Genomic DNA, 57,671 nt, shown 5'->3' with positions numbered 1-57,671 from the left:
ATCGCTACGCCCATACCTGATTCTACACATGCGAGTATCGCTTCAATTGTTCCAAACTCTAAAACTCGTTTCGGTGTAATTCCTTCTTCTTGAAGCCAGTCTTCTATTAACCTTCTATAATAGCACCCGTGACTAAAGGCAAGTAAATTCATGTCTCCTATGTCTTGAAAGGAAGATAAAGGATTTTTACTAATGAGGACCAATTCTTCTTCACGAAATACATTTGCATGAAGTTCAGCGTGCGGAGTAGTTCCAGCGATAAACGCTCCGTCTAGCTTTCGGTTTAATACGAGATGAGTTAGTTGTTCCGTCGTATTTGTTTCTAAAATCAATTCGACTTGTGGGTATTTTTCATAGTAGGCTGCTAATATGGAAGGAATCCGAACAGCAGTTGTGGATTCTGTACATCCGATTTTTAAAGTGCCTTTTGGTTCGGTTCCATTACTTTGGACCGCTTTAACAGATTGATCCATTAAGTGGATGATTTGCTTTGCGTATGTTAATAAAATCTCACCGTTAGAAGTTAAAGTAACACCTTTTCCACTTCGATAAAATAAAGGCACACCTAATTCGTTTTCTAGTTGTTTAATACGCATCGTAACGCCAGATTGTACGTAATTTAAGTTTTTAGCAGCATGAGATATATTTCCTTCTTTTACTACTTCGTAAAAAACAGTTAAATCTTTAATGTCCACATATCATCCCTCCGAAAAAGGTATCAATTTTTTTGATGGATTTCATTATAAATGTTTATTTTACATGATATCAGAACCTTCATACAATGAAAGTGATATGGGGGGATAGTGGTGATAAGTGAAGAGAAAATGGAACAGCACAGTAGTTCTTATAAATGGATTATGTTAATTTTTGCGACAGTAGCTAAGGCAACGGCTACGCTGATAACGTATGGTATTGGTGTCTTCGCTTTATTTTGGCAGCAGGAATATGCACTTACGAATATGCAAGTTGGATTGTTAATAAGTACTGTAAATATTGGTCCGCTTTTTTGTATGGTTTTTGTCGGCAGGTTACTTGATCAGTATAGTGAGAAAATATTAATCGGAATGAGTTCAGTATTACTTGGCGGGGCACTTTTACTTGCTCATACGGCAAGGGGATTTATTGGGTTATTATTTGTTTTTCTTTTAATAGGGACTTTTTATAGCGTATCCCAGCCAGGGGGAAGTAAAGTAATCTTGAAATGGTTTCCGAAAGAAACACGCGGATTAGCTATAGGAATAAGGCAAGCAGGTGTACCAATTGGCGGGGCATTAGCAGGAGGAATAATCCCTTTACTTACAATTAAATTTAGTTTAGCTTATACGATAAATGTTATTGCAACTATATGCATAGTAGGTGGGTTAATGTTTTTTATATTTTATAAGGAATCGTACGCGCGAGAACACACGAGCCAAGAAAATGTAAGTATTTCTTTTTGGACACAGTTAAAAAAGGTGGTATATAAAAAGACGCTATATCCAATTTTTATTACAGGTATTTCTATGATTTCTTTACAAATGATATTGATCGGACATTTTATGAAATTTTTAGCTGTTGAAAAATCGATAACACCTATTTTAGCAGGGAAAGTATTTTCAGTTATGCTATTTACAGGAATGATAGGCCGAATTATATTAGCTACAATAAGTGATACATATTACAAAGGGGATCGTCGTACACCGTTGTTTATATGCATATGTATTTCTTTTGGTTTAATCTTAGTTTTTGTAATGAGCACACACACAATGACACTTGGGGTATTATTTTGGGTGAGCGGATTGTTAGGATTCTTTGCGATCGGTTGGTTTAGTCTTTTTATGGTCGAAGTTGCTGAGTCTGCAAGTGAGGAATCGGTAGGCCTAACAGTGAGTTTTGCGCTTACGCTTAATCAAATTGCTATTATCTTTGCACCTGCTTTGTTTGGTTATATAGTAGATGGAAAAGGCTACACATATGCATGGATGAGTATAGCTGCATTACTAAGCGTTTCAGCGGTAAGTTTATGTAAAAGTAAAAGAATATTAAAAATGTAAATCTTTTATGAAGAAAATCTAAAGAAATGTCGTGGGCGTGACATTTCTTTTTTTATATGCTGTATAATCAAATTTATAAATGAGATTCGTTTTCATTAACGCTCATTTCCTCTTTTGAAATTGCCTGTAATTTTAGCCATAATAAGTTGTTTTTCTTTTTCGTTACTTGCCCGATTTATTTTGTTTAAAAATTTTTCAGCGTCATTTCCTTTTAAAGTCATAATTTGTTTTCTGTAATATTCAATTGAAACTATATTTTTTTTTGTTACTCGATAGTGAAACATCATATCATCTAAACGATTGCGTTTATCGGTCTTTTTCAAATTACCACCTCCATTCTTGTTAATGTGTAACGAATGTTACATAAAAAATTTAAATTAAAGTTGGATGTATCCGATTGTAAGGTGGAAATTTTGTGAAAAAGAACTACAATAGAGAGTAGTTAAAATTTGCGTGTGAGAAAAAGGAATCTAGTGTAATATAATGAATGATAGATAGATTATAAAATGTTTGAAAATTAAAAGATATAGAATAGAATGGAAAAGTATAAAGTGAAATTAGATAAAAGAGGGTTCCTATATGTTTAAGAAATGGTTAATTGTTTTTTTTATTTTTGCTATTTTTTGTGGGAGTGTCGCTGCACTAACATATGCAAATAAAGATAAGAAATATAATTTGAAGGCATTTTCAGATTCTAAGAATAAGGTTGGAAATGATAAACCAAAAGTTGATGTAAATCAACAAAAACGTTATGAGGTTGCAGCAGCGAAACTAGATCAATATTTAAAAGATAAAGGATTTAATGGGAGTGTTCTTGTAGCTAGTAAAGACCATGTAATTTTAAGAAAAGGTTACGGGTATGCGAATGTAAAAGATAATATATTAACAACGCCAAGAACGAAATATCGCATTGGTTCTATTACGAAAACAGTCGTTGCAATATCTATCATGCAACTAAGAGAAAAAGGGAAATTAAATATTGAAGACAATGTAAATAAGTATATTCCATCGTTTCCAGCAGATAAAAACATTACGTTACGAAATTTGTTAACACATACGTCCGGGTTACCAGAACAGGGACAAGGTAGTGTTAATGCAGCGTCACGTTTAAAGTTAGTAACTTGGATCGGAGCGCAAACGTTACAATTTCCTGCAGGAACGGGATGGAGATATACAGATTATAATTATATGGTGCTTGCATATATTGTAGAAAAGATAACAAATGAACCACTTGCTGACTATGTGAAAGAAAACATTTTTACTCCTGTTGGAATGCATGAATCTGGGATGGGTGCCACTTTCCCAGGAGATATGTTTTTAGCAGAAGGATATACGAAAAAAGATAATGAGTTAGTAGCTACGCCTCGTTTAAGAATGAATTGGCTATATGGTTGTGGTGAAATGTACACTACAGTTGATGATATGAAAAGGTTAGATGAGGCAATTATGGATGGGAAGCTGCTTTCTAAACAAAGTTTATCAGATATGTTTACTGTATCACCCGCTAGAAAGTATGGATTTAGTTTCTATATTTACCCAGATTATTATCATAATCATGGTGTATTAGCTGGTTGGAACACTTTTAATAATTTTAACTGGGATAAAAAAACGTTTGTAATATTATTCTCTAACGTACAAAATGGTATGAATGATACATTTAATCAAGAGTTTAGGAAATTAGCGAATGATTTAATAGAAGGAAAATAATTATTTTAAAATCGGTATTGATATGTAATTATCAATACCGATTTTTTTATTTAATAATGTTTTATTTAGTGAACAAGCAGGTATGAGAGGGGATTAATATTAGAGTCAACTACCCCCACTGAGATGAAACGTTTCAGTGGGGGCTTGAGTTAGAACTCTAGGTCTTTTCGTCTATCGCTAGACAGTTTGACGCTCTAGAATTCATGCCACCTTACGGTAACACCCCAATTAAGTTTTTGGTTGGTACTGGCAACGAACTATCGTTTTTCCACTTGCACCACCCTTTCGAAAAAGAGCAATTCTTCCTTGTGGAAGAAGCCACCACTCAGATTACTCCGGCGTGTGCTACAAGCCCCGACAAGTCGAGTACACATGGATGGTTGACACACCCACTAAGCTATGCACGAAGCAACAGCCTTACGTTTTTGCACTTCTAATAGAATCGGCGTTTTCACTTTGAGATTTTCATTCAATTCTACAACTCTTGATTTTTGAAGTGTATTCAACGCACCATTAATATCCGCATGGATACATTTTCCTGAGTTACTTCGATACAGACCACGAGTGATTCGTTTGCCACTAAAACAATAATGAGTCCCATCACCCTTAGACCAAACAGGAATCCTATCTTTGTCTAGGAAACTGGCTTTTGAAGTATAGCTTTCTTCTTGTTTTAAAAAACGGATGCCTTCTTTTAAACATTTATTCTCAATTGCTGAAATCAGTTTATGAAATGGGATTTGAACAAATTTTTGATTATTCTTTTTTCCCATATCAGATTTTTGTTTCCAACCAGTGTTATAACCTACGACAACCGTATCTATGTTGAATGCTTTCACTTTTTTGAATAACAAACCTACAGTTTGTGAAATGTAACCATTTATTTGTCGTTCTCGTTTATTCCAAAGTGCAGCCATTTGATTCGTTACAACACGTTTCGAAAGTCCGTTCCCCATATTTTCCCGTTGCAGATTACTTATCATTTTGTTGAAGTATTGGTTAATGGATTTTAGTTTTTTTCCATCAATTAAGAATGTATCACCTGTATTTGTTGCACAACTTAATAATCTGTCTACACCTAAATCGCAACTCAAAGCGTTACTAGTAGTCGTTGATTGTTTCTTCATTTGAGAAACGTGCATCTCATATGTATAATGCACCTCAAAGAACCGACCTTTTTGCTTGGGTACAATCTCAATGTAGGAGATTTTTTTATTTCTTAAATTTTTAGGCATACGTATTTTAAGGGAACCGAATTTTTTTCTGAATGCAACATTCATCGGAATCATCCAATACCCATTATCATTAACTTTTGGAACTTGATAGATTTCAATGATTCGTTTGTCAGTTGAACCAGAATAATTCGGAAACTTAGGACGACCTGTGAATGTTTCAGGATTTTTCTTCCACTGTTCCAATGCTTTAAAAAAGCTCTTCACTTCTGTATATAAGGCTCTACGAATTGCTTGAACAGAGTTTGATTGAATGCCCGAGTAGTTCATATCGGCTTGCATGGCAGTGTCCACTTCTTTTACAGTAGCCATTTTATTATGGTTCAAATAACTTTGTTTCATCGTGTACAATCCAACATTTCGCAACGCTTTTGAACTATGCGACATGCGTTGAAGTAAACGAAATTCTTTTGCCGTGAGGCAAGCTCGTCCGATATTCTGTTTCTGAGTGAATCGTTGCATGTTTTCTCTTTTCTTTTGTTTACGTAATACTTTCACTGCTTTCTTTCTAGCCATTGTTTTCACCACCTTTCTCAGAGAGTTCATTAAAATTATTTCATTCCTTGTGATTCAACGTACTTACGAATAGAATCTATAGGTGCACCGCCCGTTGTTAAAAGACAATCACTTCGAGACCAAAACATTTCTTTCCATAGATCATGTTTTATCTTAGGAAAATCTCGTTTCACGAAACGAGAACTAACACTTTTGTAACTGTTAATCGCTTTTGACAAATCAATATTTGGAACTGAACGGAACAAAATGTGAACATGGTCTTCATCATGATTCCATTCTTCTACAGTAATTCCTTTTGGCTCAAGTAACCGAATGAAGTGCTCTTTCAGATAATCTGAAATTTCATCGTTCATCACTTTTTTACGGTATATAATAACCAAAACTAAATGATAGTAGAGTAAGAACACTGAATGATTATTATCTAATTTCGTTGTCATATATATATTCCCTCCTTATCTAGGACAGATTATATCGTAAGACAAAAAAAGAAAGAAACAAACATTCGCTCTCAAAAAAAGTGTTATGAACTAAACAAAAGAGTTCAGCCTATTGACTGACGGAAATTCATCTCCACCTGAATTGTTGGGCTTCACCCGTAATACAAATCAGATGGAGTCTTCTTGCCGAAAAGGATAAATTTATGAAGGAAGTTAAATGATATTAATGTTAAATATAGGAAATTCATTTTGTGAATGTCATCTATTTGTATTGAAATTATGTGATTATCATGCGGAAGCATAATTGGTAATTTTTACATTGATGAAAAAGCTTGAGCTTCACACTATGTGAAGCTTTACATTATTAGAGACATGAACAGGAGGTTGAAAAATGAAAAAAATAGTAAAATTTTGTTTAATAGCTACATTATCTACAACGATTATTAGTGGGTGTTCTTTTGAAGGGAATAATGAAAGTGTCAAAGGGAAAGAAGATAAAAAAGTAGAGGTACAGAAAAATGCTGGAAAATATACGATGCCGGATGAAAAAGATAAACATGAAGGTACATGGCTACAATGGCCACATGAATACACATATGGTCAAGGGTATAAGCAGGAAGTTGAACCTATTTGGATTAAGATGGCAAGTGCTTTAACTGAGGGTGAAAAAGTCCACATTGTTGCATATGATCAGGAAGAAAAAGAGCGAATTAATAAGCTTTTAACAGATGAAGGGCTAAATATGGAGAAGATTGATTTCTTTATAGCGCCTACTGATGATGTATGGGCAAGAGATAGTGGACCAATTTTTGTTTATGACAATAATAAAAATCTAAAAATATTAGATCCAGCATTTAATGGTTGGGGGAAGAAAACTCCTTATAAAAATGATGCCCGTGTACGTGAGAATGTTAGTAAACAATTAGGGATTGAAAGAATTGATTGGGGGAAATTCGTCCTTGAAGGTGGCGCAATTGAATTAGACAGCAATGGGACTGCTTTATTAACTCGAAGTGCAGTAACGAATAAAAATAGAAATCCTGATTTATCAGAAAAGGAAATTGAAAAATATATAAGTGACCTTGGGGTGACAAACTTTATTTGGTTAGATGGAGTGCCTAATTTAGATATTACGGATTTTCATATTGATGGATTTGCTAAATTCCATGATAAATCTATCATTGTAACGATGAAAGAAGATGACTTGGCTGAATGGGGCTTGTCAAACAAAGATATGGATAAATTGTTAGATGCAAAAAATGCTTCAGGAAAGAAATATAAGTATGAATACTTGCCGCTTAGTAAAGATAAAGTTACTTTAGAAGGTGGAAAAACTCTCGATTATAAGGGGTCGTATATCAATTATTATATTGGGAATAAAGTTGTATTGGTGCCTAACTATAATGACCCAAATGACAAAATCGCAAACGATACGATTCAGAAGTTATACCCGGATCGTAAAGTAGTCGGTATTGATGTGAGAGAGCTTTATAAAAATGGCGGAATGATTCATTGTGTTACACAGCAACAACCTATTCAATTGAAGTAATCGATTATAGTTTCGTTAGGTTGCTTTATAGACAAAATAGGTGAAATGCTATCTTTACTTATTTTGTCTTGTTTTAACATATGTAATAAGAATGGAATGTATAATTTTAATGTAATGATAATTAAATAAAAGTATATTGTCATTATTGTTTTATATGGAAAAGGAGAAAAATGTTTGTGTTAAAGAATTTTAAAAAGGTTTTTTCGTTGTTCCCTATCATTCTACAGTACATTTTAAATGTTGCTTTGATTTGCTTAGGGATTGTTCTAAGTGTGTTTCTGATGAAAGAAGTTATTCAATTTATACAAGAACTTAAATTAAATAGTGAGGAATCTAGTTATCATTTGATTGATAGTATCGTCGTATTCTTTTTATATTTTGAATTCATCGTAATGATTATAAAGTACTTTCAAATGAATTTTCATTTTCCATTACGTTATTTTATATATATAGGTATAACTGCTATCGTTCGTTTAATTATTATAGATCATGATAGTCCAATTGATTCATTGTTATATGCTTGCGCGATTCTTGTATTAATTAGTGCTTTATTCATTGCAAATTCTAAAATAATGCGTCGTGATTTAGAAGAGTGAACATTTGTTGTTTAAATCAAAAAAGATGTTTTATCTTTTGGTAAAAAGGAGTAACGGTATTGAAAGAAATAATCTTAACCAGTTTCCTAATAATAGGGTTTATGATTCTACTATTTAATTGTATACTTTCATAATTTAAAGAATAACAAGTTAATAAAGAAAGAGGTTTTTGTAAATATGGTTCATTACAATAATCAAAATAGTTTACATCAAATATTTACATTAAAGGGAACAGTTATAAGAGATATTTTCCCGCAAATTTTATTATATATATGTGTTTCAACGATAGTAACTGTAATTAATTATTATTATGCAGCAATAAAAATTAATCAAACTCCTTGGGTAATTGTTGGAGGGGCTTTAGGTCTACTGTTAGTTTTTCGTACTAACACTGCCTATGATAGGTACTGGGAAGGTAGAAAGTTATTTGGCGCGATTGGTGCCTATACTAGAAATTTAGCAGTTAGTTTTTTATGTCATTGGGAGTCTGAAGGGAAAAAGACGGATCAGGAAAAGCTGAAATTTTTACATTTATTAATTGCTTTTCCAAAGATAGCGAAAGGACATTTGAGAGACGAAAAAGATTTATCTGAAATAAAAGCATTGCTTGATATTTGTTCTGAGAAGGAAAAAGAAATATTGACTGGGTCTATTCATTTACCGATTAGTATAGTTTTTATGTTAAAAACTATACTATCAAAGGGTTTGAAAACGGGTCAAATTCATCCAAATGCAATAATTAATATGGAAGCTGATCTGAATAATCTGCTTACGGCTGTGGGGGGATGTGATCGTATCAAAACAACGCCTATTCCTTTTGCATATTTTGCTCATATTAAAATTTTACTGCTCATATTTTGCGGGACTTTACCGATTGGTCTTGTTGATAGTCTTGGGTGGGTTACAGTACTTGCAACTACGTTTATAAGTTTTGCATTTATAGGGATTGAAGCAATAGGGGTTGAAATTGAAGATCCATTTGGTCAGGACCCAAACGATCTTCCGCTAGAAGGAATTTGTATAGGGGTAGAAACACATTTATTAAATTTATATAATCAAAACGGTCTGTTCGAAGTAATGGATATGAATCTTGATAAAAAAATCATCTAATCGTTAATTGTGTACGATGATTACATTTTTAATATTGTCATGAAATACTTCATTTTAAAATCTTGTCAAGAGTCAGTTTACGGCTTAACGACAGCTTTATCCCGCTATTTGTGGGCAGTAAAGCTCCCAGCTCAAAACCTGGCGGATGCAAGGAAGTTAGGTGGAAGATAACTGCCCGTAAATGCCCGATTGGTGAGGGCTGATAATCAGTGGGGATGGACAAACCCCCCACTGATTAAAGTTTCACTTTATATTTTTTATATAAATATATAAAATTTCTCCGTGCTATAATCCATTCATGAAAAGTGCACGTTTCAAAAATTGTAATGAAAAGAGAAATAGATGGCTTATTGAAATCAGTTATTCAATCATTATTAAAAAGCGAGGTAAATAATATGGAACAACAACATAATGGAATTATTTTTACTGCAATACCAGACGAATCGAATGAATATTATCAACCATTTTATGATGACATTATTTACTTTAATGAATACTTAAATGAAAAAAAATCATTTACCGATCAACTTATATCTTTATCTGTTGAAGAGCAAGACTTTCATACAAACTTTTTCGAGTATGATGATATTTGGCTAAGAGATGTTGCACCAGTTGTAACGAATCATCTTGTTAAATTTAAATATCGACCAAATTATTTACCAGATGATCAAGGACGATATTTAGATCAACGATTTAATAAATGGTTGAAGAAAAATGACTTTGAGTATGTGAAATCACCATTAATATTGGATGGTGGTAATCTTATTTGGAATAAAAAAGATACCGTTATATTAACAGAACGCATATTTGATGATAACGATGATTGGACAGAAGAGGAAATAATTGAGCAATTAGAGTGGGATTTAGATGTGAGCCGGGTTATTGTTATTCCTGCTGAAGAAGGAGATGTACTTGCGCACGCAGACGGAATGGTTAAATTTATTGATGAACACACAATGTTTATTAGTGATTTTTTAGGGGATCATGAATTTAGATATCATGTTCAAGAGATTATTCAAGAGCAAATGCCAGAAGCTGAATTTATAGTTGTTCCTTCGTCATATACAGAGAAAGGACAATATGATCAAGAAATAGCCTCGGCAAAAGGTTTATATATAAATATGTTAGAAACATGTGACGCCCTTTATGTTCCTCAGTTTGGATTAGCTAAAGACGGGGAAGTTTTACGATATATTCAACAGCATACGGAAAAACAAGTTATTCAAATTCATGTAGGAGAAATATCGACTATGGGAGGCGCAATGAATTGTTTAACGTGGTATTGTCCGAGTCATTTGTTACCTTCAAAAATGAAAAGATTGAGCAATCAGAATGAAGGTTCTTCAATTAGAAAAATTTTTGATTGGTTTTAATAAATAAGCGTATAAGAAAATGTATTCAAGGGGTATTTATATGTATACGATTACTGAATTTTCGCGAATTTGTAAAATGAGTACGCGGATGCTAAGGCATTATGATAAAGAGGAGATATTAAAACCAGCATATGTGAATCCGGTAAATGGATATAGATATTATGAGCAAGGGCAGTTAGAAATAGCATTGAAAATTAAAAAGCTGAGGGAGTACAAGTTTCCTTTACCGAAAATTAAAGTCATTCTCCAGTCAGCAGATCAAAATTCATTTATTAAACATATGCAAGCGCAAATTATAGAGTTGTCTCATGAGGTGAAACAAAATTTACAGGTTATTTCTGAAATGAATGAAATGGTAAGTATGAACAATGGTCTTAATATTGCTCGTCATAGAAGTTACGATATATTAATTGGCATGAGAAATGAAATAACGGTAATTGCTCAAAGATTACAAATAGATATAGATGATATGGATGATTATTTTTATGACTTATATGAAAATGTACAAAAAAATAGCTTTCAAATAGTCGGTTCTCCATCCGTAGTTTTTTATGATAAAGAGTATATTCCAAATCACAGTGATATTGAATTAAGAATTCCGGTTATGGATGATGACAATAAAGGTGTATTACAAGAGTGTGAAATAAAAAAGCTAAATCAGCATCAAATTGTTACTACTATGCATTATGGCAGCTATGACTATATAGGTTATGCTTATATGGCATTAGAAGAGTGGGTGGAAAGTAATGGCTATATAATAGATAGTCACCCATATGAAGTTTATATAAAGGGACCTGAATGTGATTGTTTAGTAGAGGAGTATGTTACACAAATTTGTTTTTTAGTACGAAAATAGAATGAGAATAAGGATTGACATTAACATTATGTCAATCCTTATTCTATATATGTAAGCAATTTATCATAATAAAAAGGGGAAAGAATATGAAAAGAAAAATCTTACTTATTTGTCTAATTCTTAGTATGGTATGGATCTCAGCATGTACTCCTGAAGTAGGAGAAGGTGAGAATGGTAGCTCTGTTCTACCTAATCAGTTGCCCAAAAATGTAGTATTTAAAAATGGTACAATCTATACTTCAAATGAAAAGCAAGACATCGTAGAGGCTGTAGCCGTTAAAGAAGGGGAAATTAAATTTGTTGGTTCAAACAAGGATGTAGAGGGATTTATAAATGAAGATACGAAAGTGGTGGATTTACAAGGACGTTTTATCCTCCCTGGTTTTGTGGACAATCATAATCATATATTTGAAGCGAAATCACCAGCAGCAGGGAATTGTAGTGTCTCACCAGATGCTTCTCTGCAAGAACAACGCTCGTATTTAAAGGTTTGTAAAAAAGATGTTAAAGATGGGGAATGGATAAGCGGAACTGGATTTAGTTTAGAAGAGCTGTTAAAAGATATGGACGAAAAATCAGAACAACAAACTCCTTTACAAGTTCTTGATGAGTTATTTCCTAATAATCCAGTGTTAATTATGGAAAGAACCTCTCATTCTGTATGGGTTAATTCGAAAGCATTGGAGTTAGCTGGAATAAATAAAGATACGAAAGATCCGCAAGGCGGAAGAATCATTCGAGATCCTGAATCAGGAGAACCATTTGGTATTCTTTATGATACAGCTGGGGATATTGTGATGGAAAAAGCATGGAATTCCCAGTCAAACCTCTTTGAAAAAAATTATGAAGGTTTGTTAGACGGTTTAGGTGAGGTTGCAAAGAATGGTATTACTACAGTCGGTGATGGACGTCTCTATTGGAAACGAGGCTGGTTAGATGTTTGGAATAAAGTATATGATGAGAAAAAGCTAACTACGCGAGTAGTACTTCGTCCATGGGTATATCCGAATTTAAATGAAGCAGAACAAATGGAGTATTTCAAAAAAATTAAACGTGATGATTTGTCATCCCGAATGCTTATAAATCAAGTGAAAATGTATAGTGATGGAATTAGTATTAATAGCACAGCTAAAATATTAGAAAAATATAAGTTTGAGTGGTTTAAAGGAACTCCATATGGTTTGAACTATATTCCAGAAGAAAAGATGAAGTGGTGGTTGACTGAACTCAATAAAATTGGTTACGGTGCATTGATTCACGCGATTGGAGACGGCGGGGTAAGAGAGAGTTTAAATGCAATTGAAGCTGCGAAAAAAGAAGGGGCAAACCAGCCTTATACGCTCACGCACGTGGAAATGGTAGAAGATAGTGATATAAATCGTTTTGCTAAATTAGGTATTAGCGCTGATTTTCAAGTAGGTCATGATTTTGCAGAAGATCCAAAACAAAGCTGGGCAAGTACGTATTTTTCAAATCAGCAAATGAAACGAATTATGCAGTTAGGACGAATTTGGAAAACAGGAGCAAATGTATCACTTAGTAGTGATTGGGATGTAAATGAACTGAATCCACTTGTTACGATTTCGAATGCATTAAGCATTGATGAAAAGGGTTTGTCTGATGTATACGCAGCTATTGATGCCTATACAATTAAGCCAGCTAAAGCGCTAGGTCTTGATAACACTACAGGTTCGATTGAAGTAGGGAAATCAGCTGATATGGTATTACTAAATGAAGATATTACTAAAATGAGTGCCGATAAGATTCCGAATGCGAAAGTTTTAGTGACGGTTTTACAAGGAGAAGTAGTGTATCACAAGGAGAAATAAAGAGTCACCTTATAAAGTTGCTACAAGTAAATGAATATATTCCTGTTGACCTTAACACGATGTCAAAGTATAGACTGGACGTACATTCAGAAAAGGGGTGAACATGTATGAGAAATATGGAAAATAGTTTGTTTTATATGCCTGCTGAGTGGGAAAAGCATGAGGGGACATGGCTCCAATGGCCTCATGACAGAACCCATAGAGGTGAAGGTTACAGAGCTAAGTTGGATGATATTTGGGTAACGATGGCAAAGGAGCTTCATTATGGAGAAAATGTGCATATTGTTGTATATGATGAAGAAGAAAAAGCACATGTCCAATCGAAGTTAATTGAAACGAAAGTGAATATGGTTAAAATTGATTTCTTAATTCAAGAAACTAATGATATTTGGATCAGAGATAATGGACCGATATTTGTAAAAGATAAAGAGGGAAATCTCCGCCTAACACACTGGGTATTTAATGGTTGGGGGGAGAAATATCCGTATGAAAACGATGCTGTTATTCCGGCCGAAATAAGTGAAATGTATAATATTCCAAAAGTTGAATCTAGTGTCTGTCTAGAAGGTGGAGGAATTGAGATAAATGGAAACGGGACCTTAATGGCAGCGAAAACTTCTATTATAAATGAGAATCGAAATCCTACACTCAGTCAGGAAGAGATTGAAATGGAGTTAACAAAGTATTTGGGAGTAACGAATTTTATATGGATAACTGGTATTCGCGGTGAGGATAATTATGATGAAGATACGGATTACCATATTGATGGTGCAGCACGTTTTGTAAATGAAAATACGATTCTTTATGAATATGATCCTTTTGGGGAAGGAGAGTCGTACCTTTTGGAGGCGCAAGAAAAACATTATCAAGAATTGCGACAAGCAAGAAATATAGATGGAAATCCATTTCAGCTCATCCCAGTACCTGTAACAAGACAAGTGGTAAAAGAGGCAGACTGTAAAGGTTCGTATTTGAATTTTTATATTGGCAATGAAGTTGTATTGGTTCCTATATACGGTGATGAACATGATAAGTTAGGGATTCAAATTATTGAAGGGCAATTTCCAGGTAGAAGAGTTGTTGGTGTTTATGTAAATGAATTGTATGCGTATGGTGGTATGATTCATTGTGTGACGCAGCAGCATTTAGAGTAAAGTGATTCAAATGAAAAAAGCATGCAGAGCATATACTCTGCATGCTTTTTTCTACAATGCTGAAAACTCTTCAACAAGTGCATTAAAACGATTTAGTGCACTTTCAATCGGTTCTGGCGTAGTTAAATCAACGCCAGCTTTTTTCAGTAGGTTTAATGGATAGTCAGAACTTCCACCTTTAAGGAATTCAATATAATTTTTCTGAGCATTTGGATCGCCGCTTAATAATTTATCGGCGATTTGGATTGCAGAGGCGAAGCCCGTTGTGTATTTGTACACGTAAAATGGACGGTAAAAATGAGGGATTCTAGACCAGCCATATTTTACTTCTTCGTCAAATACGAGGGAGTCGCCATTATATTCTCTAAATAACTTTTCATAAATTTCATTAAAGACTTGGGCATTTAATGGTTTACCTTGCTGAGCCATTTCATGTGTGATTTTTTCAAACTCAGCAAACATGATTTGTGTAAAGAAAGTACCTTTAAAGCTCTCGATAAAATGGTTAATTAAATGATTACGCACGTTCGTTTCTTTTGCTTCTTTTAATAAATAGTGAATTAATAACACTTCATTTACTGTAGAAGCGACTTCTGCAACAAAGATAGTATAGTGTGCAGAAATTCTTGGTTGGTATCCGTGTGAGTAATGCGTATGCATACCGTGGCCACATTCATGAGTTAGAGTGAAAAGGCTATTTAAATCATCGTGATGATTTAAAAGAATGAAAGGATGAACACCGTATACACCAAAGTTATAAGCGCCAGAACGTTTTCCAGGTGTTTCTCTCACGTCTATATAGCGTTTATCTTTAAAGCTTTTTAATGTTTCGATATATTCTTCACCTAAAGGAGCTAGTGACGCGATCATTATGTCAAACGCTTCGTCGTATGGAATGTCTTGCTTTACACCTTTTACTAAATCAACACTCAAGTCGTATTGTCTTAGTTCATCTACATTTAATTTTTCTTTTCTAAGTTCATTATATGTATGTAATGATTGAATGTTTTTTTTCGTCGTATCGATTAAATTTTCATATACTTCTTTCGGAACCATATCGCCAAATAATGATTTTTCTAAAGCTGATGGGTATTTTCTTAGCTTTGAAACGGTAACATTATTTTTAATAGCAGCAGATAGAGTAGAAGCGATAGAGTTTTTTAACTGAACATATGGTTTGTAATAAGCTTTATAAGCTTCTTTACGTTTCTCGCGATTTTCATCTTCTATTAACTTTGCATACATTCCGCGTGTTAAGTTTACTGTTTCTCCATCATCAGTAGTCACTTCACCAAAAATTATATCTGCATTATTCAACATGCCAAATGTATGCTGCGGGGAGGAGAGTGCTTCGCCCATTTGTGATAAAATCTCTTCTTGATCTTTATTCAAAACGTGTTTTTTATAACGGTATAATTCAAATAAGTCTTCTTTATAATATTGTAAGCCTTCTGCTTCTTCTATGTAAGCATGTAATGTGTTTTCATCTACGCTAAGTAAGAATGGGGAAAAGAAAGATTTAGCCGCACTTACTTTCACGTGTAATTGTGATACTTTATCGACAAGGGATTGAGCGTCAGTATCGCGTGTATCAAGATCGGATTGTAATCGTGCATAAGCGAACATTAAAGATATTATGCTAGATATTTCTTCACTCTTTGTTAAATAAGCTAATAAACTATTGCCATCGTGAATATTTCCATTAAACTCGTGTAGTTCATTCGTTAATACTTCAATTTTATGAAAATCGTTTTCCCAATCTTCAATCGTATGGTAAATGTCCGTTAAATCCCATTTTTCTTTATCAGCTACTTGTAGTCGATCTTTAAGTTCTGTCATAATCATTTCCTTTCTAAATATGTAGTTATATTCCTATATAACTATGAAATACAACAAATTGCAAAAAATCCCTGCTGGAAATTAAAAAGCCTTGCTAAAATGGCAAGGCTTAAAAAATTATAATGTAATTCCGAATTTTGAATGTAAAAGATTTGTATATTGCGCATCTGTAACGGTTTCTTTCGTTTTTTTACCGTTTTTCACTATTGTCAGACTATCCTTTGTTAAAGATGCATGCCCATCTTCAGTTAGTTTTACAATAAGAGGTACTTTATTAAATGGTGAGCCATCATGTTCAACGATAATTTTTTGTGCTGCATTTGCTTTTTCTTCATCCACTTCTTCTAAATAAAATGCATAGCCTAACGTCCAATCATCAGCAGAAGATTGATCCAAAAACTCATTATTTTTACGCATCTCTAAAATGTAGTTTCCCTTTTCGGTCACTTCTTTACGAATACGATAATCTCCTGTAACGGAGTGAACGACTTCACTTGAGAAAGGAACAGGAGCAAGAGGTAAGTATGATCCGAATCCAACTTCAATTAAATAAAGTTCATGATGATGTTTTAAAACGGTTGCGATATGTCCAGAATCGACAGCCCATATAGAATTAGCAGCGTTATAAACTGTCCCTGAAACTAAATGAACATCGAATCCAGAGTCTTTAAGGAAGTAATACATAGCCGGATTTAGTTCATAACAAAGACCGCCACGGTTGTTTATTAAAATTTTTTCTTTTAGATTTTCTTTTGATATTTCTGTAAAGTTGTTTTCGAGAATATTTAAGTTTTCAAAAGGGACAGATTGTGACATTGCATACATAATGTGAGATAAATCTTCAAATGAAACTGCTTCTTTTTCTTCTATATTTAATCGTACGAAAAATTGTTTTTGAAAGTTTGTCATGAAAATCCCTCCGTTATGATTTTATAGGTAAATTGTAAACAATCTTGAATAAGATGTGAAATTAAAACTATGTGGGGGGTACTCGTGGAATATGTGAAGTTACATGAAAAATAATGTGAGAGATTAAAAGATTACTACTTTACTAACTGTAGAACGAATATTATAATAATTTTAATAAATTATGCAAACGTTTTCTTGAAGGGGATGGTGTAAATATGTTGAAAAGGATTATGGTAGTCTGTTTATTGTTTATTTTACTTTTTCCTAATATATATGAGGGGAATAAGGCGGAAGCAGCAACGATAAACAATGGAACATTAATGCAGTATTTTGAGTGGTACGCTCCGAATGATGGGAATCATTGGAATCGTTTGCGTTCTGATGCTGAAAATTTAGCCCATAAAGGAATTACATCTGTATGGATACCACCTGCATATAAAGGGACTTCACAAAATGATGTAGGATATGGAGCGTATGATTTATATGATTTGGGGGAATTCAATCAAAAAGGAACGGTGCGGACGAAATATGGGACAAAAGCACAGTTGAAATCTGCAATTGAAGCTTTACATAAGCAAAGCATAGATGTGTATGGTGATGTAGTTATGAACCATAAAGGTGGGGCTGATTATACTGAAACTGTAACAGCTGTAGAGGTAGACCGAAACAATCGAAATATTGAAGTATCAGGTGATTATGAAATTAATGCATGGACGGGGTTTAACTTTCCAGGGCGCGGAGATTCTTATTCTAATTTCAAATGGAAATGGTATCATTTTGACGGAACAGATTGGGACGAAGGAAGAAAATTAAATCGCATTTATAAATTTAGAGGCATAGGTAAAGCGTGGGACAGGGAAGTGTCCAGTGAAAATGGGAACTATGATTATTTGATGTATGCAGATCTTGATTTTGATCATCCTGATGTTGCGAGAGAGATGAAAAATTGGGGAATGTGGTATGCGAATGAATTAAATTTAGATGGCTTTCGTTTAGATGCTGTTAAACATATTGATCATGAATATCTTCGTGATTGGGTAAATCATGTTAGAAAGCAAACGGGGAAGGAAATGTTTACAGTAGCTGAATATTGGCAAAATGATATTCAGGTTTTAAACAATTATTTGGCGAAGGTAAATTATAATCAATCTGTGTTCGATGCACCGCTTCATTACAATTTTCATTATGCTTCAAAAGGAAATGGGAATTATGATATGAGAAATATTTTAAATGGAACAGTAATGCAAAATCACCCAGCACTCGCAGTTACTCTCGTTGAAAATCATGATTCACAGCCTGGCCAGTCATTGGAATCTGTAGTGAATCCGTGGTTTAAACCGTTGGCATATGCATTTATTTTAACACGTGCAGAGGGGTATCCTTCTGTTTTCTATGGTGATTACTACGGTACAAATGGAAGTAGTAGCTATGAAATTCCGCCGTTAAAGGATAAAATTGATCCAATTTTGACGGCACGAAAAAACTTTGCATATGGTACGCAGCGTGATTATTTAGACCATCCAGATGTGATTGGCTGGACAAGAGAAGGTGATAGTGTACATGCTAATTCTGGTTTAGCAACATTAATCTCTGATGGGCCAGGAGGAACAAAATGGATGGATGTTGGAAAGAAAAACGCGGGGGAAGTATGGTACGATATTACGGGTAATCAAACAAATACTGTAACAATTAATAAAGATGGATGGGGGCAGTTCCATGTAAATGGAGGCTCTGTTTCAATATATGTTCAACAGTAAATTTGTGATGAAAAAGAAGGGGCAGACTGAAATATAAGTTTTCCTCTTCTTTTTATATTGTTATCATTCCTAAATCCTTATTTTAATAAATGAACTAGTCGACTTTTGAAACAACAAGAGATGCGTTGGAATAAATAATGTCACCCGTGGCTTCTCTTATTCGTACTCGAAGAACATCTCCTTGGTTTAAAGGTAATAGATCAGTTCTGGCGGATGTAGCTCTTACCCCAGAACCCCCACCAACTCGTGTAATTCTTTCGTTAATACTTCAATTTTATGAAAATCGCTTCCCTAATCTTCAATTATATGGTAAATATCCGTTGAATCCCATTTCTCTTTATCAGCTACTTGTAGTCGATCTTTAAGTTCAGTCATATTCATTTCCTTTCTAAATATGAGTTATATTCCTATATAACTATGAAATACAACAAATTGAAAAAAATCCCTGCTGGAAATTAAGAAGCCTTGCTGTAAATTGCAAGGCTTGAATAGTTATAGCGTAATTCCGAATTTTGAATGTAAAAGATTTGTATATCGTTACTTATAATAATAAAAATCGTATTGTGATTGCTATAGAAATAAATATTAGTATTTTTTTAACGTGATTTTTCCTCTTTAAAAAATAGATTAAATTTGCTTTACGATAAAATGGTTATAGTGTAAAATTACACTATAAGTGTAATTTTACAGGTAATTGGGTGTTTTTACACTTATAGTTATTAGGGCTTTCTAAAGCAAGATGATGAATTTTTATTATTAATGTCAGAGAAGACAAAGTGGTGTAGCAATTATTAGAAGAAGTTTTTTATATACATTGTAATTTCAAATCTATAAGGACATTTCTGTATAGGCAGTAGTAGCGAAAGGAGAGGAAATATGAAAAAAACAAAAATGAAATATAGCATAGTATTTATTTTATTACTATTAACATCATGTGATATAACGGATGAAGAACTTGAACAAAAAGCACAAAGTTATACAAAATCGGAGTATGGTATTTCTGTTAAACTAAACCAAGTTGAAACACTGGATAGCGGAAAAGATTTCCTTGGTCCAAAGTGGCGGATAGTTTCTGTACAGCAAGTCGATGAACCGTATTTGCAATTTCAACTTTCTTTCGAGGGACAAATCTCTCCAAAAGTAAATAATGATAACTATAAAATAAAAAAAGAAGCGAATGATTTACAAGAAAGATTCAATACATATTATGAAAAAAAAGAGAATAATACTATCCTTATTTTCGATCAAATACAGGCGGGGGATACTGTTTTCGATAAAAATACTGAGAAAGAAATAGCGAAGAAACATCCGAAGCATTATGTTACGGCGGTTTTCAGAAGTAATATCTTTTTGGATTTAAACAACCGTGCACATATGGAGACATTAGCTGGGGTTGCAAGAAGTATTCAGGAATTTAATAAAACGATTGAAGATAGTAAGAGTAGTGTGGATGATATTACGATTCAGTTGCCAAATGCTAATAAGGAAGTATTACAACATATTGCGGTAGATTATATATTAACGGCTGAAGATGCGAAAAAGACCCTTGAGAAAAAGGCTGAATATATGAAAGTTTTACAGTCTACGAAGTGAAAAAAGGGACCTTCCTCAGGTGTGAAAGGCAATAGTCTGACACCTTTACTTCTTGCAAAACATATAGTATGATGATTTCAGTAAATTAGATTTCAATGACTATAATATAAATTAATGAGAGGTGCTTTTTGTGAGTGCGGTAGGTACTAAATAGGAAAAATTTAATGAAATAAATCGGATAAGACCAGGGGATTTTTATGTACATCATACCCCTAATTTTGTCATGCATTTATTTCGAAACCTATGAAGATACCTACAATACTTTATAAAGCGTGTAATAATAGGGATTGCCATATACTTTTTAGATGGCTTATTTCCTTATACGTTATTACACTTGCCTTGTAAATGTAAAAGCTGCGGTATCCCCGCAGCTTTTTTGTGTATATTTTTAATGTATAAAAATGGGAATTGAATAATGTAGAACTCATTGGAATCTAATGAGTAGGTATCTTCATTGATGATAAAAACCAATCATAGTGAGGAGAAACAAAATGAATACGATGACTTTTGAAAAGTTACAATATAACGAATTAATGGAAATAGTGAAATCATATTGTGTAAGTGGATTAGGTAAGGAATTATTAAATAAATTAGAGCCGAGTACGAGTATAAAAGTAGTGAGAAATCGCTTAAATGAAACGACAGAAGCACGAGCTATAGTAGATGCAGAAGGGCATGTGCCTTTTTTCGGAATATCCAATATCGCTAGTACAATTCAAAAATTAGAAAAAGGGATGATTTTAGATCCAGCAGAGTTAGTGAGCGTTTCAGACTTTTTACGTGGATGTAGAAAGATTAAAAAGTTTATGCTAGATAAAGAATTTTTTGCGCCTGTATTAGCTTCTTATGCAAATTCAATGACTGAATTTAAAAGTATTGAAGAGGAAATTAACTTTTCAATTAAAGGAAATAGCATTGATGCAGCGGCTAGTAAAGAGTTAAAACGAATTCGAAATAACATTGATTCTGTTGATGGGAAAATAAAAGAACGTTTAACGAAGTTTTTAAATAGTAGTGCAAATAAGAAGTATATTCAGGAATTCTTTATTAGTAAAAAGGATGATCGCTATACGATTCCGATCAAATCTACCTACAAAAATCAAGTTGCCGGAAGTATTGTTGAAGCATCTGCAAAAGGTTCTACTGTATTTATAGAACCACATACGGTTACAAAGCTAAATGTAGAACTCGCAAGTTTGAAAGCAGAAGAAGCGATGGAAGAGTATCAAATTTTAGCGACTTTATCAGGAATGGTATTAGAAAATATTTATCATATAAAAATTAATATGGAATTGATTAGCCAATATGATATGGTATTTGCGAAAGCGAAGTTTAGTAAATCAATCGATGGAATAGAGCCGAAATTAAATGATCATGGCTACATTCATTTAGTGAATTGTAAGCATCCGCTTTTAAGTGGAAAAGTAGTACCATTAAACTTTGAAATCGGTCAAAACTACCGAAGTTTAATTATTACAGGGCCAAATGCGGGCGGGAAAACAATTGTGCTAAAAACAATCGGATTGTTAACATTAGCGACAATGTCAGGCCTTCATATCGCTGGAGATAAAGAAACAGAAATTGCTATTTTCGAAAATGTATTTGTAGACATTGGTGATAATCAAAGTATCGAAAATGCACTAAGTACATTTTCATCTCATATGAAAAATCTTTCCGAAATCATGAGAATGTCAAATAATAATACGTTACTGTTATTTGACGAAATAGGAAGCGGGACTGAACCGAATGAAGGGGCAGCACTTGCAATTTCTATTTTAGAGGAGTTTTATCTTGCGGGATGTATTACAGTTGCGAGTACACATTATGGTGAAATTAAACGATTCTCAGAAATGCATGATGATTTTATGAATGCAGCGATGCAATTTAATAGTGAGACACTAGAACCACTTTATAAATTAGTAATCGGTAAATCAGGTGAAAGTAATGCACTTTGGATTGCGAATAAAATGAATGTGAGAGAACATGTACTGCAAAGAGCGAAAGAGTATATGGGAAATAAAGAATACGCTATAGAAAAAGTGAATGAAAGTAAAATTAGAAAACCGAAATTCGTGCAAGAAAAAAGAGAAAATGACTATGAATATAAAATCGGCGACCGTGTGAATTTATTGGATCATGATGATTTTGGTATCATCTATAAGGAAAAAGATAATTTCTATAATGTCGTTGTATATTATAACGGTGAATTTGTTGAAGTGAATGTAAAACGTATTACTTTAGAGGTAGCGGCGAAAGAACTATACCCAGAAGGATATGATTTAAATACACTATTTGTTGATTATAAAGAAAGAAAAATGCAACATGATATTGAGCGCGGATCGAAAAAAGCGCTTCGTAAAATTGAAAAAGAAATAAGAAAGAATAGAGGATAATATAAAGTGATAAAGATTAGACAAGAACAACAAAATGATTATAGTAAGACTGAAGAAGTTGTAAAAGAAGCGTTTTTAAATGAAGAATTCAGTGATAAAACAGAACATGAACTTGTAAAACGTATTAGAAAATGTGATGCATTTATTCCAGAATTATCATTAGTTGCGGTTGATGAGGGAATAGTCGGGCACATTTTGTTATCAAAAATTACAATAGAACAGGATGGAACTTCTGTAGAATCATTAGCACTTGCACCGGTTTCAGTTGCTAGGGGCCATCAGAAAAAAGGAATTGGCGGAAAACTTATCGTAGCTGCTTTAGAAAAAGCGAAAGAACTAGGATATGAATCTGTTGTGGTATTAGGGCATCCAGAGTACTATCCGAAATTCGGATTTAAAAAAGCAAGTGAGTGGAATATATAAGCACCGTTTGAAGTGCCGGAAGAAGTGTTTATGGTGATGGAATTAAGAGAGAATGCTCTTCAAGGTGTAGAAGGAATTGTACAATATTCGAGTGCTTTTGCTGAGTAGGAGTATCGGTTAAGAAATGTAATCATAAAAGATGCTATCTTTTTGTAGGGATATACAGAAAGATAGCTTTTTTTATTAAGCAAATGCACTTACGTATATTTTGCTCAATGAATAATTGAAGTGGTAAAATCGATATAGAAATGTAAAGGGAGAGAAGAGAATGAATAGGCGAGAAACAGATAGCAATGAGAATGTAGTTACGTTATATGTTACAAGACACGGTAAAACAATATTAAATGCGAATCATCGCGCACAAGGTTGGGCAGACTCTCCGTTAGTAGAAAAAGGTGTTGAAGTTGCCTCTAATTTAGGAACGGGATTAAAAAATATTCATTTTACGAATGCGTATAGTAGTGATAGCGGCCGAGCGATTGAAACTGCTAATTTAGTATTAAAGTATAGTGAGCAATCAAAGTTAAAACTTGAGAAAAGAAAAAATTTACGAGAATTGAATTTTGGTATTTTTGAAGGTGAAAAACTTGAAAATATGTGGGATGCGGTTGGAAAAGCTGCGGGCGTTGCATCACCAGAAGAACTCATGAAGTTTTCTATTCAAGAAGTGATTAATCTTATTAGAGCAGCAGACCCTACGAAACAAGCGGAAGATTGGGAATTATTTTCTACTCGTATAAAAACAGAGATTGATAAAATTAGTGAAGATGCTGCTAAAAATGGAGGCGGCAACGTATTAGTTGTCGTTCATGGGCTTTTGATTACTACCTTAATAGAACTGTTAGATAGTAGCAAAACAAAGCTTGGAGTGGAAAATGCTAGTGTGACGAAGATTGTATATCAAGATGGAACATATACAGTCGAGTCGGTTGGAGATATGAGCTATGTTGCAAAAGGGAAAGAAAGTGTGGAAATATAATTATATCTCAAATAGAAATAAGAAAAAGAAGCTAGAAAGATCTTAACGAGATCTTTTTAGGGTGAGTTTTACTCAAAATAACAAATAAGATCGTATGCCTTTTCGCATAAGCGGAAGGTTTTTTTTTATTGATTTAAATCATTTTTCGTTGACTTTGTACCAAAAACAGTACCACTTTCAACATAAAGTAAGAGTGTACAATGATTTATGTTACAGTTGATTAGAATAGGTGTATAAAATCTTGGTTGAGTAGTTATGTAAAGAGACTCGCAACTGTTTCAGATAGATTTTCAAAATGGGGGGAAATAATGGATTTTCAAGATTTGATGGAATTTAAAGGATATATATATTTAAACAAATTGTTTGAACCTGAAGAAAATTCACTGAGGGTACTTATTGATAGGTGTAAAGTTAACAAAACTAAGGGACTCGCGAAAATTACAGATGAGGTTGAAATAGAAGCATCATCCATTGATGTTGATGACAATCTGCCAATTGTGCAATTGGATTTTGAATCGTATGTTGCTTACTCCGTTACTAATGAATCGTTTACTGTAATGGATAACTACGAAATTTCAGAAGGTAGAATTTTTAGAGTTTACTCAAAATTAAGATATTTGGATTTTGTTAAAGCAGGAACAATTGCTGAATTTATATTTCCTGAAGAGCAGTTCGTTCACTATCAAATTCCTTGTTTGAACCATATCATCGACATTATTTCATATGATGAGCCGAAAATTACTGGAATAAAAAGAAACTAACAAAATTCCATACTAAAAGAGCATCGGAATCGATGCTCTTTTATATGCTTATCTTTTCTTTTTTAAATTGTAAAGATTACGGGATTAATAAAATCTTCCCAGTACTTTTTCGGCTCTCTAATAATTCATGTGCAAGAGCACCATCTTGTAAAGAGAATGTAGTAGGACTCGCGATGTTTAATTTTCTACTAGCAATCCAATCAAATAATTGAGTGGAGCGCTGCTTACGTTCCTCAAAAGTAGTAAGCACGTTCCAAAGATCTCCGCCAGTTAAAGTCTTTGAAGTATCCATAAGCATACGTGGATCAACTGGCGCAGGATTACCGCCGGCCATTCCGTAAAATACGACAGTACCGCCAATTTTAGTAGCGTTAAAACTTTCCTCTAATGTAGAACCTACTGATTCATACACAACATTTACGCCAGTGTCATTGGTTATTTCAAGTACTTTCGTAGGCCATGCTTCAGTATATAAAAATACGTAATCAGCACCAGCTAACGTAGCTACTTGTGCTTTTTCTTTTGATGATGTAAGACCGATTACTGTTCCGCCCTGTAGTTTAATCATTTGGATGAGAAGCTGACCAACACCACCAGCTGCGGCATGTACTAAAGCTATATCACCCTGTTTTATTTGATAGCTATCTTTCGTTAAATAATGTGCTGTTAATCCTTGTAATAAGACAGAAGCGGCTGTTTCAAAAGAAATAGAATTTGGAAGTGTAATTGCTTTTTCAGATGGAACGGCAACTAATTCTGCATTTGAGAATGGAACGTCAGCAAATGCAATGTGGTCTCCGGGATTGATAGTAGTAACGTTAGCTCCTACTTTTTCAACAATACCAGCGCCTTCATAACCTAATATATAAGGTGGGTTACCAGCGAGATGATAATCGCCGCGGCGTCTATAAATATCAGCGAAATTTAAACCGATTGCTTGCATGCGAATAAGAATTTCATTTGGATTTATGATTGGATCAGGTATTTCTTTATATTGTAGTACATTAGCGTCTCCGAATGTTCCGAAACAAAGTGCTTTCATATGGAATACCTCCATTTATATTGTTTGTCGATGTTCTTTATCATACAATACAAATATCAATAGGCAAAGAGGATTATTTCGATAAAATCAATCGGAAATATCGATTGAAAAGAGGGATGATAAATGGAGATAAAACAATTAATTACATTTAAAGTAGCTGCAGAGACTTTGAACTTTACACAAACTGCGAAGAGATTAAACTTCGCTCAGTCGAGCGTGACAGCGCAAATTAAAACGTTAGAGGCTGAGCTCGGTACGCCATTATTTGAGAGATTAGGAAAACGTCTTTTTTTAACTGAGGCAGGAAAGAAGTTTCAACTATATGCCGATAAGATGATTGCGCTTAGTAACGAAGCGAAAATGGCTGTGAAAGATGATGAGGAAATGGCAGGTACGTTAATAATTGGTGCACAAGAAAGTCAATGTACATACAGGATTCCTTCCATATTAAAAAGGTTTAAGGCACAATTTCCCCAAATAAAGCTTATATTTAAACCTGCGCATTCCAATAAAGATGCGAAGGAGCAATTGATGGAGGGGAAAGTAGATCTTGTATTTATTTTAGACGAATGTAAAACAGAGGATGTTTTACATGTGGAGCCACTTATGAAAGAAGAATTAAAAGTAGTAGCTGCTCCTACGCATCGTTTACTTGAACAACCTTCCATTTCTACAAAAGATTTAGAAAGCGAAACACTTTTACTAACAGAACTAGGTTGCTCGTATCGAACTTTATTTGAAGAGTTATTTCGTGCGGAAGACGTATATCCGGCAAATAAGATTGAGTTTGTTAGTGTCGAGGCGATTAAACAATGTGTTATTGCAGATTTAGGTGTAGCAGTTTTGCCGGCAATAGTTGTAGAAAAAGACATACGAGAAGGGACGATAAAAGAGTTACATTTAGAAAATACAATCACTCCGATTTATACACAAATTGCTTGGCATAAAGATAAATGGATGACATCGCCGTTACAGCAATTTATTGATGTGACGAGGGAGTCTTTTACAACGGATTAAGTGGAGAAATATTTATTTTATATAAAAGAAAAAATGGCACTTTTGTATAAAGAACCGATGCTTGAATGAAACAAGTATCGGTTCTTTTATGTTTTAAATAAAGAATGCTATAAAATGTGTATTTCTCAACTTTTTTTCTTACAAGGATAAGTAAATTTCTTCGTATATTCTAATAATCATAAGGAAATTTACAACGTTTATTCGTTTCTGTAAGATGCCTCTAGGAAGCATGAAAGGAGGGGCGTACATAGGGGATAGATTGTCTTTATTATACGTAATTATTTTGAGGGAGGAGATTTACAATGTTTAAAAAGCTAATGAAAGTATGTGTGTTAAGTGCAGCGAGTGTAGGGGTATTATTTAGTTTTCAAGGAAGTACATTTGCAGCTACTGATTTAAGTAGTTATTATGACGGGAAAAATCCAGCAACAACGAAAGTATACGGGGGAAGTACAACGTGTGATGCAGATGGATTTAATGCAGAGTCTACAGCAGTTTATGAAGGTAGTAAAAAAGTAGGGACAGTGTATTTACATTACAGTAATAAATGTCATGCAGCATGGTCTAAGCTTGTTTTAGATCAACCAGCACCTTCCGTTTCTGGAGGGATATATGCTTACGCTGTTATTAATAAATATAAAAACGGTGTATTTCAAAAATCAGTAGACTCTAATAGTGGTAATGGAGCAATTAAAACAGGTCAAACGAGCACTTATACAGGAATGGTATTTGATTTAACTGCTGATTTCGGATACACAGCAGATGCTGAAGCAGTTACGTTTAATAACGGTTATGGAAAAACAGGACGCTATTAAAAAGGAGTGAAATACTTTGAAACTTTTAAAAAAGCTGAGCGCATGTTTTTGTCTGTCGTTTCTCGTTTTAACTAGTTTATTTAGTACGATTAATAGTGATAAAGCATATGCAGAAGACCATTCGTATGATGGGAAAAGTCCATATTACAATAGTTGTGATCAATCAGCAGTAACGAAAGAAAAGAAGTGGATTGATTCAAATTCTTATGTGGAATTAAAATTTAGCACGACGTGTAAGACAGCGTGGGCAAAAGTTACTGTAACTCGTCCAGCAGTTTATAATAACGAAGCTGATGCAAGGATTGTTAGAAAAACTGATGGAAAGGCATATACTTGCGGGAGTGCTGGAGGAAATGGTGTTGTAAATAAAGGGCAAACATCATGTTATACGCCAATGGTATATGACTTAGATCCAAGAAAGGCTCAAGCGCAGGGGAAACATGCAATTCCGAATAGTGATGCTTATAATTATGCTGAGACAATTTGGTATTGATGATATTATAAAAATTTTAAGATAGCATATTTCAAGAGCATGTTTTGATTGGTTTTCAAAACATGCTCGATCTGTATTCATTCTAATCTTTTCGGTAATCGGGGCCTTTGAATCAACTAATAAGGTCTGTATCAGGAGGAGTATATCCAAGGTAACGAGCCATAGATACGATTTGTCCTTTATGATGAAATTCATGTGTCTCCGTATGAGTTAAAAGCCATAGCGGATTTGTGCTCCAAGCTTCTTTTTGCCATTTCACTTCATTTGCTATATTTTCAAGCCAACGGTTATTGTATTCATCTAAAAAACGTATTACAACCTCATCGACTAACTTAAACCTAGCACGAACTTTCTCGACATCTGCATGCTCAATTTCGTAATCGCTAGCAAATGAAAAATCTGCTCGTTTTTGCTTGAATGCGAATGATCCAAGCCAGTATCGGTAGCAATCGGCTACATGAATATGTGTTTTTATAATGCTGCCACTTCCGAAGTTAGGAACCGTACTGTGCAATTTTTCTTGTGGAATTTCTTCCAAAAATGTAAATAGAGTTGCTCTTGTAGAACTAATAAGATTATATTGTTGTTTTAAAACATCTAACATGCCATGACACTCCTCTTTTATTTACTAAACTATTTGTGTAGTAAGTAATTCTATATTTACGAGGGGGAACCTTTTTATTATTTTTACTAAGCATATTAGATGTATTTCTTAATTGTTTCTGATAAATTAAATAAGGTGAAACTTTAATAAGTGGAACATTTTTAACTCATAATAAACTGTGCATAAAAAAGGGGAACGATAGAGTGAATAGAATAGTTGGCTTGAAACAATTTGAAATTACGCGTGGGGCATTACTTAAATTTATGGAAACGTTAGATGATAAAACTGCGGATACGCAGCCAGAGGGCTTTAACAATACAATCCGTTGGCATATTGGTCACGTGTTAAGTGCAGCAGAAACTTTCATGTTTGGAAGAGAGTTTAAACACTTGCCAACTGAATATCCAGGTATGTTTGGATATGGATCAAGACCATCTAAATGGGAAACAGAAGGGCCATCATTAGACGTGTTAACGTCTCAATTAAAAGAACAAGCAGAGCGTATTAATGCAATTCCAGAAGAAGCATTTGAAAATAAACTTCCAGAGCCATTCCTAGGATTGGAAACAGTAGGAGAGCTTTACGGTATGATGCTTTATCATGAAGCAGACCATATTGGGCAAATGAAGGCGATGGAACGTATTATTAAGGCTCTTTAGTTTTTGGTAATGTTAAATAATATATAGACAAAAAAGGGTAGATAATTTATTATCTATCCTTTTTTGTTGTTGAACTTCTTGAAGGATTAAGGATTATGAACGCTAATCATCGTGATGCTGATGAAGAAGGAAAGAAAACCAACCTATTAGGATAAAGAAACATCCTAAATTTTATGGTAGTTATTATTTTTTTTGTATCACTTAATAGAAAAATATTGAAAATAATACAGAAGAAAGTATAAGGTTGCAAAATCTGTATGAAATAGGGTATTCCTAAATATGGAATATACGTATAATAAAAGAGAGGAACTAGAAAATGGGGGAATACTATGATTACATTGGAACAAAAGTTGGAGCAATACACACATACATATGCACAGTTAAAGGGAGAACTAAAATGGAAAACGAGTGATTCTCGAACAGGAATGATGATTGCTGCTATGTATGCAGGTAGTGATAAATTGTTTGATCTCGGACGTTTTTTAGAAATTAGTAGTTATATTAAGAATCAGGTAGGGATGTTTTCATACTTAAATTCTTATCATCGCTTTGTAGTGGCCGCAACATTAGATATTCACTTTACAGATTACAAGGAAGCTTTTCGGAAGTTTTTAGATTTATATGAACAATTGGTCACTGGTGGCTTTAGCCGGAGTATATTTACTTATCTCGCAGCAGCTGTGCTTTTAACAGAAGAAGATGAACAGTATGGCACGCACATTCAGCGTTCGATGCAAGTATATAAACGCATGAAAGAGGATCATCTTTTTCTTACAGGTACAAATGATTATCCGCTCGCGGTTTTACTAGCAGGACAATCAGAGAATGTAGAAACACTTATGGACCGAGTGGAACGTCTTTATCAGAAACTAGCGACAGCTGGCTTGCGTAAAGGGAATGATCTTCAATTTTTAAGTCATATTCTTTCACTAAAGAAGGATGTCAGTGAAGAAATGTTAGTTGCAAAATGCACAAACATATGGAATTTGTTAAAGCAAGAAAAGGTAAAAGTGAAACAGATGCATTACCCAGCTATTGGGCTACTAGCGTTACTTGAGGATGGAGAAAAAGAGATTCATTCTATTCGAGCATTGATTGAAAAATTGCAGGGGGAGAAATTATTACGTTGGCATACAGATACGAATATTCTTATTGCTATTCAACTGTTCGTAAGTCAGAAAGGTGAGGAAAGTAACGCTACCAACACAGGTTTACAAACAATGATAGAAGTCCTCATACAAGCACAACAAGCAGCTATGATGGCAACGATTGCCGCTTCATCTGCAGCAACATCTTCTGCTAGTACTAGTTCATAATGTGTAACTGCTTATGCTTTTGTAAATTATGATGAATCTATAACTCCTTTAATGAGAACGGTTTGAAAAATAGTAATAAAAAAGGCCCATTACTCTCTAATGAGTGATGGGCTAACTGTTTTTACATAATCAGCATTATCTTTTCGACTGCTTCAAATGTTTGAGTTGTGTCACAATCATAATGCTAATAACAACTAATAAAAACCAGGAGCTAATTTTGCTTAAGTGAACGAGATTCCACGCTTCCCGTTGATTTGGATATTGCCATGCTCCGAAGAAGGTAGCGATGTTTTCCGCAATCCAAATAAAGAATCCGATAAGGAAAAATGAGAGTATGAGCGGCATTTTATATGTAACACCTTGTAATGAAAATTCCACAAATGTGCAAAAGAAAATAGTAAATAAAAGTAAAGTTAATACCCATCTAAAGTCATATAGAAAATGATGTGTGAAAAAATTGAAGTAAATCATAGCTCCTAATGGCACGGCAAAAATAGCCCTCGGCCAATGATACATTTGCAAATGCAATCTTCTCCACGCTTGGCATATGTAACTTGCGACACTTGCATACATGAAACCACTGTAAAGTGGAACTCCAAAAACTTTTGAATATGCCTCTTCAGGGTAACTCCATGAACCGAAATGAACTTTATATATTTCTAGTAAAAGGCCGATGAGGTGGAAGACAGTAATTACTTTTAGTTCGTCTTTTGTTTCAAGTCCAGTCTTGTACATAATCCACTGCATAAGAAGACAGACAATGAGTATGAAATCATAGCGATATAGCCCTGGAATCGAAATGATTTTTGATAGGGCTAGTGTCAAGAAAATAACGACAGGGAATAAACAAGATAATGCTTGTTCATAAGTAAAATAGAGTAGTTGTTTTACATAAAACATTATTTCACCTTCTGTGAGTTCTTGTTTTGATTGAATAATCTGAAGAATAATTAAGTATACTATAGTTCTAAATAATAGAAAACAATAATTGGTTTGTTTGAAAAAACAAAAAAATGTAAAATGAAGTTAATTCAATGCAAGGGAGTTGTGCCAATGTCAGCGCTTATTGTAAGTATCCCGTTTATAAAACAGTTTATGGAACAAGGGGATAAATAGGCTAGAATAAGTATCCCCGCTATTTAATAAAGGGGGAGTTTGAAATGACAATGAATCTTTTTCAAAATAAAAATATTAAATTATCAGCTATTAGAGAAGCAGATGCTGAAGTAATGGCTAAGTGGCAAGAGGATAGTGAATATTTAAGAAATGTAGATACAGACTTAGCATTCCCGCAATCGTTACATGAAATAGCGAGTGATGGGCTATTAAAGGGACGGAGATCCAATAGTGTTTCTTTCATGTTAAGAACAGTTCAAGATGATCGCTTAATTGGTTTTGTTGCAATTCATGGCGTAGAGTGGAATAACAGAACGGGTTTATTAGCAATTGGTATAGGAGAAGTAAATGATAGAGGAAAAGGATATGGGAAAGAAGCAATACATCTTATTTTAAAGTATGCTTTCTATGAAATGAATTTACACCGCATCGGTCTCGATGTTATTTCGTATAATAACCCTGCCATTGCACTGTATAAAAAGATGGGTTTTCAGATAGAAGGTTGTATGAGAGAAGCGGTTCAAAGAGATGGGAAGTGTTTTGATCGTATGATTATGGGAATATTGCGGGATGAATGGATTGAGCTGCAAAACTAGTAAAAACATACAGAATAATTGTATAGTGTGGTGAGAAAAATCTAATATTCAGATGATCAGAAGGAAGGGGTGTACTAATGGAAGGTTTCTCTTCATTAAGAGAGTGTTTATATCAGCTAGAGGAACGATTACTTAAGCCAGAGGTTCGCACATCTCAAAAAGAGCTTAAAAAGATACTTGCAGATGATTTTTTTGAGTTTGGGAGTTCTGGTAAAGTTTTATATAAAAATGAGGATATCGATAAAAATGGAATAGGCGTGGTAAAAATGACTTTAAGTGATTTTGAAGTACATCCTTTATCCAAAGATGTAGTATTAACTACTTATCGAATATTCAATGAAATAAATAATCAACACTCGTTACGTAGTTCAATTTGGAAATTTAGAGAAGGAAGGTGGCAAATGTATTTTCACCAAGGTACACCTGCTAAATTTTAATGAAGCTATGTTTTTTAGGTGTGAAAAGAAACTATAAAAAATAGAATTGTTGAATATATGGTATGCAGGAGAAATAATGATAATTGGCGAAAATTTACAGTGTACTGATTGAACATATAAGGAGTTATGCGAGATGAATTTAGAAAAAGAAAAACCAGTAAACGAAGAGGTCGCTGAATTAAAGGAACTTATAAAAGAGTTACACGGAAGTGTACACCAACTTCAAAGTGAAGTGCAGCAATTAAGGCATGAAAGACCGGTTGTTGAAGTGAGAAAAGGTGTTCAATTATCACCAGCAATTATCGGGCAAATTGGTGGTATGATTTTAGGTGGATTAGCAATTATAGGTATATTTTGGTGACGAAAAAAGGTTTGCAGCACCATGCTGCAAACCTTTTGTATTTGACGATATAATTTCATGCAATACAACTTTTACATTAAGTAACGTAAATATATATAAGCGTGTGATAGTAATAATGCAATAATTGTTAATGGTAAACCGATTTTTAAGAAGTCCATATAAGAGAATCCATGTCCTTCACGTTTTGCAATACCAGCAACGACTACGTTTGCGGATGCTCCAATTAATGTTCCGTTGCCTCCTAGGCAAGCTCCAAGTGATAACGCCCACCATAGTACTTCAATTTGCGGAGAATCGACAGATAGTCCGAGTCCTGTAGCTAAATCTTGAATAAGTGGAATCATCGTTGCAACAAATGGAATGTTGTCAATTGTCGCAGATGCAATGCCAGATACCCATAAGATAAGTATAGCAGCGAAACCGATATCGCCATTTGTTACGTCGAGTACTTCTTTTGCGAGTGAAGAAATAAGTCCGATATCAATTAACCCGCCAACGAGAACGAATAGTCCGGCGAAGAAGAAAATGGTTACCCATTCAACGTGGGCAAATACATCTTCAATATCATGTTCTTTCACACCGATTAACATGAGAAGTGTAGCACCTGTCATCGCAATAACGGCAGCGTCTACATGAATAATAGAATGAAGTACAAAGCCTAAAATAGTTAGTCCTAAAATTGTAATGGATTTTAAAAGGAGGCTTTGATCTTTAATATAATCTTTTTCATTTAATGCCATCAGTATTTTAATTTGCTCAGTTGTTGTTTTTAGTTTGTTACGATACATGAAGTAAATAATGCCAAGTGTAACGATAGAAATAATAATTACGATTGGAGCTAAGTTTAATAAGAAGGCATTAAAGTCTAAATGCTTATTAGCCGATCCAATCATAATGTTCGGCGGGTCACCGATTAATGTTGCTGTTCCGCCTATATTTGAAAATAACACTTCTGAGATTAAGTAAGGAACAGGATTTACTTTTAAAATACGTGTAATGGATAGTGTAACAGGTACGATTAATAATACGGTTGTTACGTTGTCCAAAAATGCAGAACCGACAGCGGTTAATAGGGATAGTAATAATAAAATGCGGATTGGTTTTCCGCCAGCTGCTTTTGCTGCTTTAATGGCTACAAATTCAAATACGCCTGATTGACTCGTAATATGTACGAGAATCATCATCCCAATTAGAAGGGTGATCGTTTCCCATTGGATATGTGAGGTGAAAGCAGTATGTAAATCTACAATTCCAAAAATAATCATAATAGCAGCACCGAATAGTGCGATTACAGCACGATTCAATTTCTCAGAAATAATAAAACCGTACGTGACTAAAAATACGGCAATTGCAAAATAATATTGCCAATTTGCTACTTCATGTGCTGATTGTTTCAAGCCTGTCACCTTCTTTAAAGTATGTATTCAATTGTCGAAATGTATCTCGCGGCATTAACACGGGATAAAATATATTGTAGCAAATTCAAAAAAGAAAGAAAACTATTTAACGAAGTGAAGGAAAAAATGTGATTTTTACATATCATATAAAAAATATAAAAAACACAGTGCAAATTATTAGGAAAAGTGAGCGTTGTCCTCTAATATAGAGATAGCAATTTACATTATTTTTGCGTAAAATGGTTTAAAGAGGTGAATTCCGATGGAAATAGTAAAAGATAGTTCTCTTATTCAAAATGAAATTGAACGTTTTGTAAATAAAGATGTATATATTCATTTAGAAACGACGAACGGAGCGTATGCGTCACACTTTAATGAGAAGATGATGACAGTAGGAGCATTCATTCGAAATGCAATTATTCGCTTTGAGCGCGGGAAAATAACTGGAACAAACCCATACCGAGTTGGTTTGAAAATGGATCATGGCTGGGTATATGCAGAAGGTATTACGCACTGGGAAGTAGACGATAAAGAGCGTTTATTACTAGCAGGGCATGATAATCAGGGTCGCTTAGCAGTAGCGCTTGAGTTAAGCTTAACGCCATTTAAGTAAGAAGGAGGGAAACTTATGGAGAGACATGTACTTGTTGTATTTCCGCATCCAGATGATGAAGCATTTGCTGCGGGAGGAACAATTCGCTTATTAACAGATCAAGGAGTACCTGTAACGTATGCATGTGGTACTTTAGGACAAATGGGACGTAACATGGGGAAAAATGTATTCGCTAACCGTGAAACGATTCCAAATATCCGTGAAAAAGAATTAAAAGATGCATGTGAAGCGATGGGAATTCAAGATTTAAGAAAGCTTGGTTTCCATGATAAAACGTTAGAATTTGAAGATGTTGATTTTGTTGCAGATAAAATCGAAGCGATTATTCAAGAAGTAAATCCATCTCGAATTATTACATTTTATCCAGAACACGGCGTACATCCAGATCATGATGCATTTGGCCGCGCTGTAGTTCGCGCTGTATCACGTATGCCAAAAGAAGAACGTCCAGTCATTCATGCGGTTGCAATTACGAAAAATCGCGAAGCAGTACTCGGTGAACCTGATGTTGTAAATAATATTAGTGAAGTATTTGAACATAAATTAGCTGCACTAGGCGCGCATCGTTCACAAACAGAAGCAATGCTTGAAGAAACACATGCAAAAATAAAAAACAAAGATGCAGCAACATTAAAATGGCTGCAATTTGAACAATTTTGGACTTATAAATGGGAGTAAGCTAGAAGGATACCTTCTAGTAGCTCTTACATATAAAAAGCGCCGTCACTTGTGATGGCGCTTTTTTGTGCTATTGTTTCGTACTAGCCAAATACATTTGCATGTGGAATTTTTCGTCTCTTACATGATAATCGAAATAAGGTCCTGGATCTGTACAGTAACCGATATTTTCACTTTGCGTGATTTGAAATCCGTTGACTGATAAATTTTCTTCTAAGTATTTTGGATATAAAATATGCTCGTGAGAATTTGGATATAAGGCTAAAATGTTTTTCAAGGATTTGGCCGAGCTATCATAATACGAGTATCCGCCGACAATTGTTGAACTGTTATGTAAATAGTTTTTTAGAACGTGAATGGGGAACTGCGGATTGAGCAGTGAAAAATCAGTTACTGTAAAACTATCCACAAAAACATCGATGCTAAGCGGTTTCAATGGCAGATTTAAATCGGAATTCAAAATATAAAGGACGCGTGGCTTCGGATTCATACGCTCAATTCTGTTTCTAACTTTCTTGAGCATCGCAAGCGAATAGCCACTGAATACATAGGACGCGCTCGTTTCAAGAACATCAATATATTTCGGTAGTGACACAAAAGCGTCAACGTTTGTTTCCACGATTAATTTGTTTGTCAAATCTATATTTTGTAGAACTTTTTGAAATCGAAAATTACTTTTTTCAAATAAGTTAATCATTTTGGGATTAATCTCTTTAATCGTTTCTTTATCGTAAAAATAAGATGGATAAGGAGACGTCTCGTACAAGTTCGCGGTAATAATAATACCATCATCGATAGCTGCCTCGTATCCACAGGTACAAGTTAAACTCCCCGTGTGAATGTAGACTTTTTTAATCGTTACATCTTTCATTTCAAGTGGAATGTGGCACTTCGGACAATAGAGCAGATTTATAAAGTCAAGCGGGATTCCTGTAATATTCTCTTCTTTTGTTGAAGGTGAGCTTGTTTGAACCGCTTTTTCAATCAATTGGATAGCTTTTGATATGTCTTCTTTTTTCTTAGTCAGCTCATTCTTTTTATCATTGAGCAAGTTGTTGTAGTAGTCGATATCCTCATGGTCCGAGAAGTTTGTGACACGCCGATACGATAAAATTCGTTGGATTTCTATCAATGAAAAATGGAATTTTTTCAGTTCAGTAATAAAAGCCATGTCGTCTAAACACAATTGGTTCATTTGATACTGGGTGTTTTTTTTGTCTGGTATTAATAATCCTAGTTCAATGTAATAACGTACGGTATCAGTTGTAACATGAAAAAGCTTCGCAAATGTACCAATTTTCATAGATGTCCCCCCAATGAAAAAAGTGGAGTTACTCCATTTTTTTCGCAAAATGAATTTAAAAAACTCTCAAATGGGTATTGACTTGGAGGAAACTCCAAGTCATATGATTAACTTAATAAGTTTGAATATTGTGAATATTTTTGAGTGTATTGTAACATACATGTCACGAAAGGAGAAGGATTAGCTATGGATAAGATGGATCGAATGGATACTCTCTCATTGTGGACAGCGACTGCAAACAGATATGACAAAGGAAGACCCCTTGAAGGAAATGAAGAGGCGGATGTTGTCATTATTGGCGCAGGTTTCACAGGTCTTTCTTCTGCTTATCATTTGCAAAAATTAGGGAAGAATGTCATTGTTCTTGAACAGGAAACGATCGGATATGGCGCAAGCGGTCGTAACGGCGGGATGGTATTGCCAGGCTATAAGCCAACGATGCAGGAGCTTGCTAAGAAGTATGGTGCCGAAGAGGCGAGACAACTTAACGATCTTTCGCTGCTTAGTGTTGAACTAGTTAAAAACATCATCGATGAACATCAAATCCACTGTAACTTTAGAAAGACAGGTCACATTGTGGCGGCTTACAAAGCCAAGCATTTTGAAGGATTGAAACTTGAAAGTGAATACTTAAACAAAAACTTTGGATATGAATGTAGCGTGCTTAATCGAAGTCAGTTGCATCAAGAAATTGATTCCCCGCAATATTATGGTTGCTTAGTCGACGACTCGAGTTACTCGTTCCAACCACTGAACTATGCAATTGGTTTGGGAGAAGCAGCTAAATCGATAGGTGCAAAAATCTTTGAGCATTCGAAAGCACTATCTATTGAGTACGGTCGAAACAGTGTGAAAGTTGTTACAGAAAAAGGTGCTGTTACAGCGAAAGACATTATTGTTGCTACAGATGGTTACTCCGGAAAAATCATGGCTGAATTGAATAAAGGGGTACTGCCAATTTCGGCACGTATTATTGCAACTGAACAGCTTCCAGAAACACTGGTGAATACCGTCATTCCTAAAGATCGCATGGTTTTTGATACAAGCAGTTTCCTTTACTATTTCAGGCGCACACCAGATAATCGGATCGTATTTGGCGGTGGCGATATTCGTCCAAACTTAGGCGATGCTGTTTATCAAAGTGTTTACGATGCCATGGTTAAAATAATGCCGAAACTAGCAGGAAGCAAGATTGATTACCAATGGGGTGGATTTATCGGGGTAACAATTGATACGTTCCCAGTTATCGGTAGATCCAAAGAAGGCGCATATTTCGCAACGGGTTATACGGGCCATGGCGCATCTCTCTCGACATTGTTTGGTAAGTTATTGGCACAATGGATTGTTACAGGGAGTGCAGGTGGATATCGATTTGAAAAGGAACGCCTCAAATCATTCCCATTCTATAATCAGAAAACGATGTTGGTCAATATAGCACATATTGGTTTCAAACTAGTTGATATTATTGCGTAAAGGAGAGGTGTTTATGAAAATTAACATGTTCATTGACGGGAAATGGGTAGAAGCATTATCTGGTGATAGACGAAACATTATTAACCCTGCAACTGGAGAGGCTATGGCAACTTCTGCTCATGGATCGGCGGATGATGCGAAGATAGCAATCAAGGCAGCGCGTAAAGCGTTTGACAGCGGAATCTGGTCGAACTTATCGGCTGAGGAAAGAGCTGACTATCTATATAAGATTGCAGATCGTCTTGAAGAGAAGACAGCTGAAATTGCACGTTTGGAAACTGCAAATAACGGTAAGGTTATTCGTGCAACAACCCATGTAGATATTCCTGTATCAATTCAATGCTTCCGTTATTATGCTGACTTGATTAAAGGTATGAAAAAGGAATCTTACACTCGTGAGGATTCTTCGGAAACGATTATTATTCATGAACCGATTGGTGTTTGTGGACTTATTGTACCTTGGAACTTCCCGCTTATGTTAGCCGTTTGGCAAATTGCTCCTGCACTTGCTGCAGGGAATACAATTGTAATTAAACCTGCTGATGTCACTCCTGTAAGCGTATTCAAATTATTTGAAATCATCGAAGAGGTTGGACTTCCAGACGGAGTGGCAAACTTGGTATTGGGACCTGGCTCAAAGGTTGGGAATGAGCTTGCAGAGAGCCATGATGTTGACAAAGTTGCCTTTACCGGTGGAACAAAAACAGGTCAAGGTATTATGCGCGCAGCTGCGGGAAATATGAAAAAAATCACACTTGAACTTGGTGGTAAATCTCCACTTATTGTGTTCGACGATGTGGATTTTGAAATCGCAGTCGATAATGCGATGTTTGGTATTTTCCACAATGCTGGGCAAGTTTGTTCAGCTGCATCCCGCTTACTTGTACAAGAGACCATTTACGATAAGTTTGTTGAAAGATTGGCTGAGCGTGCGAGCAAAATTGTAGTTGGAAACGGGGAAAGCGAGAACATTGAAATGGGAGCCCTAACAAACGAGACTCATATGAATGAAGTTTTACATTATATCAATAGCGGAATCGAAGAAGGTGCAAGATTAGTTTGTGGTGGTAATCGCTTAACAGAAAATGGGCTTGATCGAGGGTTTTTCATTGCGCCAACAATCTTTGCTGATGTAAATGCGAATATGCGTATTGTGAAGGAAGAGATTTTTGGTCCAGTCCTTGTTGTACAGAAATTTAAAAATGAGGAAGATGCCATCCAAAAAGCAAATGATTCCATTTATGGATTAGCCGGTGCTGTATTTACTGAAGATATGGACCGGGCAAAACGTGTTATTAGTAAATTGCGTGCGGGAATTACTTGGATTAATAGTTATCATCTCGCTTATGTGGAAGGCCCTTGGGGCGGATACAAGCAAAGTGGAATCGGCAGAGCGTTAGGTGTTGCCGGACTGGAGCATTTTATGGAAACGAAGCAAATCAATATCCACCAGCATGCCCAGCCTGTAGGTTGGTATGCGAATTAATTGAGCTTAACTTGCTATATAAATTATTTGTAAGGGGATATGCTCATGAAAATAGTGGACAACCGTCCGTCATCGAACATAGAGCAACCAGAAGTAATGAATAAGCTGGCGTCTGATTCAATGCTGGGAACCAAAAGTATTCCATTACTATATTTACGGTTTGCTTTGGCAGGAATTATGGCTAACGTAATTCTAGGAGTTGTATCGGTTGTCGATGGCTATTTCGTTAGTGGCTTTCAGGAGCTGGAAATCGAAGGGATTGGAATTGGATTTACGGTCATGGTTATTACCCGAATGATTGGTGTTCTTTTGGGGGTGGGGGCCGGAGCGGTCATTTCACTTCGACTTGGAAAAGGGAAGGTCGAAGAAGCTAGAAGTATTATGGGACAAACTTTATGGTTTACTCTTTTCCTTTCCACTTTGATAGCTGTACTTGGATTGGTCTTTGAAAATGAAATTATGATTTTATTCGGAGCAAGTGATGAAGCGCTCCCGTATGCGGTGCAATATAGCCGACTACTATGGATTTCATTACCATTAACGATATTGGCCGTTGTATTAAGTATTTTAACTAATATTGATGAAAAACCTGGATTATCAATGAACAGTTGGTTAGTCGCAGCAGTTGTTGCTGGGATTACAGAGTGGATTATGGTGACGAAGTATGACATGGGGATGATGGGTTCTTCATGGGCCAATACGATTTCGCAATCGATCCCTGTTCTCCTAATCTTTTATTTCTGGTTTGGTAAAACAAAACTTAAGCCGAAAATGAAAGATATGATGATTAATCTCAAGACGATTGGTGAAGTAGCTTGGACGGGCTTTGCATCTTTCTCGAGTCAGTTTATGATGTTTTTTGCCATTATTATCTTCAACAACTTACTACAAAGCTACGGTGGTGGGCTGCACGTTGCCGCTTTCACGATTCAAAACGGTTATATTACAAATTTGCTCGCCTTAGCAGCGCTCGGTGGAATGACAGGACTTCAACCGATTATTAGTTATAATTACGGTGCGGGAAACCTTGATCGTGTTAAGCAAGCAATTAAGATGGGGCTCATTTTTACAGTTTCCTTCTTTGTGATTGTGACAGCCATACTAATCATTTTTGCAGATCCAGTTGTGTCATTTTTCTCCGGTGGTAATGCTGAATTGCAGAAACTGGGCATTTGGACGACAGTGGTATTCAATTCTTTGTTTATGCTTAATGCGGTCAGTTTACTTATCTCCGGTTATTTTGAATCACAAGAGAGAAATTGGATCGCAACGTTTATTAATGTTAGCAAAATGCTGTTGTTCTTGTTCCCATTTCTATTTATTTTCCCGAAATTCTGGGGTGTGGAAGGTGTATGGTACGCAGGTCCTGCTGCAGAAATTCCAGGCGTTCTCATTGCCATATACTTTATGAGAAAAGAATTCAAATGTTTAAAAGTTACAAATGTTAAGACGGTAGATTTATAGAATTGATTCCTTCAAAATTACCAATAAGAAAGAGAGAGGATCATTATGTTTTTTGCGAAAAAACTTACGGCAGAAGAAGCAGGGCAACTAGGTGTTCACACATGGGAACCGTGGGTAGGCGAACCGAATAAAGGAACGTGGCATGTAGAAGAGCAGGAAGTTTTCTATGTGACAGACGGTGAAGTGTTTATTACTGTTGATGGAAAAAGGCATCATCTTACAAAGGACTGGATTGTTTCCTTGGCTAAGGACCTTGTTTGTGAATGGGATTGTCCAGTATTTTTGAAAAAGAATTATAAGATGAACCATGAGATTAATCTGAAATAATGTGAACTGTGGTGGAGTGGACAAATGCTGAGCAGATGACTGCTCCTGCGTATGCAATAGATAAGAGATTAAGATTAGTAATGTTGAAAAAATGTATGTAAATAAGTTTACATACCGTCAAATGAATGCGCTTTCTTTTGTGAGTGTAATAAATACATAGGACGGTTATCTTAAAATAGGAGGCTTCACCATGGTAGTAACGAAAAATGTACAAACGTTGAAAAATTATATTGGTGGACAATGGATAGAATCCACAAGTAAACAAGTTGAAGATGTACCAAATCCAGCAACAGGAGAGATTATTGCCCGTGTGCCGCTTTCGACTAAAGAAGATGTAGATAGAGCTGTAGCAACTGCTAAAGAAGCATTCAAAACATGGAGAAGGGTCGCAGTACCTCGGCGTGCTCGGATTCTATTTCACTATCAACAGCTATTGATTGAAAACTGGGAAGAGTTAGCTAAACTCGTTACCTTGGAAAATGGAAAAAGTTATAAAGAAGCTTACGGTGAAGTACAGCGGGGGATTGAATGTGTTGAATTTGCCGCAGGCGCACCCACTTTAATGATGGGAGAGCAACTTCCCGATATTGCTACTGGTGTTGAATCAGGGATGTATCGTTACCCAATCGGAGTAATCGCAGGAATAACGCCATTTAACTTTCCAATGATGGTGCCATGCTGGATGTTTCCACTAGCGATTGCATGCGGAAATACGTTTGTATTAAAACCATCTGAAAGGACACCGCTATTGGCTAATCGCATAGCTGAACTGTTTAAAGAAGCAGGTCTTCCAGATGGAGTACTAAATATTGTGCATGGTGCACATGACGTCGTTAACGGCATTCTTGACAATGAGGATGTGAAGGCTGTATCTTTCGTTGGTTCTCAACCTGTGGCTGAGTATATATATATAACAGCAGCAGCTAACGGCAAACGTGTACAAGCTCTTGCAGGGGCAAAAAATCATTCGATCGTATTAAAAGATGCGGACCTTAGTTCTACAGTGAAAGAAATTACAAATGCTGCTTTCGGTTCAGCTGGTGAACGATGCATGGCTGCGGCTGTTGTTGTCGTTGAAGAAGACGTTGCAGATGAGCTCGTTAATAGACTGCTACAAGAGGCTAATGCAATTACTATTGGTAATGGATTGGAAGAAGGTGTTTTCCTTGGTCCCGTTATTCGTGAAGGACATAAAGAGCGTACACTCGGATACATTCAATCCGGTGTAGAGCAGGGAGCGACACTTATTCGTGACGGACGTGAAGACGATGCAGCAAACAGCCAAGGTTATTTTGTTGGCCCAACGATTTTTGACAATGTGACACAGGAAATGAAAATTTGGCAAGATGAAATCTTCGCACCGGTTCTTTCTATTGTACGTGTAAAAGATTTAATGGAAGCGATTCGTGTTGCTAATGCATCACCATTCGCAAATGGTGCATGCCTGTACACCGATAGCGCTAAAGCTATTCGTGAATTCCGTGAAGAAATTGATGCAGGTATGCTTGGGGTCAATCTTGGAGTTCCCGCTCCAATGGCATTCTTCCCATTCTCAGGTTATAAGAAATCCTTCTATGGTGATCTCCATGCAAATGGAAAAGATGGCGTAGAATTCTATACTCGCAAGAAAATGCTTACGGGTCGTTATTGAAAGAGTGATATGAAATCATAAAAGGATAGAATGGAGCTGGTGATTGTGCAAGCGACAGAGCAAACACAAAGTTTGAAAAAAGCAGATGAAAAGTACCTTTGGCATGCAATGAAAGGAGTAACCCCTAATCCAACGAATTTAATTATCACAAAAGCAGAAGGGGCATGGGTGACGGATATTGATGGAAACCGTTATTTAGACGGTATGTCCGGTCTTTGGTGCGTGAATGTTGGGTATGGCCGAAAAGAGCTTGCGAGAGCGGCGTTTGAACAGCTTGAAGAAATGCCGTATTTCCCTCTGACACAAAGTCATGTTCCTGCTATTAAATTAGCAGAGAAATTGAATGAATGGCTCGGTGATGAATACGTCATTTTCTTTTCTAACAGTGGATCGGAAGCGAATGAAACAGCGTTTAAAATTGCTCGTCAATATCATCAACAAAAAGGTGATCATGGACGCTATAAGTTTATTTCACGCTATCGTGCTTATCACGGTAACACAATGGGGGCTCTTGCAGCAACAGGTCAAGCACAGCGAAAGTATAAATATGAACCATTGGGGCAAGGATTCCTGCATGTAGCACCGCCGGATACGTATCGTAATCCAGAGGATGTTCGTACACTGGCAAGTGCTGATGAAATCGATCGTGTCATGACATGGGAGTTAAGTCAAACAGTAGCCGGTGTGATTATGGAGCCGATTATTACCGGGGGCGGCATTTTGATGCCTCCTGATGGATATATGGAAAAAGTAAAAGAAATTTGCGAGAAGCACGGTGCGTTGCTCATTTGTGATGAAGTTATATGTGGATTTGGCCGGACTGGGAAGCCATTTGGATTTATGAATTATGGCGTTAAACCAGATATCATTACAATGGCAAAAGGTATTACAAGTGCGTATCTTCCTTTGTCAGCAACAGCAGTTAGACGAGAGGTTTATGAGGCATTCGTAGGCAGTGAAGATTATGATCGCTTCCGCCATGTGAATACGTTTGGAGGAAATCCTGCTGCTTGCGCTTTAGCTTTGAAGAATTTAGAAATTATGGAGAATGAGAAACTCATTGAACGTTCCAAAGAATTGGGTGAACGACTGTTATATGAACTTGAGGATGTAAAAGAACATCCAAACGTAGGAGATGTTCGCGGAAAGGGCCTTCTTTTAGGCATTGAACTAGTGGAAGATAAGCAAACAAAAGAACCAGCTTCTATTGAAAAGATGAACAAAGTTATCAATGCTTGTAAAGAAAAAGGTCTAATTATTGGTAAAAATGGTGACACTGTCGCAGGTTACAATAATATTTTACAGCTTGCTCCTCCATTAAGCATCACAGAGGAAGACTTTACCTTTATCGTTAAAACAATGAAAGAATGTTTATATCAACTTTAATTTGTTAAAAAGCGGAATAGAATATTGAGAGATACAACTTTAAATACTGAATGAATTACTCTAAAAGAGTAATTCCGAAAGGGTTGAGTTTATGAAAGCTGATGTTGTATTGATAAATGGAGAAGTTATTACAGTAGACAAAAAGAATACAGTAGTCGAAGCCGTAGCAATAAAAGATAATCGCATCGCAGTTGTTGGCTCAAATCAGGAGGTTAAGAGTTTAATAGGAGAACAAACAGCTGTAATTGACCTACAAGGAAAAACGCTTCTTCCTGGATTCATTGATTCTCATATTCACCTCATTGCTCATGGGTTGAATCAATTGGCGGTAAGTTGTAAAGTTGAACATATTGATTCTATCGAGGCTTTGTTAGATGACTTGAAAAAGAAGGCGTTAGAAACTCCAAAAGGTGAATGGATACGTGCTTGGGGCTTTAATGAAAACGCTGTGAAGGAAAAGCGTTATCCAACGATTACTGAGCTGGATGAAATTTCAGTTGAACACCCTATTATTGTATCCCGTACTTGCAACCATATAAGCGTAGTAAACAGCAAAGCATTAGAAATTGCGCAAATTAACGAGAACACACCGAACACGAGTGGGGGGATTATTGAAAAGAATCAGGCAGGAAGGCTTACAGGAAAATTAATTGAAGCAGCAAATATGAGGATGAGCGAGGTTGCAAGTTATACAGAAAGTGAAATGATGAAGGCTGTGAAAATTGGATCAGATCATTTCGTTGCAGCGGGCATAACAAGTATACATGATGCAGGTGGATTTGGACCGGAGAGTTACCGTTTACTACAACAAGCTGTGAAGAGTAAGGATATTCGTGTCCGAATATATGCAATGATATGTCAGTTAAATAACTCCCATGAATTTGTTAATAAAATGGTCGAAGCTGGTGTGGTAACTGGTACCGGAGATGAAAGATTCAAAGTTGGACCAGCTAAAATGTTTACAGATGGAAGTAGCACTGGGCCTACAATTGCAACCCGTGAGTCGTACTCGAGTGACTCTAACAATTATGGCATTCTTTATTATAGTGAGGAAGAAATCTATCAGGTTTTAGGTGAAGCGCATAAAAAAGGCTATCAAATCACTGTACATGCACAAGGTGATAAAGCGATTGAAATGTATTTAAATTGTGTAGAAAAAGCGCTTCAGGAATCACCAAGAAAAGACCACCGTCATCGAATCGAGCACGCGGGAATTTCTTCACCAGATTTACAAGAGAGAATGAAAAAACTCGAGATGATTCCAATTCCAAACCCTCCATTTCCATATGAATTCGGAGAGATATATGTAGAGCACTATGGTGATCGTGTTAATCACATGTACGCTGCTCGTGATTTTATTGATCGCGGCATCATTGCAGCAGGTGGATCGGACGCACCAGTTACTGACTATAATCCTTTATTAGGAATTCACGTTGCTGTCAATAGAAGAAGCAAGTCTGGAATGGAGATTGGTACTAATCAATCTATAAGCGTAATGGAAGCTATTAAACTATACACATGGAATGGCGCTTATGCGAGTTTTGAAGAAGAGATAAAAGGAAGCATAGAGGCCGGAAAGTTGGCGGATTTAGTTATATTAAATGACAGCATCTTAAGTGTCAACCCAAGCGAAATTAAAGATTTAAAAGTAGAAACAACAATTATTGATGGTGAAATTATCTATCAAGAAGAACAATCAGTGAAAATTTAGCCATAAAAAAATGCCCCTTCAATTGTGAGACTGATTTCAACAATTGAAGGGGCATTTCAGTTGTTTAGTTGTACTTTTTAAATCGTATTAATTTTCCGAGAGAATTGAAAGGACATTCGTCTACTAAAAAATATTCAGATTATGAACACTAGAAAACAAATACAACCTATCATATAATTGAAAGACTATATTGTAAAATCAATGTTAATATTACCCTCCTATAAGTATTAACATGCGTAATTGAGGTGTTTTCTTTGTTGTTTTATGATCGAATTTCTATAATGGCCCCTCCTGTTCCGTAGCTAAGAAAGTCTTTTTATTTCTGAGATTTTCAAAGTTATAGGAGGGTATTAAAAATGAAAAAAGTCTCAGTACCATCACTTTGGTTAATGATTATTCTTGTAGCATTTCCGCAAATTAGTGAAACAATTTACACACCGTCTTTACCAGACATTTCAAAGGCGTTGCACGTAAGTAATAATGAGGTGCAGTTAACTCTTAGTGTTTATTTTGCTGGATTTGCTTTAGGTGTATTTTTTATTGGATGGTTATCAGATATAATTGGTCGCCGCCGGGCGATGCTACTTGGAATTGTAGTATATGGCGCTGGGAGTTTCTTATGCTATATTGCAAATTCCATTGAATTTTTGTTATTAAGTCGTGTTATTCAAGCATTTGGAGCAAGTGCTGGTTCAGTTGTGACACAAACGATTCTTCGTGAAAGTGTAGAGGGGCATAAACGTCATGTTATGTTTGCTCAAATTTCGGCAGTCATTGCCTTTACACCAGCGATAGGTCCGTTAATTGGTGGTTTTCTTGATCAAATGTTTGGATTTAAAATAGTATTTTTAAGTTTAGTTGTTATGAGTGTTGGGATCTTGCTGTATACGTTTGTTTCTCTTCCGGAAACAAAAACGGGCGCAGTAACGGATAAAATAAATGTTTTCTTAGTAGCGAAAAGATTAATTACAAATCCGAAAGTATTAACATATGGGTTATTAATTGGAGGAGCAAATGGTGTTTTATTTAGCTATTATGCAGAAGCTCCGTTTATCTTTATCGAGTATTTTCAGTTATCGCCTAGTATGTATGGATTTTTAGGAATCGTTGTCGCTTCTGCTTCTATTATTGGAGCGAAAGTTTCAAAACGGTTACTGACTATTTATAAACCGGAGAAAATCATATATATAGGCTGTATTGTAATGACAGGGGGAGCTATCCTCTTAACTGTTATTACTTCATTTGGATCAAATCCAAACATAATATATATGATTGGATTTTTAGTAGCTATGTTTATATTGCTATTAGGAATTGGGGTAGCGTTACCGAATTGTCTTAGCTTAGCGTTAGTAGATTTTCAGGACGTCATTGGTACAGCAGGAGCATTGTTTAGCTTAGGGTACTATATAATAGTGACGGTGACAATTTGGGGAATGAGCCAGCTTCATACAGGTTCCTTAGTAGTCATGCTCCTATATTTTTTAGTTGTTGTAGTAATTATGGTAGTTTTCACTCGAGTATGTATTTTGAATGATAGAGCTGAAAATTCTGTTTAAATATATAAAAAAGGGAGTCTCATTGAAAAATGAGACTCCCTTTTTTATAAAATTATCTATTGAACAAGAAATTTCTTTAGCAACTGTTTTTTATTATCCACAATAAATTGTGAATATAGTCTTCATGTGAGAGTTAAATTGAATATTCGATATATAAAAATTCGAATATTATAAAAATCACTCGTGTAGATTGTAAATAAAATACTAAATTCATATTCTTAAACAGATTGGTAGATGGAGGAGGGGTTTTGAAATAGGGGTTTATCCAGAAATTGGTATCTGTTTATATTCAGTATATATTTGGTTTATATTTGGTTTGTATTTGTTTTTGGTTTGGTTTACATTTGATTTATGCTTGTTTTTTGTTTGGTTTCATTAATTACAAAATCAGTTACAAAAGTTACAAAAACTATTTTTGTTCTCTAAATAGCCTTATATTACGGAGGAGAGCGTGAAAAAATGTCTTTAGGAGGGGACAAAAAAATTTGGTGAATAAAAATTGTGAATCATTAAAAATGTGTTATCAAACTTGGACAAAATCATGTTATGAATCTATTAATAAAGGGAAATAGTATGAACAAACCGATAGCATTTAAATGAGAACATTATTAATCAAATATTTATGCTCATTTTAAGATGGCAGATATGATGCAACATAAGATTTCGAGATTTGGTAGGGAAGATAAAACGTTGTAATGTTTTAGATTACAACGTTATCAGTAATTGCTAAGTTTATAAAATATAAAATTAGTAAAGAGAATATTACATTAGAAAAAATGAAGGTTTATAGCAATCAATTTTCAATTTTAATGCTGCTTATGTTGACTATAGGTCAGAGTTTGGTACCTATAATTGCGAGTGCAAAAGAGTTAAATACAGTAGGACTTTTGGATAGTTTTAAGTTAGATAAATCAAATCTACAGAGCGGAGAACTGACTGAAATAACTGTAAACTTCAGTGGAAAAAACGGAAGTAGGCTTCAGCCTGGAGACACATTAACACACTGCCTCCAGAATTAAATGGTTTGAATACAACGTTTTATTTAGGTGAAACAAGAAAGCATAAGGCCACGGAGCGTTTTTTAAGAAAGCTTTGCGGTCTTTTATAGTTTAAACCCTTGTTTTATTACTCTATACAAGTACGCGGTTGATCCTATGGTATTTCAGAACGAGTCCATCATTGTAATAGGTAATTGTTTCTAGTTGGAAAATTTATATGGGGAGTCTTAAAGATATAGTAAATATAAAGGAGATGGGTTAAATAATGAAATATACACTTAAAGATCTTATAAATATAAACGAGTTTAAGAATATAACAGAGCAATTTTATAATTTAACTAAAGTTCCATTCTGTCTCCTTGATAATAATCAAAATGTTATATTTTCCAAAGGTGACCCTTTTTTTCATAATCAAAAAATCCAATCGTCCCAAGAAATGCATATTCCTATCATTATTGAGCAGGAGCATATAGCAACCTTTGTTGTAGGCTCAAGTATTAATAAAGGAGTTATTGCGGATTCTCATATAAAACATTTTAAATGCATTGCAAATCTAATTGAAGAGATGGCAACACAACAATTACACCTTAAAAAAATTCATGAAAAAGATTCCCAAATAAATATGATAACAAATCATGAAGAAAATTGTTTAGATAGTATATTACAAAATATGCCGATTATGATTAATGCAATTGATGAAAAAGGAAATATTATTATGTGGAATCGGGAATGTGAATTAGTAACTGGATATAATGCAGATGAAATAATTAACAATCCAAAAGCGATGGAATTGCTACATCCCCATAAACCTTATAGAGATCAGTTATGTAACGAGTTGTTGCAGAATGGTCGCGAATTTAGGGATTGGGAGGTGGATATAACATGTAAAAATGGCGAGATAAAAACTATTATGTGGTCAAATATTTTACATAGTATTCCAAATTTAGGATGGAGTATAGGAACAATTGGGATTGATATAACTAAGCGTAAGAGGATGGAAGAGAAACTTAAACAAACCTCGACTGAACTAGAATTAATTTTTAAAGCAATTCCTGATTTGTATTTTTTGTCAGAACTTGATGGGACCATTAAGGATTGTAAAGTTAATTCTATATCTAAATTTTATGTTCCAATTGAAGAATTTATAGGAAAGAAGTTCCAAGAGATATTACCAGTTCCTATCATAAAGCGATTTGAGAAGGCTATTAATCAAATAAAAACTTCATCCGCTCCTGTATTAATGGATTATTCTCTACAACTAGATGATGAAATTTATTATTTTGAAGCAAGACTTTTACCGCTTTTTGAGGATAAAATTATGATTATTGTACGTGATATTACAGAGCGTACAATAACGACGGAGTTATTAAAGAAATCAGATACCCTTAATGCAGTAGGGCAATTGGCAGCTGGGATTGCTCATAAAGTTCGTAACCCATTAACAGTAATTAAAGGGTTCATGCAATTATTGCAACAGGAAGTAGGGGAGGATAAAGAATATTTAAGCCTAATACTTTCTGAAATTAGTAGTATTGAAACAGTTCTTCAAGAATTTTTATCTATTGCAAAACAGAATGCTACAGTATTTGAGCCCAAAAAGCTTTGTACTATATTAGATAATGTAGTCGACTTAATAAGTACACAAGCAATAATGAAGAATATTCGTATTACATTAAATGTGGATGTTGAAAACTTATTAGTTGAGTGTTGCGAAATTCAATTAAAACAAGTTTTCTATAGTATTTTACAAAATTCTATTGAGGCTATACAAAATGGTCAAGAAATCATTATAAGCGTGAAAAAACATAATAGTAACGAAGTTAAGATTAGTATTTTAGATAAAGGAATAGGTATTCCTTCAGAAAGAATTAAAAGACTAGGTGAACCTTTTTATTGTACAAAAGAAAAAGGGACGGGTGTTGGGCTTATGATGAGTTATCGAATCATTGAAAGTCATGGTGGAAAAATAAGTATAAAAAGCCAAGTTGGGAAAGGAACTACTGTTACTCTGTTTTTCCCAATTTATAACGGTGACTCAGTTGGTGATGTTAGTACAAATGACATGTAAACATAAAATATATTAATTGTTATTAGTGATCTAGTAAATAAACCTCTGAAAATGAATAATCAAGCTATTATCTTGTAGAAACATAGGTAGTCTGAAGTAATTGGATCAGGAAAAGAAAAATGAATTTAATAGGGATAATTTAACTTGAATTTGAAGTGCAATTCCTAATTTCATTAGACGTTACATTTTATGCATAGAAGTAAAAGGATTCTTCCAAAGTTTACTTAATAAGTTAGATTGATAATTTATGATGTAACAGAAGATAAAAAAATTAATTTAGAGAAAAGAAGGTAGCTCTAAATACCATTTAGGTTAAGTTGTATGTATGTCTTAAAAGTGAAAAGTTTCTTTTTCTCGGCTATAGAAAAAGAAACTTTTTTACTTGAGTGATAACTTTTTATGATATTTGTGAAAGGGTTTTGTTATATTTTTGAAAGAAAAATGTAATGTATATAAACTAATATGAACTTACAAATATTGATTTTATATCAATCGCCATTGGTGAAGGAACCGAGGAGATTTAATGTATGAAAACAAAAATTGCAATTATAGAAGATGAAGATAATATACGAGAGATATGTAAACGGTACTTAGAAAGAGAAGGGTATGAAGTATATACTGCTGTGAACGGAACAGAAGGATGGAATATATTTCAAGAATTTCAACCTGATCTAATTATTTTAGATTTGATGATGCCAGAAAAAGATGGATGGGAACTATGTGAGGAAATTCGCCAACATTCCAATGTACCTATTATTATGTTAACTGCGAGAGGGGAAGAAAGAGAACGGATTTTAGGATTAACAATGGGAGCGGATGATTATGTAACAAAACCATTTTCACCTCGTGAATTAGTATTAAGGGTACAAATTATATTAAGAAGAGGAAGTCAAGTACCAATGCAAGGAATAGAGCCTGCATCAGGAATGATAGAGTTTCTAGATTTGAAAATTGATCCAACGAAAAGACGTGTATTTGTTTGTCGATATGAAATAGAGCTAACGGTGAAAGAGTTTGAGGTGCTTTATCTCATGGCAAAACATCCTAAACAGGTGTTTTCACGGTCTCAACTTCTTGAACAAATTTGGGGATTTGAGTATGAAGGCTGCACAAATGCAGTAACTGTATTAATGAGTCGTTTACGTGAGAAATTGGAGAAGCATACAACAAAGAATCGCTGGGTTCATACGGTTTGGGGCATCGGTTATTGTTTTAAACCAGATGGAGGAAACGATAAATGAAGTTGCGAAATCAACTGTTATTGATGAATCTATTAAGCACGGGTATCATGGTAATTTCTATATGGTATAGTGAAAGGCAAATGTTACTTAGACCAGAACAGACACGGTTATTAATAGTAATAGTAATTGTAGCAATGATTATTTCTACGATTATTTACTGGTTAATGACACGCCCTATTATGAGATCTATTCAAAATTTAATTGCCTTAACCAAACAATTTAGTGATAGACAATTTGGAACGATGTACATAATAGGGAAAGAACCGGAAGAGTTTAAAGAATTAGCAGAAGCTTTTCAAGAAATGGCCAAAAAACTAGACGAAAGCTTTGCTAAGTTGGAAAAAGGAGAAAAAGCACGTACAGAGCTGATTGCGAATATTTCCCACGACTTACGAACTCCCATGGCTAGCATACAATTGATGATAGAAGCGTTACAAGATGGATTAATTGAAGACCCTGATATGAAACAACAATATTTAAAGACAATCCTAAATGATATACAACGATTAAGTGGATTAATTAATGACTTATTTGACCTTTCTAAGTTAGAACTTGGACAAGAAGTTTTTCATCCAAGTTTAATACATGTAGATAGCATCCTATTAAAAGTAATAGATTCACATGATATCTTATTGCAAGATAAAGAGATTGATTTGCAATTGCACGTTTCTGAGACATTACCACGAATTTGGATTATGCCATGTAAAATAGCACGAGTTATCAATAATTTGTTGCATAACGCGATTCGGCATTCTCCTACATGTGGAACAATCGAATTAATTGTAGAAGAAAATAAACAGAAGCAGCAAGTTCAATTCACATTGTGTGATGAAGGGGAAGGGATTTCTCCAGATGATCAATTGCGTATATTTGACCGTTTCTTTAGAACGGATCCATCAAGAAGTTCGCAATCTGGAGGTTCTGGGCTTGGTTTAGCTATTGCAAAATCGCTAGTTGAACTGCATAAAGGAGAAATTGGTGTTCGGGACCGCCAAGATGGGAAACGGGGATGTGAATTTTGGTTTACTCTTCCTGTTATATCAGAGAAGAAATGAGGTGGTTGAAAGACTTTTGTAACATTTATGATAGGAAATTGAAAGATATATAGAATAAGATTACTGTATCGAAGATGATTATATTTTAATTTGAAGTGAAAAGTATAAGCAATGTACAGTATAAGTATAATTTCATCTTTTGTAATTTTGTAGATATGATGAAAGAGAGGAAGAAATAAAATGAATCAAATGAAAAAAAATAACTCCCGCAGCCTTAGCATTTGCTTGTTCTAGTAAGTCCAGTTTTTTCTTTAAAAGCAGAAGTAAGTACAATATCTTCATTTTCTAGTTCGTTCAGATTTACTAGAAAAATGAAGAGATATGGAAAAGGAACCTTATTTTCTAAACTGCCTTTATGGAATAAAAATAAAGGAATCACATACATAAAAAATATATTGAACAGAGGTAACTATACGATGATTTTAAAACTATTATTTATATTTTGGGGCGTAGTCTTAGTATTATGGGGTATATACAGAATGAAAACGGATAAAGCATTTATAGGGAAAACACAAACAAGAAAAAATATTTTTAATTTCTTTATTTTAGGAGAAACAGCAGGACTAGGACAATTCTTAAGCGGAATTGCATGTATAATTATAGGGATTTTATCTTTTATAATTAAATAGTTTATAAATAAAAGGAACACAACTTTAAAATAAAAGTAGTGTTCCTTTTATTTTTGTAACCTGTCAGATTTACAATTTAATACATGTTTCACGTACAATAAATGGAATCGAAATGGTTCACGCCCTATATAAACAAAGACGAAGTCCTCAATCAGACCTCGTCTTTTCGACATACAACGAATTACAAAAATCATTAGCGGTTTCTTAAAATGTAACTGCAATTTCCTCACCTTTCTATGTGTTAAGAAATTCTGCAACGGAACTCGTTATATCAATAAAGTAAAAAAAGATTTGTGAAAGACTTTTGTAACATTTGCGAAAGGGAAATGAAAGACTTGTGAGATATTATGAAATCAATCTTACTAGTAGATGTTCAAACATACATGTATAGGAAATATGGAGGAAAACTAAGATGAAAAAATTAAAGCCAATACTTGGTGCAGTAAGTAGTTTAACTATGGCATTGACGATAACATCCCCTGCTTTAGCTGAAACAAATCCTGAACAAGGCGGAAAAGTGGAAACCTTTAAAGAAGACGCAAATCTAAAGGAAGGACAGAATGTTATCTATGGTGACGCTGGAAAAAAGGGAATCATGATTATGGAAAAACCTCAGGAAAATAATGATTGGGACGATGATGGTATTCCTAATGATGTGGAAGAAAAAGGATATAAAATTGTATTTAATGAAAAGACAGGAAAAAATGAAGCTCAGTTATATGATCTAGTGAAAGACTTTGGGAAAAAGAGATTTATTACAAATCCTAAGAGTGCAAACTCAGATGGAGACCCTTTTACAGATAGCTATGAAGTGGAGCATTATGATAGTGATTCTGATACAGATTTTAACCCCATGATCGCGAATGTGCCAAATCTACAAATTGCTGTAAAACGTATCGATATTACTCCGGTTGCTAGTATTACAGATTCAAATGGTGAATCACGTACTAAGAGCTGGGAAAAAAGTCTATCTGTACAACATTCTTTTAATGTTGGTTTAGCGGTTGAAGGCGGTGCCGAGGGATCGGCAGTGGGTCCTGTACCTTCAGGAAAAGGATCATTAAATGTAGGGTATGGTTACTCTAATACAAAAACGGAAACAGAAAGCATCTCTAATAGTTTTGATTGGTCAACAGCAACAACTGTTGATTCAGCTAAAGCAGCAAATGTGCGCTTCCATCTAGAGTATAAAAACACGGGTACAGCATCTGCTGGGGATGTTTCACCTCACTTTAACATTCGATTAGGTAATAAAATTATTAATACTGTTAAGGCGACACAAGATCGTTATAAAGCTAACTTGTTAACTACGGAAAAAGGCGGGAACAATAAAACTGAAATTCTAATGGATAGTGTAGAAGGTCAAGCTGATGTGAAAATTTCTCTGACACTAGATGAATTAAAAGCGGTAGAACAAGGGGCACCTCTTTCTATTGAGGTCTTGCCTACCAGTACAATGAATGTATATACAATGAAAGATGGAAAGTTTGAAAATTTAGGTGATTGGTCGCATTTTGCATCAAATGTAAATGCTTCTACTACATTAGTAGAAACAAATTTGGGTTCTATACCAAAATTTAGAGTGTATACACCAAGAACGGACAAAACAAAACCTGCTAGCGTTGATTATAATCTTTCACTGGATGAATTTTTTGAAAATAGCGAGATAGGCAAGGGGGCTTGGGTAGCGAAGCATATTGTAAATGGTCAGCCAAAAGAAAATCTAGTTCGTTATGGTCCAAATCGTTCTCTTTTGGAACGAGGTGTGAACCTTGGTTTCTTTGATCACCGTGCGCTACAACCAACTCTATCATATAGCAGTTATGATTATAGCAAGAAAAAGATTTATGCTTCGGTTATACCAGGTATATTTAATTTAAATAAAGAAATCTTTGTTACGGTTCGTAATAAAAAAGGTGAGAGTCAAAAGGTAACATTAGTTCGAAATCAGAATTCAAATGTATATGAATCTAAAGAAAATGAACCTGTAGACATAGCAGTAAACCGTGCATCTCTTGGAGAATCTCACGCTAAGTTTGAATTAATTGATGTAAAAGACAATAAAACTGAAGTTTTCACGTCTCTTGTTTCAAATAAAAGCTATCTAGACGCTATCGATAAAATAGTAGTAGATAATTCTGGGGAACCTATAGTAGAAGGAAAACAGTATTATTTGAAGTCAGCTACTAACTTCGCTAACGGTGTAAACGAATCTTGGAGCGCTGGTACTTTAAGCCAATCAATTAATGGGAGATATGTACACTTTTCACTTAAGGGTAATAATTGGGATGGATTGAGACTCGGTCCTGTCCAACAAGCAATACACGGACCAGACATTCAAGCAACACCAGTAATACTTGAAAGAAAAGGTAAATCTAGACCGGAAGAACCATTCAAAAAAGATGAAGAAGTGTTTATGAAGTTTACGAATAGTAGTCATAGTAATTATCAGTATTTAAATATTGGAAATGGTTATGACTATAGTTGGTTAGATACTGAATACAATAAATCTACTATTAAACTAGACAAGCTTACTAATCAGAAGAACTTCTATATAAAATCTGATTCTAATTATATAACATCAAGAGAAAACCAGTGGACTAGTTCTGTTGCAGATAATGGTATTGCCCCGCTTGTAGGTGCTGGTGAGCGTGTTTTAAAATCTGAGCATACAACTTCACCAGGCAATTATCACCAATGGGAATTAGAAAGTATTAAGTAAAGAATGATGCGGTATATGTTCCCTGTTTATATGGGTGGGTATATATAAGGTTATAAAGATATCGAATCTTTCTGTTGGAGATGTCAATCTTCTCGTTTCGGGTTATTTGAATTTATTTGCTTGATGGATATGTAGCGAAACCTAGGACGGTAATATCTAAAATAATATAAGTAGTATTATAATTTAAGATGAATGCATAAAAAAAGACACTCTCAAGTGGTCTTATCCCCGTCAAGTAGACAGCTTTTAAAAAAGACTAAGCAGCCATTGAGATTCGATATTCAATCGGAGCTCGATGATTGAGTCGTTTTTGGAATCGTTTGTAGTTATAATGATAGATGTATGTTTCAATTGCTTGAATCAATTCTTCTTTTGTTTGATAATAATTGAGATAAAACATTTCAGATTTAA

48 protein-coding genes and 3 pseudogenes (1 of these 51 running past the window's edge) are annotated in these 57,671 nt (G+C 34.8%); 38 read left to right on the top strand and 13 right to left on the bottom strand.

Annotation, left to right across the window (positions count from 1 at the left end; genetic code table 11):
* A protein-coding gene (locus BWGOE10_RS17410; RefSeq protein WP_070144304.1) for a LysR family transcriptional regulator crosses the window boundary here: on the bottom strand, positions 1 to 695 show its 5' portion. 157 nt of this gene lie to the left of the window's left edge; the window shows 695 of its 852 coding nt (coding positions 1-695); it begins with the start codon at positions 693 to 695; its stop codon lies off the left edge, out of view.
* A 111-nt stretch (positions 696 to 806) separates the two neighbouring features.
* Between BWGOE10_RS17410 and BWGOE10_RS17405 the strand changes: the two genes are divergently transcribed.
* Complete coding sequence (locus BWGOE10_RS17405) at positions 807 to 2,033, top strand: MFS transporter (RefSeq protein ID WP_070144303.1); 1,227 nt, start codon at positions 807 to 809, stop codon at positions 2,031 to 2,033.
* Positions 2,034 to 2,128: 95 nt separating this feature from the next.
* Here the strand turns inward: BWGOE10_RS17405 and BWGOE10_RS17400 are convergent, their stop codons facing one another.
* Positions 2,129 to 2,356: a hypothetical protein gene (locus tag BWGOE10_RS17400; RefSeq protein ID WP_070144302.1), complete on the bottom strand. Its 228-nt coding sequence runs from the start codon at positions 2,354 to 2,356 to the stop codon at positions 2,129 to 2,131.
* Positions 2,357 to 2,612: 256 nt separating this feature from the next.
* On the opposite strand from BWGOE10_RS17400, the gene BWGOE10_RS17395 reads away from it, so the two are divergent.
* Positions 2,613 to 3,740, top strand: a complete 1,128-nt coding sequence (locus BWGOE10_RS17395; protein WP_070144301.1) for a serine hydrolase domain-containing protein — start codon at positions 2,613 to 2,615, stop codon at positions 3,738 to 3,740.
* Positions 3,741 to 4,132: 392 nt separating this feature from the next.
* Here the strand turns inward: BWGOE10_RS17395 and BWGOE10_RS17390 are convergent, their stop codons facing one another.
* Both BWGOE10_RS17390 and tnpA read right to left on the bottom strand, forming a co-directional pair.
* Complete coding sequence (locus tag BWGOE10_RS17390; protein WP_070144300.1) at positions 4,133 to 5,488, bottom strand: RNA-guided endonuclease TnpB family protein; 1,356 nt, start codon at positions 5,486 to 5,488, stop codon at positions 4,133 to 4,135.
* A 35-nt stretch (positions 5,489 to 5,523) separates the two neighbouring features.
* Positions 5,524 to 5,925, bottom strand: coding sequence for an IS200/IS605 family transposase (gene tnpA / locus BWGOE10_RS17385; RefSeq protein ID WP_070144299.1), 402 nt, complete (start codon positions 5,923 to 5,925; stop codon positions 5,524 to 5,526).
* Positions 5,926 to 6,316: 391 nt separating this feature from the next.
* Between tnpA and BWGOE10_RS17380 the strand changes: the two genes are divergently transcribed.
* The 7 genes from BWGOE10_RS17380 to BWGOE10_RS17350 all read left to right on the top strand — a co-directional run bounded on the left by BWGOE10_RS17380 (position 6,317) and on the right by BWGOE10_RS17350 (position 14,392).
* Positions 6,317 to 7,474: an agmatine/peptidylarginine deiminase gene (locus tag BWGOE10_RS17380; protein ID WP_070144298.1), complete on the top strand. Its 1,158-nt coding sequence runs from the start codon at positions 6,317 to 6,319 to the stop codon at positions 7,472 to 7,474.
* 176 nt (positions 7,475 to 7,650) lie between these two features.
* The gene (gene psiE / locus BWGOE10_RS17375; protein ID WP_070144297.1) at positions 7,651 to 8,070 is read left to right on the top strand and encodes a phosphate-starvation-inducible protein PsiE; all 420 of its coding nucleotides are present in this window, start codon (positions 7,651 to 7,653) and stop codon (positions 8,068 to 8,070) included.
* 177 nt (positions 8,071 to 8,247) lie between these two features.
* Positions 8,248 to 9,180, top strand: a complete 933-nt coding sequence (locus tag BWGOE10_RS17370; protein WP_070144296.1) for a bestrophin family protein — start codon at positions 8,248 to 8,250, stop codon at positions 9,178 to 9,180.
* 395 nt (positions 9,181 to 9,575) lie between these two features.
* Positions 9,576 to 10,553: an agmatine deiminase family protein gene (locus BWGOE10_RS17365; protein WP_070144355.1), complete on the top strand. Its 978-nt coding sequence runs from the start codon at positions 9,576 to 9,578 to the stop codon at positions 10,551 to 10,553.
* Between the two features lie 40 nt (positions 10,554 to 10,593).
* Entirely contained in the window at positions 10,594 to 11,409 is an 816-nt protein-coding gene (locus BWGOE10_RS17360; RefSeq protein WP_070144295.1) for a MerR family transcriptional regulator, read from the top strand.
* A gap of 86 nt (positions 11,410 to 11,495) precedes the next feature.
* Positions 11,496 to 13,238 (top strand): amidohydrolase, encoded by a 1,743-nt coding sequence (locus BWGOE10_RS17355; protein ID WP_070144294.1) that lies wholly within the window; start codon positions 11,496 to 11,498, stop codon positions 13,236 to 13,238.
* A 107-nt stretch (positions 13,239 to 13,345) separates the two neighbouring features.
* Positions 13,346 to 14,392, top strand: coding sequence for an agmatine/peptidylarginine deiminase (locus BWGOE10_RS17350; protein ID WP_070144293.1), 1,047 nt, complete (start codon positions 13,346 to 13,348; stop codon positions 14,390 to 14,392).
* A gap of 51 nt (positions 14,393 to 14,443) precedes the next feature.
* On the opposite strand, the gene pepF is transcribed toward BWGOE10_RS17350, so the two are convergent.
* Both pepF and BWGOE10_RS17340 read right to left on the bottom strand, forming a co-directional pair.
* A complete protein-coding gene (pepF, locus tag BWGOE10_RS17345) occupies positions 14,444 to 16,231 on the bottom strand; it encodes an oligoendopeptidase F (RefSeq protein WP_070144292.1) in 1,788 nt (595 codons plus the stop codon).
* Between the two features lie 117 nt (positions 16,232 to 16,348).
* On the bottom strand, positions 16,349 to 17,140 hold the full coding sequence (locus BWGOE10_RS17340; RefSeq protein ID WP_070144291.1) for an arylamine N-acetyltransferase family protein: 792 nt from the start codon (positions 17,138 to 17,140) through the stop codon (positions 16,349 to 16,351).
* A gap of 215 nt (positions 17,141 to 17,355) precedes the next feature.
* On the opposite strand from BWGOE10_RS17340, the gene amyS reads away from it, so the two are divergent.
* Entirely contained in the window at positions 17,356 to 18,897 is a 1,542-nt protein-coding gene (amyS, locus tag BWGOE10_RS17335) for an alpha-amylase (RefSeq protein WP_070144290.1), read from the top strand.
* A gap of 94 nt (positions 18,898 to 18,991) precedes the next feature.
* Here the strand turns inward: amyS and BWGOE10_RS30320 are convergent.
* Positions 18,992 to 19,147, bottom strand: a pseudogene (locus tag BWGOE10_RS30320) (exosporium leader peptide); the annotation flags it as partial.
* Between the two features lie 626 nt (positions 19,148 to 19,773).
* Between BWGOE10_RS30320 and BWGOE10_RS17330 the strand changes: the two are divergent.
* From BWGOE10_RS17330 to BWGOE10_RS17310, 5 genes and pseudogenes are all read left to right on the top strand, one after another.
* Complete coding sequence (locus BWGOE10_RS17330; protein ID WP_070144289.1) at positions 19,774 to 20,490, top strand: hypothetical protein; 717 nt, start codon at positions 19,774 to 19,776, stop codon at positions 20,488 to 20,490.
* 491 nt (positions 20,491 to 20,981) lie between these two features.
* A complete protein-coding gene (locus BWGOE10_RS17325; RefSeq protein ID WP_070144288.1) occupies positions 20,982 to 22,883 on the top strand; it encodes an endonuclease MutS2 in 1,902 nt (633 codons plus the stop codon).
* 6 nt (positions 22,884 to 22,889) lie between these two features.
* Positions 22,890 to 23,414: pseudogene (locus tag BWGOE10_RS17320) on the top strand (GNAT family N-acetyltransferase).
* Positions 23,415 to 23,574: 160 nt separating this feature from the next.
* Positions 23,575 to 24,285 (top strand): histidine phosphatase family protein, encoded by a 711-nt coding sequence (locus BWGOE10_RS17315; RefSeq protein ID WP_070144287.1) that lies wholly within the window; start codon positions 23,575 to 23,577, stop codon positions 24,283 to 24,285.
* A gap of 308 nt (positions 24,286 to 24,593) precedes the next feature.
* The gene (locus BWGOE10_RS17310) at positions 24,594 to 25,046 is read left to right on the top strand and encodes a hypothetical protein (RefSeq protein ID WP_070144286.1); all 453 of its coding nucleotides are present in this window, start codon (positions 24,594 to 24,596) and stop codon (positions 25,044 to 25,046) included.
* A 76-nt stretch (positions 25,047 to 25,122) separates the two neighbouring features.
* Here the strand turns inward: BWGOE10_RS17310 and BWGOE10_RS17305 are convergent, their stop codons facing one another.
* Positions 25,123 to 26,088, bottom strand: coding sequence for a quinone oxidoreductase family protein (locus BWGOE10_RS17305; RefSeq protein WP_070144285.1), 966 nt, complete (start codon positions 26,086 to 26,088; stop codon positions 25,123 to 25,125).
* A gap of 123 nt (positions 26,089 to 26,211) precedes the next feature.
* On the opposite strand from BWGOE10_RS17305, the gene BWGOE10_RS17300 reads away from it, so the two are divergent.
* From BWGOE10_RS17300 to BWGOE10_RS17290, 3 genes are all read left to right on the top strand, one after another.
* Positions 26,212 to 27,105, top strand: a complete 894-nt coding sequence (locus BWGOE10_RS17300; protein WP_070144284.1) for a LysR family transcriptional regulator — start codon at positions 26,212 to 26,214, stop codon at positions 27,103 to 27,105.
* 302 nt (positions 27,106 to 27,407) lie between these two features.
* Complete coding sequence (locus tag BWGOE10_RS17295) at positions 27,408 to 27,920, top strand: DUF2690 domain-containing protein (protein ID WP_070144283.1); 513 nt, start codon at positions 27,408 to 27,410, stop codon at positions 27,918 to 27,920.
* Between the two features lie 16 nt (positions 27,921 to 27,936).
* The gene (locus BWGOE10_RS17290; protein ID WP_070144282.1) at positions 27,937 to 28,413 is read left to right on the top strand and encodes a DUF2690 domain-containing protein; all 477 of its coding nucleotides are present in this window, start codon (positions 27,937 to 27,939) and stop codon (positions 28,411 to 28,413) included.
* A gap of 112 nt (positions 28,414 to 28,525) precedes the next feature.
* Here BWGOE10_RS17290 and BWGOE10_RS17285 read toward each other — a convergent pair whose 3' ends face one another.
* Positions 28,526 to 29,017, bottom strand: a complete 492-nt coding sequence (locus BWGOE10_RS17285; protein ID WP_070144281.1) for a DinB family protein — start codon at positions 29,015 to 29,017, stop codon at positions 28,526 to 28,528.
* Between the two features lie 203 nt (positions 29,018 to 29,220).
* Between BWGOE10_RS17285 and BWGOE10_RS17280 the strand changes: the two genes are divergently transcribed.
* Both BWGOE10_RS17280 and BWGOE10_RS17275 read left to right on the top strand, forming a co-directional pair.
* Positions 29,221 to 29,676, top strand: a complete 456-nt coding sequence (locus BWGOE10_RS17280) for a DinB family protein (protein ID WP_070144280.1) — start codon at positions 29,221 to 29,223, stop codon at positions 29,674 to 29,676.
* Positions 29,677 to 29,955: 279 nt separating this feature from the next.
* A pseudogene (locus BWGOE10_RS17275) lies at positions 29,956 to 30,992 on the top strand (DUF4003 domain-containing protein).
* A 135-nt stretch (positions 30,993 to 31,127) separates the two neighbouring features.
* Here BWGOE10_RS17275 and BWGOE10_RS17270 read toward each other — a convergent pair.
* Positions 31,128 to 31,892 (bottom strand): DUF817 domain-containing protein, encoded by a 765-nt coding sequence (locus BWGOE10_RS17270; RefSeq protein ID WP_070144278.1) that lies wholly within the window; start codon positions 31,890 to 31,892, stop codon positions 31,128 to 31,130.
* Positions 31,893 to 32,152: 260 nt separating this feature from the next.
* Here BWGOE10_RS17270 and BWGOE10_RS17265 point away from each other — a divergent pair, with 260 nt between their 5' ends.
* The 3 genes from BWGOE10_RS17265 to BWGOE10_RS17255 all read left to right on the top strand — a co-directional run bounded on the left by BWGOE10_RS17265 (position 32,153) and on the right by BWGOE10_RS17255 (position 33,502).
* Positions 32,153 to 32,704, top strand: a complete 552-nt coding sequence (locus BWGOE10_RS17265; protein WP_070144277.1) for a GNAT family N-acetyltransferase — start codon at positions 32,153 to 32,155, stop codon at positions 32,702 to 32,704.
* 77 nt (positions 32,705 to 32,781) lie between these two features.
* Positions 32,782 to 33,141, top strand: coding sequence for a DUF4440 domain-containing protein (locus BWGOE10_RS17260; RefSeq protein ID WP_002066428.1), 360 nt, complete (start codon positions 32,782 to 32,784; stop codon positions 33,139 to 33,141).
* Between the two features lie 133 nt (positions 33,142 to 33,274).
* Positions 33,275 to 33,502 carry a hypothetical protein gene (locus tag BWGOE10_RS17255; RefSeq protein ID WP_070144276.1) on the top strand — a complete coding sequence of 76 codons (228 nt, stop codon included), beginning with the start codon at positions 33,275 to 33,277 and terminating at the stop codon, positions 33,500 to 33,502.
* A gap of 71 nt (positions 33,503 to 33,573) precedes the next feature.
* On the opposite strand, the gene BWGOE10_RS17250 is transcribed toward BWGOE10_RS17255, so the two are convergent.
* On the bottom strand, positions 33,574 to 34,899 hold the full coding sequence (locus BWGOE10_RS17250; protein ID WP_070144275.1) for an ArsB/NhaD family transporter: 1,326 nt from the start codon (positions 34,897 to 34,899) through the stop codon (positions 33,574 to 33,576).
* Between the two features lie 262 nt (positions 34,900 to 35,161).
* Here BWGOE10_RS17250 and BWGOE10_RS17245 point away from each other — a divergent pair, with 262 nt between their 5' ends.
* The gene (locus BWGOE10_RS17245; protein WP_000407039.1) at positions 35,162 to 35,512 is read left to right on the top strand and encodes a YojF family protein; all 351 of its coding nucleotides are present in this window, start codon (positions 35,162 to 35,164) and stop codon (positions 35,510 to 35,512) included.
* A gap of 15 nt (positions 35,513 to 35,527) precedes the next feature.
* Positions 35,528 to 36,190, top strand: coding sequence for a bacillithiol biosynthesis deacetylase BshB2 (bshB2, locus tag BWGOE10_RS17240; protein WP_070144274.1), 663 nt, complete (start codon positions 35,528 to 35,530; stop codon positions 36,188 to 36,190).
* Positions 36,191 to 36,260: 70 nt separating this feature from the next.
* Here the strand turns inward: bshB2 and BWGOE10_RS17235 are convergent, their stop codons facing one another.
* A complete protein-coding gene (locus BWGOE10_RS17235) occupies positions 36,261 to 37,493 on the bottom strand; it encodes a MerR family transcriptional regulator (RefSeq protein WP_070144273.1) in 1,233 nt (410 codons plus the stop codon).
* A 186-nt stretch (positions 37,494 to 37,679) separates the two neighbouring features.
* On the opposite strand from BWGOE10_RS17235, the gene BWGOE10_RS17230 reads away from it, so the two are divergent.
* The 13 genes from BWGOE10_RS17230 (at position 37,680) to BWGOE10_RS17165 (ending at position 57,260) form a co-directional block, all read left to right on the top strand.
* The gene (locus BWGOE10_RS17230; protein WP_070144272.1) at positions 37,680 to 38,966 is read left to right on the top strand and encodes an NAD(P)/FAD-dependent oxidoreductase; all 1,287 of its coding nucleotides are present in this window, start codon (positions 37,680 to 37,682) and stop codon (positions 38,964 to 38,966) included.
* A gap of 13 nt (positions 38,967 to 38,979) precedes the next feature.
* Positions 38,980 to 40,452 (top strand): aldehyde dehydrogenase family protein, encoded by a 1,473-nt coding sequence (locus BWGOE10_RS17225; RefSeq protein ID WP_070144271.1) that lies wholly within the window; start codon positions 38,980 to 38,982, stop codon positions 40,450 to 40,452.
* Positions 40,453 to 40,497: 45 nt separating this feature from the next.
* Positions 40,498 to 41,916, top strand: a complete 1,419-nt coding sequence (locus tag BWGOE10_RS17220) for an MATE family efflux transporter (RefSeq protein ID WP_070144270.1) — start codon at positions 40,498 to 40,500, stop codon at positions 41,914 to 41,916.
* A 45-nt stretch (positions 41,917 to 41,961) separates the two neighbouring features.
* Positions 41,962 to 42,243, top strand: coding sequence for a cupin domain-containing protein (locus BWGOE10_RS17215; RefSeq protein ID WP_070144269.1), 282 nt, complete (start codon positions 41,962 to 41,964; stop codon positions 42,241 to 42,243).
* Between the two features lie 190 nt (positions 42,244 to 42,433).
* Positions 42,434 to 43,894 (top strand): CoA-acylating methylmalonate-semialdehyde dehydrogenase, encoded by a 1,461-nt coding sequence (locus BWGOE10_RS17210; protein ID WP_070144268.1) that lies wholly within the window; start codon positions 42,434 to 42,436, stop codon positions 43,892 to 43,894.
* Positions 43,895 to 43,924: 30 nt separating this feature from the next.
* The gene (locus BWGOE10_RS17205; RefSeq protein ID WP_171903125.1) at positions 43,925 to 45,280 is read left to right on the top strand and encodes an aspartate aminotransferase family protein; all 1,356 of its coding nucleotides are present in this window, start codon (positions 43,925 to 43,927) and stop codon (positions 45,278 to 45,280) included.
* 91 nt (positions 45,281 to 45,371) lie between these two features.
* Positions 45,372 to 46,991, top strand: a complete 1,620-nt coding sequence (locus tag BWGOE10_RS17200) for an amidohydrolase (protein WP_070144267.1) — start codon at positions 45,372 to 45,374, stop codon at positions 46,989 to 46,991.
* Between the two features lie 356 nt (positions 46,992 to 47,347).
* On the top strand, positions 47,348 to 48,547 hold the full coding sequence (locus tag BWGOE10_RS17195; protein WP_070144266.1) for a multidrug effflux MFS transporter: 1,200 nt from the start codon (positions 47,348 to 47,350) through the stop codon (positions 48,545 to 48,547).
* A 1,263-nt stretch (positions 48,548 to 49,810) separates the two neighbouring features.
* Entirely contained in the window at positions 49,811 to 51,613 is a 1,803-nt protein-coding gene (locus BWGOE10_RS17185) for a PAS domain-containing sensor histidine kinase (protein ID WP_070144264.1), read from the top strand.
* 527 nt (positions 51,614 to 52,140) lie between these two features.
* Complete coding sequence (locus BWGOE10_RS17180) at positions 52,141 to 52,854, top strand: response regulator transcription factor (protein WP_070144263.1); 714 nt, start codon at positions 52,141 to 52,143, stop codon at positions 52,852 to 52,854.
* On the top strand, positions 52,851 to 53,909 hold the full coding sequence (locus BWGOE10_RS17175; RefSeq protein ID WP_100246341.1) for a sensor histidine kinase: 1,059 nt from the start codon (positions 52,851 to 52,853) through the stop codon (positions 53,907 to 53,909). The genes BWGOE10_RS17180 and BWGOE10_RS17175 overlap by 4 nt, the downstream gene beginning before the upstream one ends.
* A 416-nt stretch (positions 53,910 to 54,325) precedes the next feature.
* Positions 54,326 to 54,538, top strand: a complete 213-nt coding sequence (locus BWGOE10_RS17170) for a hypothetical protein (RefSeq protein ID WP_070144262.1) — start codon at positions 54,326 to 54,328, stop codon at positions 54,536 to 54,538.
* 412 nt (positions 54,539 to 54,950) lie between these two features.
* Positions 54,951 to 57,260, top strand: a complete 2,310-nt coding sequence (locus BWGOE10_RS17165; RefSeq protein WP_070144261.1) for a binary toxin-like calcium binding domain-containing protein — start codon at positions 54,951 to 54,953, stop codon at positions 57,258 to 57,260.
* Positions 57,261 to 57,516: 256 nt separating this feature from the next.
* On the opposite strand, the gene BWGOE10_RS17160 is transcribed toward BWGOE10_RS17165, so the two are convergent.
* Positions 57,517 to 57,660, bottom strand: coding sequence for an IS3 family transposase (locus BWGOE10_RS17160; protein ID WP_180237180.1), 144 nt, complete (start codon positions 57,658 to 57,660; stop codon positions 57,517 to 57,519).
* Positions 57,661 to 57,671 lie beyond the last annotated feature (11 nt).

This window comes from Bacillus mycoides (assembly GCF_001757995.1).
GTDB lineage: Bacteria > Bacillota > Bacilli > Bacillales > Bacillaceae_G > Bacillus_A > Bacillus_A mycoides_B.
Note: the sequence above shows the minus strand (reverse complement) of the source record. Positions and strands in the feature narration are given on the sequence as shown.

Bases quoted from the DNA above. Each gene is read 5' to 3' on its own strand.
- BWGOE10_RS17340 (WP_070144291.1), bottom strand. From the start codon at position 17,140: ATGACAAACTTTCAAAAACAATTTTTCGTACGATTAAATATAGAAGAA.
- BWGOE10_RS17370 (WP_070144296.1), top strand. From the start codon at position 8,248: ATGGTTCATTACAATAATCAAAATAGTTTACATCAAATATTTACATTA.
- BWGOE10_RS17210 (WP_070144268.1), top strand. From the start codon at position 42,434: ATGGTAGTAACGAAAAATGTACAAACGTTGAAAAATTATATTGGTGGA.
- BWGOE10_RS17270 (WP_070144278.1), bottom strand. From the start codon at position 31,892: ATGTTTTATGTAAAACAACTACTCTATTTTACTTATGAACAAGCATTA.
- BWGOE10_RS17315 (WP_070144287.1), top strand. From the start codon at position 23,575: ATGAATAGGCGAGAAACAGATAGCAATGAGAATGTAGTTACGTTATAT.
- BWGOE10_RS17185 (WP_070144264.1), top strand. From the start codon at position 49,811: ATGAAATATACACTTAAAGATCTTATAAATATAAACGAGTTTAAGAAT.
- BWGOE10_RS17230 (WP_070144272.1), top strand. From the start codon at position 37,680: ATGGATAAGATGGATCGAATGGATACTCTCTCATTGTGGACAGCGACT.
- tnpA (WP_070144299.1), bottom strand. From the start codon at position 5,925: ATGACAACGAAATTAGATAATAATCATTCAGTGTTCTTACTCTACTAT.
- BWGOE10_RS17325 (WP_070144288.1), top strand. From the start codon at position 20,982: ATGAATACGATGACTTTTGAAAAGTTACAATATAACGAATTAATGGAA.
- BWGOE10_RS17300 (WP_070144284.1), top strand. From the start codon at position 26,212: ATGGAGATAAAACAATTAATTACATTTAAAGTAGCTGCAGAGACTTTG.
- BWGOE10_RS17195 (WP_070144266.1), top strand. From the start codon at position 47,348: ATGAAAAAAGTCTCAGTACCATCACTTTGGTTAATGATTATTCTTGTA.
- BWGOE10_RS17380 (WP_070144298.1), top strand. From the start codon at position 6,317: ATGAAAAAAATAGTAAAATTTTGTTTAATAGCTACATTATCTACAACG.
- BWGOE10_RS17285 (WP_070144281.1), bottom strand. From the start codon at position 29,017: ATGTTAGATGTTTTAAAACAACAATATAATCTTATTAGTTCTACAAGA.
- BWGOE10_RS17180 (WP_070144263.1), top strand. From the start codon at position 52,141: ATGAAAACAAAAATTGCAATTATAGAAGATGAAGATAATATACGAGAG.
- BWGOE10_RS17260 (WP_002066428.1), top strand. From the start codon at position 32,782: ATGGAAGGTTTCTCTTCATTAAGAGAGTGTTTATATCAGCTAGAGGAA.
- BWGOE10_RS17165 (WP_070144261.1), top strand. From the start codon at position 54,951: ATGAAAAAATTAAAGCCAATACTTGGTGCAGTAAGTAGTTTAACTATG.
- amyS (WP_070144290.1), top strand. From the start codon at position 17,356: ATGTTGAAAAGGATTATGGTAGTCTGTTTATTGTTTATTTTACTTTTT.
- BWGOE10_RS17220 (WP_070144270.1), top strand. From the start codon at position 40,498: ATGAAAATAGTGGACAACCGTCCGTCATCGAACATAGAGCAACCAGAA.
- BWGOE10_RS17310 (WP_070144286.1), top strand. From the start codon at position 24,594: ATGGATTTTCAAGATTTGATGGAATTTAAAGGATATATATATTTAAAC.
- BWGOE10_RS17265 (WP_070144277.1), top strand. From the start codon at position 32,153: ATGACAATGAATCTTTTTCAAAATAAAAATATTAAATTATCAGCTATT.
- BWGOE10_RS17360 (WP_070144295.1), top strand. From the start codon at position 10,594: ATGTATACGATTACTGAATTTTCGCGAATTTGTAAAATGAGTACGCGG.
- BWGOE10_RS17245 (WP_000407039.1), top strand. From the start codon at position 35,162: ATGGAAATAGTAAAAGATAGTTCTCTTATTCAAAATGAAATTGAACGT.
- BWGOE10_RS17330 (WP_070144289.1), top strand. From the start codon at position 19,774: ATGAAAAAAACAAAAATGAAATATAGCATAGTATTTATTTTATTACTA.
- BWGOE10_RS17225 (WP_070144271.1), top strand. From the start codon at position 38,980: ATGAAAATTAACATGTTCATTGACGGGAAATGGGTAGAAGCATTATCT.
- BWGOE10_RS17355 (WP_070144294.1), top strand. From the start codon at position 11,496: ATGAAAAGAAAAATCTTACTTATTTGTCTAATTCTTAGTATGGTATGG.
- BWGOE10_RS17295 (WP_070144283.1), top strand. From the start codon at position 27,408: ATGTTTAAAAAGCTAATGAAAGTATGTGTGTTAAGTGCAGCGAGTGTA.
- BWGOE10_RS17255 (WP_070144276.1), top strand. From the start codon at position 33,275: ATGAATTTAGAAAAAGAAAAACCAGTAAACGAAGAGGTCGCTGAATTA.
- BWGOE10_RS17350 (WP_070144293.1), top strand. From the start codon at position 13,346: ATGAGAAATATGGAAAATAGTTTGTTTTATATGCCTGCTGAGTGGGAA.
- BWGOE10_RS17395 (WP_070144301.1), top strand. From the start codon at position 2,613: ATGTTTAAGAAATGGTTAATTGTTTTTTTTATTTTTGCTATTTTTTGT.
- BWGOE10_RS17170 (WP_070144262.1), top strand. From the start codon at position 54,326: ATGATTTTAAAACTATTATTTATATTTTGGGGCGTAGTCTTAGTATTA.
- BWGOE10_RS17365 (WP_070144355.1), top strand. From the start codon at position 9,576: ATGGAACAACAACATAATGGAATTATTTTTACTGCAATACCAGACGAA.
- BWGOE10_RS17160 (WP_180237180.1), bottom strand. From the start codon at position 57,660: ATGTTTTATCTCAATTATTATCAAACAAAAGAAGAATTGATTCAAGCA.
- pepF (WP_070144292.1), bottom strand. From the start codon at position 16,231: ATGACAGAACTTAAAGATCGACTACAAGTAGCTGATAAAGAAAAATGG.
- BWGOE10_RS17305 (WP_070144285.1), bottom strand. From the start codon at position 26,088: ATGAAAGCACTTTGTTTCGGAACATTCGGAGACGCTAATGTACTACAA.
- BWGOE10_RS17390 (WP_070144300.1), bottom strand. From the start codon at position 5,488: ATGGCTAGAAAGAAAGCAGTGAAAGTATTACGTAAACAAAAGAAAAGA.
- bshB2 (WP_070144274.1), top strand. From the start codon at position 35,528: ATGGAGAGACATGTACTTGTTGTATTTCCGCATCCAGATGATGAAGCA.
- BWGOE10_RS17200 (WP_070144267.1), top strand. From the start codon at position 45,372: ATGAAAGCTGATGTTGTATTGATAAATGGAGAAGTTATTACAGTAGAC.
- BWGOE10_RS17215 (WP_070144269.1), top strand. From the start codon at position 41,962: ATGTTTTTTGCGAAAAAACTTACGGCAGAAGAAGCAGGGCAACTAGGT.
- BWGOE10_RS17205 (WP_171903125.1), top strand. From the start codon at position 43,925: ATGGAGCTGGTGATTGTGCAAGCGACAGAGCAAACACAAAGTTTGAAA.
- BWGOE10_RS17235 (WP_070144273.1), bottom strand. From the start codon at position 37,493: ATGAAAATTGGTACATTTGCGAAGCTTTTTCATGTTACAACTGATACC.
- BWGOE10_RS17175 (WP_100246341.1), top strand. From the start codon at position 52,851: ATGAAGTTGCGAAATCAACTGTTATTGATGAATCTATTAAGCACGGGT.